A 57,671-nucleotide genomic window follows, 5' to 3' on the forward strand; every position below is an offset into this window, starting at 1 on the left:
TACCGGTGAGTTGAATGGTGAATCCATCGACCGGCAAAGTACAAACTGGGGTGGCCGAATGAATACCACGTTTAAATTTGCTGAAAATTCGCGTCTGCAGGTAAATGCATTTTACCGCGGTAAATCAGTATCGGCACAGGGCGAAAGTGGTGCCATGTTCTTCACCAATGTCTCGTATCGCCAGGAGTTTATGAATAAAAAACTTTCGGCAACGGTTAGCGTTCGCGATCCTCTGGGAACCGGGCGTTTCGAACGTACAAGTTATGGCGACGACTTTAAAAGCTGGTTTCGTTTTGAGCGCGAACCACGTGTAGTAATGCTTACATTAAGCTACAAGATTAATAACTTTAAAGAAGAACGTCGCGGCGAAGGTGGCGGCGATGGAATGGACATGGGTGGCGGAGAATTTTAGCGATAATACGCAACGACAATATGTTGAAATGCCGTTCTTTTTAAAAGAATGGCATTTTTTTTATCTGCTAATAAGTACTTATTCCATGCGGGTTTTGAGGTTGTTCAGTGTAAAAATAACTGATAATTTCGTTTTATAACTGAAAAAACAGTTGCGAAACTGAAAAATCAGTTGTATGTTTGCCTTCATGTTGAGCGAAATGACAACAAACTTGAAAAGAAGGAAAAATGAAAAAACTAACAAAAAAGGAAGAGGAGTTAATGAAGATCCTCTGGAAACTGGAAAAAGCATTTGTAAAGGATATTGTTGAGTTGTATCCCGATCCGAAACCGCATTACAACACCATTTCGTCGTTGGTGCGTTTGTTGCAGGATAAAGGAGTGATCGGTTTTACACAATACGGCAACACCTACCAGTATTTTCCAATCATTTCGAAAGAAGAGTACCGCCGCTCGTTTATGAACCAGGTGGTAAGCGACTATTTCGATAACTCGTACAAAAGTGCTGTGGCCTTTTTTGTAAAAGAAAAAAACCTGTCGGAAGACGAGATCGACGAGCTGGTTAAGCTTATAAAAAACAAAAAGTAATGGAAGATTTTATCCTCTATATCGGAAAGGCAGCTTTGGCGCTAGGTGCTTTTTACCTGGCTTACCTGGCTCTTTTCCAACACCAGAAACATTTTCTGTTTAACCGGATTTATTTGCCGGTGTCGTTTCTGGTTAGTTTCCTTATTCCGCTCATTACCTTTACCAAAGTGAATTACATAAAGCCGCTTCCGGTTGCTGTATCAGAAAGTTTTGCTTACCTGCCCGAAGCCGCTGTGGTTAACGAACCGCAATTTACCTTCGAATGGTATCATTACCTGTTGGGGATTTATGCGCTCGGAATAATCGTATTTCTCCTGAACCTGCTCGTCGGGCACCTCAAAGCCATACACATCATCCGATTTAGCCGCCTGAAAGAATTGTTTGGTGCGCAAGTTAACCTGACTATAAAGGATGTTCATCCTTTCTCTTTCTTCTCGCGAATTGTGCTGTCGGAGAAAACATTGAAAAATCCCAATCTGAAAATGATCGTCGATCACGAAATGATTCACGTAAGAGAACGTCATACGCTCGATATTCTTTTTGCCGAGCTGCTGTTTCTCTTTCAGTGGTTTAACCCTTTTGCCTGGTTAACCCGCGATGCGATGCGAAATAACCTGGAATACCTGACTGATCATCAGGTAGCCCAAAATCATAATGCCGAAGCTTATCAATTGGCCATGGTAGGACTGGCGCATAAAAAAGGAGTGGCTCCCTTTTTAACTGCGCTTAACGGCTCACAATTAAAAAACCGTATTATCATGATGAAAAAGAAAACAGAAAATCGGTACAGCCTGCTCAAACAGTTGGTTGTACTCCCCCTGCTGGCCATTTTAATTATGGGTTTGTCGAACAAAGAAATAAGAACCGAAGTGCTTCACAATGACGCCCAGTTAAAAGTAGTTGTTGATGGTGTTGAGCTTCCTGCCGATCATCCCGAACTGATGAAACTTGATTTTGCCAATGGATTTGATGGAGGCGAAATAATTAAAGCGCTTGGCCTGGAAGACAAAGTGGTTGCCAATGCAATGACATTTGATAAAAATCCGGAAGAGGATGGAGTTTACTGCATTCAAACCAGCGATTATGAAGTAGGCACCGATCCCGAATTTGATAAAATGCTGGGCCGGCCTCTCGTTCTTGTACGAAGCGGGAACTTTACCGTAAAAGGTTCAGTAGAAAATGCATTGGGTAAGGTGATACCGAATGCCAAAATCGTTAACAACGAATCGTTGGAAGAATTTGTAGCAGATGAGAATGGAGCTTTCGAACTTGCGTTTAACGGAATAGAAAAACCGGTGGTTTTAAGTTTTTCGGCACCCGGTTATGTCAAAAATGATGTTGTTTATTACGGCAACAAAAATGAACTGAGAATAGCTCTTACTGACAATGACCCGGAGAAAGAACTAACCATTTCAGGAAAAATAACCAATGACAAAGGTGAGCCTCTTTCAGCAGTGGCCGTGTTAATTGAAGGAACCGCAACCGGTACTATTTCGGATTTCTCAGGGAACTATGAAATCAATGTAGCTAACGAAGATGCAGTGCTGATTTTTAATATGTTGGGCTATGAGTTCAGAAAAGTTCCGGCCAACAAAGAGCATATTAATGTGGTGCTGACCAAAAACGATATCGAGTCGCAACAATCACCATACGGTGTTGTGGTTAAAACAGGGCATACCGTTTCAGGAAAAATTACCAACGAAGATGGTGACGGGATTCCCGCTGTAGCTGTGCTGGTAAAAGGAACCAAAATTGGTACTATTTCGGATGTGAAAGGAATCTACAAAATTGAAACCGACGAAAACAATACCCTGGTTTTTAAAATGATTGGTTACGCTGAGAAGCAAGTTGCCATCGATGGAAAATCGGAACTTAATGTCCAACTGGAATCTAATAAAGATTCTGGATCAGCAGGATGGATATTATCCGGTGGCATCAATGGAGTTGTAGCTGCAAATGGAGGCGATGTTGTCATAACTCCGTCTTCGTCAAATGGAATCAAAATATCCACCTACGGTCAGGAAGATAATCAACCGCTATACGTTGTGGATGGAAAAATACAAGCATCTCTCGATTACCTTAGTCCCGCCAATATTGAATCAATCTCGGTTTTGAAAGATCAGAGTTCAACTTCGCTCTATGGCGATAAAGGAAAAAACGGGGTGATCATTGTAACCACAAAAGCCGCTGCCAAGGATAAAAAAGATGAGGTGAAAGTGATTGGCTACGGAGCACAGAAAAAAACGAATGACCCGCTTGAAAGTATTCGGGTTCACGGTTTTGCAAACGATCCTGAGAATGCCCCAATGTACATTGTGGACGGCAAACCGGCAGCTGAAATTGAATCAATTGAGCCGGAAAATATTGAATCTATCTCTGTTTTAAAAGATGCACAAGCTAAAATCTTATATGGCGAAAAAGGTAAAAACGGTGTAATCATAATAACCACAAAGGATGCTGCCAAAGCCAAAATGGATGAAGCTGTGGTACTTGTTGAAGGTATTCCTTACGATGGCGACATTAATGATATCGATCCGAAAACCATTGAATCAATGGAAGTGCTAAAAGATGGAAATGCTACCAAACGATTTGGCCCGATAGCCAAAAACGGCGCCATATCGATTAAACTGAAAGGAGAGGCCGATCTTAATGGTAAATCTCCCTTAATTTTTCTCGACGGCGAAAAATACACCGGCGAAATGGATGACATCGATCCTGGTAATATTGAATCGATCGATGTTCTGAAAGATGCTTCTGCTATTGAAACTTTTGGTGAAGAAGGGAAAGATGGTGTGATACTTATTAGAACCAAATTGTCTGATATAAACTCGGTTCTGGATTTACGAAAGTTTATCGCAAAAAGGATAAAATATCCAAAGGAGTTGGTCGAAGCCAATGCTACGGGTGTTAGCAAAATCTATGTTAAAGTGAATAGCAGTGGAAGCATCATCGCTGCTGATGAAAACGTTGTTAAAGGAGCAATACCTGTTGATGAGGTGGCTGTTGTGGCTTATAAACAAAATGAAGCGAATGATACGAACATTTTGGACGTACAAGATAAATTCAACCTTGAAGCCAAAAGGGTAATTCTGCAACTGCCAAAACTGAATATCCCGGAGTTTAAGGATAAAACAATTGTTTTGAAGGTAAAATTCATGCTTCAAGAAAAGTAAATAATAAGCTTATTAATCACACAAAATAACTAAACGGGCGACTATCATTTAATAGTCGCCCGCTGCTTTTCTTTAAAACAATTAAAGTGTTGGTTTAAATTCTGCAGTTAAGAAAAGTATTGTCGGTTGGCTCTGTTATGTTCCCACACACAAGAAAGATCTCTTCAGTTGCTACGGAAATCATTTTTCACACTTGAAATGTATTTTCAGCAAGTGCGGAAATCATTTTACACGCGTGTAATGTGTTTTCAGCTAAGGCGGAAATTGTATTACACAAATGAAATGTTATTTCCGAGAATGACGAAGAGTTGTTACAATGGTGTAATGTAAAATCCGGCGCTCCGGATATCGTTTGGCAGCCTTGTAAAGTATTTTTCGCTGTGGCTGACAAGGCATTTCAGAAATGAAAAAAGGATGCCATCTCTCTGAGAAACCTCAAACAGGGATGGCATCTTTGTATACTCGAAACTCGTGTCTCGCTACTCGTAGCTATTTTTTCTCAATGATAGCCACCCAGCCACCACCGGGAGCCATTTTAACGTTTACTGTTGATTCTGATGTAACTTCCACCGTTTCCTGCGCAAAGTCGGCAGCATGTTTATCAGCGTTCAGTCCGTCTTTCCACACTTTCATTGTGTACGTTCCGTCGCCAAGGAAATCGAGTTTTAATTCCATCTCACGCGGATTCCAGTCGGTCAGAGCACCCACAAACCATTTGTCGCCCGAGCGGCGAGCAACGGCAACATAGTCACTCACTTTGGCTTCCAGCACTTGGGTATCGTCCCAAACCGATGGAACTGCCGCAAGGAATTCCATACATTCCGGCTCGCGGTAATAGTTGGATGGATTATCGGCCAGCATTTGCAGCGGGCTTTCAAAAACCGGGTACAAAGCCAACTGGTGACAGCGTGTTCCCTGGCTCATTGGTTCGGTAAATACCTGGGCGAAATTCTCCTTTGTTTTGTTGATCATCGCACCCGGAGTATAGTCCATTGCACCGGCAACCATACGAATAAAAGGCAAAGTTACATCGTGCTCCGGATCGGGTAAGTTCGACCATTTGGCATTTTCCAAACCTTTAACACCCTCGTACGAAATTACGTTCGGGTATGCACGATCCAAACCGCTTGGTTTGTAGGCTCCGTGGAAATCAACCAGCAAGTTGTGCTCAGCACATTTGCGCGCAATTTTCTCGTAAAAGTTTACCATCCACTGGTCGTCGCGTTGCATAAAGTCCATTTTAATACCTTTGGCGCCCCACGCCTGAAACTGATCGAGTGCTTCCTCCAGTTTGTCGTCCATAGCTTTCCAAACTACCCAAAGAATTACGTCAACATTTTTTTCTTTTCCATAGTCGATTATTTCTTTAACGTCGATGTCTTTTTCCAGCTTCATAATATCGGAAAGCACATACCAGCCTTCGTCCAGAATGATGTATTCCAAACCATATTCCGATGCAAAATCGATGTAGTATTTGTAGGTTTCGGTATTTACACCGGCCACAAAATCAACACCGTAAATGTTATTGGCATTCCACCAGTCCCATGCCACTTTGCCGGGTTTAATCCAGCCGGTATTCTCCAATCTGCACTCAGGAGCCAGTTTGTATATCATTTCTGTTTCTATCAACTGGCCGTCGTTTTCGGTAATTACGATAGCACGCCACGGGAATTCTCGCGGTCCGCTGCATTCGGCAATATAATCGGCATATTTTGTTGGTTTTACATCGCGGTCGCGCAGTTGCTCGGTTTCCAGTACCACTCCGGGGTATTTCCCAATTAATGCATATTTGTTATCATCGCAACCACGTAAATACATTCCCGGGTAATCCATCAGGTTCGATTCCGAAATGTAGGTTTTAACACCGTTTCCGCAGTCAACCAATAAACCGGTCGAAGCAAACCGGTCGCTACCGATATTCGACAGTGTTTCGCGCAGGTATTCACGCTCCTGGTGGGTCATCATACTTTCTTCTTCAGGAAACCACAGTTTGTTGTCGGCCGGAAAAACGAAAGTAGCCAGTTCGCTTTTTACTTTGTATTCGCCATCTTTGTCCGACACCCAACGGTAAGCAGCGCCATCGTCGTACGCCCTGAATTGCAAGGCATAACCTTTAAACGTCAGAGTCAGTTCTTTGTATTCGTCTTTTATGGTAGCGCTTTTTCGCTGCACAACCGGAGTAAGCACCTGCGATACACTGTTGGTTTTTGTTTTACGTACCTTGGCGTCCACTCCCCAAACTGTTCCATCATTCAATTCCATCGAAATTTGCGATGGCGCAACAATTGGGGTTCCGTTTAGCAACACCGAGTAGGTAACAGTTTCGTCAATATTCACCTTAACCTGTATTTTCCCCGATGGAGATTCGAGCGAATATTCCCTGGCCGAAAGGGAGAAAACAAGGGCAACAAGAGTAATCAGTAGAGTTATTCTTTTCATGTTAGATAGTTTTTGAATTTTGTTCCGAAAGTACAAATTAAATGATCTCAGAAACATACACATATGTTCTGTTTTATATAAAGGAAGATGCAAAAAAATGATTTTATACCTATCTTACGGTAAATTTTAAAGCAAAGGTTATGAAGAATATAGTTACATTTATAGCACTATTTTTATTCGTTGTTTCTGTGCAGGCTCAGCAATTTGAAAAGGATGTTTTCGCTACTTCAGAAGGGGAACTGGAAATTACATTTATTGCTCACGGAACACTGATGATGCAATTTAACGGGAAAGTGATTCATATCGATCCGGTGTCGTGGTATGCCGATTATGCAACAATGCCAAAAGCCGATGTAATTCTGATAACCCATGAGCATGGCGACCATTTGGATGCCAAAGCAATTGATGCTGTTAAGAAAGAGGGAACCCAGGTGGTGCTCACAAAAACCTGCAACGAAAAATACACCGGAACCAAAGTGCTTAGTAATGGCGAATCGGGAACTTTTGCCGGAGTTAAAGTGGACGCCGTACCTGCTTACAATATAAAACATGAACGTGAAGCCGGGAAACCTTTTCACCCAAAAGGAGTGGGAAATGGTTATGTGCTTCATTTTGGCGATAAGAAAGTGTACGTTGCCGGCGATACCGAAAATATTCCGGAAATGGCCGCGTTAAAAGACATTGATGTGGCTTTTCTGCCCATGAACCTGCCTTATACAATGACCCCAAAAATGGTGGCCGATGCCACTAAAATGTTTCAACCCAAAGTGCTTTATCCGTATCACTTCGGCGAAACAAATACCGACGAGCTGGCTGAATTATTAAAAAATCAAAACAAAACCGAATTAAGGATTCGGAATTTAAAATAAGGCAGAAATTCTTTATACCTTCAATCCCCGAAATTGTTTTTGAGCAAACACTATTGTGCGTTTCTGCCTAAAAGGAGCGCGATTGGTGCCTGTTCTCACCGGGTAATGTTTTAAAAAATCTTTGATATTATGAAGAAATTTGGGGTTATCATCGTTTTGATGATGGGGATGTTTTCTGTGCTTTCTGCTCAGGAAAATAAGGTTTACAGCGGATATAAAGAATTGGTTGCTGCCGTAAAACAGGAAATAGATGAGCTTGATGCGGAAGGATTTCATGAACAATATGTGGAGGGACTGAAGAGCCGAAAGCCCGGCTATATTTTAATCGATGTGCGCACAGAAGATGAATACCGGGACGGACATATTCCGGGAGCTTACCTCGTGCAACGCGGTGTGTTGGAATCGCACATAGAAAAGGAAACGGTTTGGGAAGGTTTTCATAACGCGCTACCTAAAAAAACAGATACTATTATTTTGTATTGCCGCAGTGGCAGCCGATCGGCACTAGCTGCAAAGTCGCTAAATATGCTGGGTTACGAGCATGTGTATTCGCTTAACGGAGGATGGAAAGCATGGCACGAGGCTTACCCGAAACTGGAAAGGTTTTAAGGCAATAAACTATCCGACTAATGAGTAACTAGGGTACACAAATAGCTTGTTGTACAGGCCGGGTGCTTATCGTACTTTTTTACATCCGCGTACAACACAAAATGTGGTGGCAGCTAATCCTATGGCTGCAAATGAAATCAGGCCGGTATAAAATACCTGAACCGGTAAATTGGCACAGCATGAAATAAAGCCAAGGATTATGGTGACGAAAAATCCTAATATTCCCCACAGTCCTAAATTGTAGCAGATTAATGTTACTATTTTATTCATCGTATTAAGTTTTTACAATTATACGACCAATAAAGAACATTGGTTTATTAAACAATGTGAGATAAATCTCGTATAATTGTGATATTAATTACATTTTAAGTTTGCAGATGAACTTAATTGCCAATACCTGTGTTGATTGTAGTCTAAAATCGGGAGCTGTTTCTGTTCTGGATAACAACGAGTTATGTGCTCTTGAAGAAGGGTGTGCAAAAACAGAGTACAAAAAAGGCGAACTTATTTTTAAAGAGGGTGGGCTGGTTCAGCATATCATTTATATTCGGAAAGGATTTGTAAAACTGGTGAAAAAAGGTGCAGGCGGTAAAGACTTTATTCTTAGCGTTTCAAAACAGGGATCGTACCTTGGGATTCAGAACCTGGATGAAAACATAAAAACCAATTATTTCTCGGCCATAACATTAACGAACTCGGAAGTGTGTTTTATCGACAGGCACTGTTTTGCCAGTCTGTTAAAACAAAACGGCGAGTTTGCTCTGAAGGTATTATCAACAGTTTTGAACGACGAAATGAATTATTTCGACCGATTGGTGAAAAACGTGCAGCAACAGTTACCCGGCAGATTGGCTAATACCATAAGTTATTTCGCCAACGAAGTTTATGGCGAGAACACTTTTGCCTTAAACCTTACACAAACTGAAATTGCTGCATTAATTGGCACTTCGCGCGAAAGTATTTCGCGGATATTAAAGGAATTCCAGGAAATGGGAATTATAGCACTTGAACACAATGTGCTTACCATTTTAAACGAAAAAAAGCTGGAGGAAATTAAACAAAAAGGTTAACCTACCTGGCTGAGATGGCGCACCCGGTCGAAATCAAGAATCGTAATCTCTTTACCTTTTAACTCGATAATCTTTTCAGATACAAATTCCTTAATCACACGCGAAAGACTTTCCTGCGACATGTTGGTAATAGCAGCCATGTCTTTTTTACTGATTGGAACGCTGAACTTTTTTCGCTTGAACAAACGAAGGCTGAAACACAAAAGTAAGTCGGCAAAACGACCGTGTAATTGTTTCAGGGTCAGGCAAGCCATTCGGTTGTATGAAAACAACGACTCATCGTTTAAATGATGCAAAATGCTTGCGCTGAATGCAGCATTATTGTGAATAAATGAATCAATTGTGCTTATATCGTGAAGGCAAACACTGGTATCGGTATATGCTTTTACAGAATAGGGATAGATATTTTTTGAATAGAGCGCCTGCAAACCTAATAATTTGCCCTGGTTCTCAACCGAAAGTATCAACTCATCGTTGGCATGTTCGCGGTAAACTTTCACCAGGCCACTTTTAATGTAAATGATGTGTGCAGCCAAAGCACCTTGCTTTGCAATAATCTCTCCTTTTTTGAAATTTACTTCAACACGGTTTCGGTTAATCTGAATCAATTCTTCGTTCGTAAGTTTCTTAAAAGGTGCTGACATGCATTTACATCCAACACATTTTTCCAGTTTGTTTAATGGCATAATTATCAAAGTTATAAAGGGGGCTAATATAGTTAAAAAGTTAGTACTTAATCAGTACGTCAATCATGTTTTTGATCTAAATCAAATATTCTACTGACTACAATATGAATCCGTCTTGAGGCGGTGACAGGCCGGTTTTCCAATTGGTATAAGTAGCTGTGTTACTTTTGGATTGGTGATTAATTCATCAAAAGTAAATTTTAAAAGGACATGAGAAAGGCATTCATTTCGTTGATGTTAGGCTTTGTTATATGGCTCGGTAAAGTTGTTACAGCCAAACGTAAAGCACTAAATAGTCTGATGAATAATCTGCTATTCTCCGTTCGTACATTCTTTTCAACAACATTCAGCCATAGTTTATTAACCGGGAGTTGTGTTTGTTACACAACCTCAATCAAAACACGACAAGATAATCAGGTAAAAACCGGGATGCCAATATTGCTTTAGTGCAAGAATTATCCGGGTTTATACTATCACTTAAATAACCTAAAATTTTATAAAATGAAAAAGTACTTTTTTTACACGTTATTACTTGCAATGTTTGCTTCAGTCACGTTTAACGGATGCAAATATGAAGAAGAAGAATGCGATTGTTCAGGTTCGGAACCGGTAGCTTACGAAACGCTGACCACTTATCTGAAATCGGTTGATATGGATATAAACCATATATTAACTAATGCTGCCGGACAGAAGTTTGTAATGGCTGCTCCTGCCGATGGCGATCTTTCATCAAAATGGATTATGGATATTCGTGGTGACGTTGATTTTGCTGCCGCACATATTGAAGGTGCACATAACGTTGCTTTTGGCGATATTTTAACCGCTGCAGCCACTGCCGATAAACCCATTTTGGTAGTATGTTACACCGGGCAAACTGCTTGCTACGCTACTTCATTACTTCGCCTTTACGGTTACGAAGATACACAGGCCTTAAAATGGGGAATGAGTGGATGGAATACGAATCTAGACAAATGGACTCCAAACTGTAAATCTTTGGATGATGCAAATAACTGGACAAGCAGCGAAGCTACAGCCGGAAGTTTTGACGCTCCAACATGGACAAGTACATCAACAAATGGTGCTGATATTCTTGCCGAAAGAGTAGAAGAAGTTGTTGCCGCAGGATTTAAAACAGTAAAAGGTGCCGACGTTTTAGCAACGCCAGCTAATTACTACGTAAATAACTATTTCTCGGCCGACCATTACACCGGTTTTGGACACGTAAATGGTGCTGTAAGAATCAATCCATTATTAATCGACGATTGCAGCAAACTTGATCCAAACGGTAAAGTAGTTACATACTGCTACACCGGACAAACTTCAGCAGTTATTACCGCTTACTTAAATGTTCTTGGTTTTGATGCTTACAGTCTTCTTTTCGGTATGAACGGTTTAAGCCATACCAACTCATTCTGGGAAGCTGGTGGCGTAACAAATCACTGGGGATTTGATTCAAATCCTAAGGATCTTCCTACAGTATCTTCTAACTAAACGTGTTGGAGCGGGAAGCTGGTTTTTCAGTCCGCTCTCTTAATTATCAACTAAAAGAACAGATTATGTTACGCAAATTATTATTTATATTATCAGCAGCCTGCTTGTTGGCTTACAATGCACAGGCGCAGGGATGTTCCGAGCCAGCCTCAGACGAAGGTGTTTCTGTTTTCGGGTACCTGCAGGCGCAATACGATTATGGTTTTGCCGAAGGTGATAATACCAACACTTTTGGTTTTAACCGCTCACGTATTGGTGTTATGGGAAATATTCCGTACGACTTTAGTTACTATGTTTTGGTAGAAACCAGTCCGTTTAAAAAGGACGGGCCAAAAGCATATTTGCTCGATGCATTTATTACCTACAAACGTTTTTCGTTTGCAAAGGTAAGTTTGGGTTCCTTTAAATCGCCATTCGGACAAGAACTGGGTACGCCTTGTCACTCTTTGTATACCATCAATCGCTCGAAATTTGTAAACGAACTTACTGCACCCGATCGCGATATGGGCTTAATGGTGCTTGGTGGATCGGATACTACTTTAATTCAATATTCGGTTGCCTTGATGAACGGTACCGGACTTTTGGTTAAAGATGCCGACAAATACAAAGATGTGGTTGGTAGAGTTTTGGTTCAACCATTCGACTGGATGCATGTTGGTGGTAGTTTCCGTGTTGGTAAAGCTACCAGCCAGGATGAAACAGTTACAGAACCCGATGAAAGAACTCGCTGGGGCGCTGAGTTTGAAGTGGAAAAATATGGATTCCTTGTGCAGGGAGAATACATCTGGGCCGAAGACAAAGGTTCGTACCTGGTAGGCGGCGGATGTGGCGGCGATCCTGAATTGGTTCAGGGTAGTGTTGAACGCGAAGGTTTATCTATTATGGCCCTTTACAACCTGACTTATAATTTCCAGCCTGTTATTAAATACGAGAATTACAACAGCGATTTGAGTTTGGGTAATAACAACATGGAACATATTACAACCGTAGGTTTCAACTATTTCTTTAACGAGTGGACTCGTTTACAGGTGAACTACGAATATAAAGCTGAATGGGCCAATGAAATTTCGAACGATATGATTATGGTTCAGCTACAGGTAAGATTCTAATTTTAAATGATAAAGGATATGAAACTTAATAGATTATTTCTCTTAGGATTGGTGCTGTTGCTGGCTTCTGCTGTTTCAGCACAGGATTTGATCTCGGCAAATGAGCTTAAACAGAATTTAAAAAACCCGAATTACATCATTGTTAATGCTGCTGCAAATCAAAAAGTGTTTATTCGTGGTGCGATTGATTTACCACACGGAACACTTTGTACCGATGAGCCTATCCGTAATATTATCAAATCGCCGGAAGAAATGGCTGCAGAGCTTGGAAACCATGGTATATCAGCTGATAAGACCATTGTTGTGTACGATGAGGGATCTACAAAATATGCCGGTCGTATGTACTGGATGTTAAAGTATCTGGGAGCACCAAATGTAAAAATGTTGGATGGTAACATTACCGGGTGGAAAGCAACACGCGGACCAATCGGGACAGCATCAAAAGGGAGCAAAACCACATTTACCCTCAATGTTGACGCCAACCAACTGGCAACTATGGCTGAGGTAAAAAAGGCGGTTAACAACCCATCATATGTAATTGTTGATGCGCGCACACCGGAAGAATATGCCGGTACTGCGGAAACAGAACTGGCAAGACCGGGACACGTTCCGAGCGCTGTTAATGTGAACTACGAAACCCTGGTTGATGGAAAAAGTTTGCTAAAATCGAACGAAGCACTTACTTCGATGTTTGAATCGAAGGGGATTACCAAAGATAAAACGGTTATTGTTTATTGCGAAACCAGTGTACGTGCCGGAGTTATTTATTTGGCATTGAAAGGTTTGGGGTATCCAAACGTAAAAGTATACGACGGAGCTTATTTGGAATGGCAATCTGTCGATTCGAATGAGATAGGTTAGCCTTTCGCATGTCCTGAGCGCCCTGGTATTTACCGGGCGCTCTTTTCATGTAATAAAAACTGTACTGATTCATCAGTAAACAGGCTACCATAAAAGCATAAAAAAACCGCTAACCAAAACTGGTTAGCGGTTTTTTTATATTGTTGTTTCTAATTATTTGATCTCTATGTTAGTGTCAGTAACCGATCCTGGTTCAAGCGTACCAAGGGAGTTAAGCTGAATACTGGATGAATTCAATATAGAGTTCAGATCGCTGGCATCAACATTGGCCAAACTCAGAAAATCAGATGGAACCACTACCACTCTGAAAGTTTGATTTCTGGTATAATCGAGCGGCAAAGTTGACAGGTCTACATCACCCTCTAAAAATACCGACATATCGTAAATAACATCGTTGGGAATATCGCCGGTAAAATCGAAATTATACTGCAAAATAGCACCAGAATCAAAATATTTGGTTTGAGGAAGCGGGCGCCAGAAATCCAAGCCATCCTCGGTTGTCCACAAAATGTAGGCTAAAATTACGTCCGATTCGTAAGGCTCAAATCCGTTATCCGCAAAGTTAAAAACCAGTTGATAGTTGTTTGCCGGCGTAAAGTCTCCGGTAAACTCAAAGGTGGTTCCAACAAAATTGTAACCATCTTCTCCCGGTATTCCCGGAGGTCCTATTGGCCCAACAGGACCTTCGCATGAGGCCAGTATGGCGGCAGCAATAATTAAAAGAAACGCTGAAATTTTTCTGAAGGTAAATCTTTGTTTGTTTTCAATTGTTTTCATAGCAATAGACTTTTTATAATTAAACTTCATTTTTTAGTGTTAAAACAAGTATAGTGCCAAAAAAACCTTCGGCTATTGCCGAAGGTTTATATTTGAATTGATTGATCAATTTTAAAGAGCCCGTTGTCTTACTCTCTTTCAAGTGTTCCCGGTACAGGTACACTTGCAGTTTCCATAAAACCAATATCGCCCATAATGAAAGTGTCAGGACCAAGTTTCATGTCCGAGTTCATCATTTCATCCCAGGTAACTTCTTTTCCGGTGTATGCCGAAACGCGGCCCATAATTGCAGTCATAACTGAATTGGCGGTTTCTTCAGCCTCGTTAAACGGAATATCCTGGCGAATGCAGGTAATCAGGTCTTTGTGTTCCTGAACGTATGGGCTGGTTGCATGATCTTCATAAGAGAAAAGATCATTACCATCCAAATCAGTAATTTTTGCTGTGCCACCTTGTGCAGTAAATGCTTTTCCTTTTGTACCGTGCATTACTTCGTTAACGGCATTTGTACAGCCATTAATCTGGCGGCATGTGCTTAAAATCTGGCGTCCGTCATCCAGTTCATATCGAACGGCAAAATTATCATACTGATCGCCGGTTGGGCGACGCTGACGTGAACCAAAACCTAAAGCTTTTATCGGGTGTTTGCCAAAAAACCAGTTGGCAACGTCGATATTGTGCACGTGTTGTTCAACAATATGGTCGCCCGAAAGCCAGCACCAGTTTACCCAGTCGCGAATCATCCATTCCATTTCGCTCCATTCGGGCTTGCTGTTTCTGTACCACAATTGTCCACCATTCCAATATACTTCGGCAGTGGTGAGTTTACCAATTGCGTTATTGCTGAGTTCTTTATATACATTTAGATATTTATGCTGGTGGCGGCGTTGAGTACCTGTAACCACTTTTAATCCGGCAGCATCGGCCATTTTTGCAGCCGCCAAAACCTGGCGAATTCCAACAGGATCAACAGCAATTGGTTTCTCCATAAATACGTGCTTACGCGCTTTTACAGCTGCTTCGAATTGCTGAGGACGGAATTTTGGAGGTGTTGCCAGAATTACAATATCAACACCCGAATCGATCACTTTTTCATAGGCATCAAAACCAATAAAACAATTTTCCGCAGGTACTTCCTGTCCGGTTTCTTTTTTAATTCTGTCGACACAACTGTCAACCCTGTCCTTAAAAACATCGGCCAGTGCAGTTACCTGAACGGTTGAACCACCGGCTTCCAAAAAGTTAAGAGCTGCACCGGTTCCGCGTCCGCCGCAACCAACAATTCCGGCTTTTAAAACTGTTCCGGCAGGTACTTCATCCAATAGAGGTGGATATTTGTACTCTCGTTGCAGCCAATCGTATTCGCCACTTGCAGAAGAGCCTCCGCCAGAGCACGATGACAAAGTTCCGATTCCCATAGCCCCTGCTGCGCCTACAGTTGCAGCTCCGGCTAAAAATTTCCTTCTTGAAAAATTGTAGTTACTCATGTTAATAATGTTTTAGTTGAATTTAGGATTCAATTTTTATAAGTTATTTTCCGGTATTCTCATCATATTCGCACACTACTCTGAAACTAATGTAATTACAGTCCGACAACCACCAGATACTCTTTGGCATTTGCGGATCGGTTTTCATCCATGCTTCGCTGCGGGTGTAATCGCGGGCAGCACTTCTAACTTCGCCAACAGGGCTTTTAAATGTTCCGCCACGAATAACGTGCTCCTCGCCCGAAGCCGGTCCTTTCGGATCGGTCGCGCCATCGCTTAATTTCGAATAGGCATCTTCGGCGTACCAGTCGGCACAATATTCGGCAGCATTACCAAGCATGTTTTTCAACCCAAACGGATTGGCTTCAACAATGTCGGGCTTGGCAGTTTTCAGTCCGCTGTTTTTTTCGTAAACAATATAGTTATTAATAACGTCGCTTCCTTTTCCGAATAATTTTCCAATAAAGTTTTTGTCTTTAAAGTCTTTTGGCTCACCTTCAAAGAAGAACGGTGTTTCCGTTCCTCCGCGGGCGGCATATTCCCACTCGGCTTCTGTTGGCAGGCGGTAAGTTTTTCCGGTAACCTGCGATAGCCATTTGCAATAGGTTTCGGCCGAATGGTAGCTCATCGTAATAGCCGGACGGCTGCCCATTCCCCAGTTTTGGTCGGGTTGCCCGTAAGGTGGTGTTGGGCCCGAGATAGCATCAACATCAACATCGGTTTCAGTACGTGTACCTTCTGTGTCGGTTGTTCTGCCTTCTGCGGCAGTGGCGCTGTAAAAGGCCAGGTATTCATCCCAGCTCACTTCTATTTCGGCCATAAAGAACGGACTTACATTCACCGTTTTCTGTGGCCCTTCATCGTTTTCACGAAGTTGTTCCGTTTCAGGACTTCCAATTTTGAAACTTCCACCCGGAATAGCTTTCATATTAAATGCAATTGTTGTTCCCGGAATAGTTTCGGTATAATCTTCATGAGCAGTAACTTCAGCTGCAGCTTCATATCTTTCCTGTGATTCGGCACCGGCGCTTCCAAACTCAACATTTTTCGCGTGCAGTGCATTCGGATCGTAATGGCCAACATTCAGGTGGCAGTTGATACAACGCAATTCCTCTTCGTTTTGCGAATAGTAAAGGTGCGCTTGCTGACCTTCGGAAGTTAGCGTTAGCGGAAATAAATTGGCGTGGCAACTGATGCACGATTCTTCAAATACAAAATGTTGTGCCTGCTCGAGCGAAGACTTGGCTTCCCAGTTAAAATCGGCGCTGTCTTTAAAGAAATATCCATACGCATCGCGGGCACCGGCTTTTATTTTCTCTTTTAAGTAGCCTTGTCCTTTTGGCGGAAGATGACACTCAACGCAGCCAATATGCATACCTGTTCTGTTCTCGTGGTGAACAGAGAGTTTCCACGAATCAAAAACATGAGGGTGAACGTGACACACTTCGCACGATTCGTTTGTTGAAGTAGCTTCAATAACTTTAAGAGAAGAAATGGTAACAGCGATACCAATAATAAATCCGATAAAAATAATTAGTAACAGCTTTTTTCGAAGGTAGTTACCAAAACGTTGAAACATGGCCATTGGTTATTTTAGGTTTCTTGATTAAACAATGCGGGTAAAAATACTAATTTATATGGCTAAAATTCTGACTTTTGTAGGTTTAAAATTATACAACTTAACTTTATTCCTCAACAATTTCAGAAAATTCAACCATTTGTCTTTAGTTAAGACGCAGGCTTTATAATAAATACCTATTTTTTATTAAATAAAAAGGTTGTCTCGAATGCGACAACCTTTGCAGATGACTTCCGGAGAGGAATACAGGAGAGATAGGGAAATTATTTTTATACAGTTGCAAGTTATGGATGTTTTATCCGGGGCTGATTATGTAAAGATTACTAATGGGTTAATGAATTATTAATCAGCAACAATCAACTTTTAACTAAACATTAAATGGTTAAATAGAGAATTTTGTAACTTTCAGCTATGAACCTTCTCAAGCAAAGTATTACAGATGTGTTGGGCCTGTTTTTTCCCGAGCTGTGTGTTACCTGCGGGAAACGTCTGGTAACACAGGAAACCTTCGTATGTTTTACTTGCTGGCACGATTTGCCGGTAACCAATTTTCATTTAAAGCAGGATAATAAAGTGGCTCAATTATTTTGGGGGCGGGTTGAAATTTCAGCAGCAACAGCTTTTTTTAGCTTCAGGAAAGGAAGTAAATACCAGCAACTTATTCATTTTGTAAAGTACAAAGGATTAAAGGAACTGGGTAAGGAAACCGGGAAAAAATTTGGATTGCAATTGTTGCAATCACCTTGCTTTGCTGAAATCGACGTTTTAATGCCGGTGCCGCTACATCCACGAAAAGAAAAGAAGCGCGGTTTTAACCAAAGTGAGTGGATAGCTCGTGGAATTGCTGAAGTTTTAAAAAAGCCGGTTGACACCGTAACGCTGCACCGAAAGGAATATACATCGACCCAAACAAAACGAAACCGCTACGAACGCTGGCAGAACGTTGAAAGTGTTTTTGGGTTGAATGATCCCAAGGCGGTTGAAAATATGCATGTTTTGCTCGTTGACGATGTGGTAACCACCGGCGCAACGCTGGAAGCTTGTGCAATTCACTTGTTAAAACAACCCGGAACAAAAGTCAGTATTGCCACGCTGGCTTATGCCGATATTTAATGTTCGGTCTTATTCTACTGATAATCTAATCGATACTCTGGAAAGCCGTTTTAAACAATGTTTCCCATCAATCTGTTAAACCAACAGATTGTCTGAGTTTATTATCATCAAAAAAATAAAATAGTATGAAAATTACACGATTGTTTTTGCTTGCCCTAGTGGTTATGGGTTTTATGGCCTGTAACCAAAAGCCGGCAACCACCGAAGATGTTAACGTAAAGTATTACCGCCAGCTGTTATTTAGCGAAACACCCTGGGATTTGGAGCGTGGTTCGCATGAAATTTCGGCCGATGAAGCAGAAAAAGTGAATAACTACAAATTTACCTGGAACGATGACGGTACACTGGCATCGGTAGAATTCAACCGCAACGGTGTGTTGCTGGGCTATTCAAACCTGCGGGCTGCAAAAATTACCTATACCTACGATGGTAACAAGCAGATCAAACATTTCTTTAACAAAGAAGGAGAGCCCATTGAAAGCGGTGGTGCGTTTACACAGGAATATACACTCGATGATTCGGGAATGCGCGTTGCGATGCGTTTCCTCGATAAAGAGGGAAATCCAACCGAAAACCGTAATAACATACACAATTATGTGTGGTCGAAACTGGATGATGGAATGATTCGCGAATTGCGTTACAATCTGGCCGAGGAAGAAACAATCATGAATCCGTTTTGCCCGTTTTATGAGTTGCGTTTTTCGTATGATGCAAATGGTTACGTAACCCGAATGGCCAACTATATTGAAGATACCATGTACAACTGCACCGCCGAAAATTGTGGCGATGTTGGAGTTTCATATTTCTTATTCGAAAACAACGACAAAGGTGATTTATTGAGCTTTTCGGTGCACAGCACTACAGGCCAGCTTTCGAATTTATACTGGGGCTGGGCCAAGCGTCAAAATGTTGTTGATGAATATGGCAATGCGGTAAAAACAGTTGTTTACGATCAGGACGATGAATTACTTGGCGGAAAAGGAATTCCGGTAACCGAAAATGAATACAACGAATATGGCGAGTTGGTAAAAAGTATTTCGAAAGATGCCGATGGAAATGTGGTGAACAACCCGAATAACGGTGTGGCTATTGTGGAATACAAATACGACGAGCAGGGCCGCAGAGTAGAAACCCTTCGTTACGACAAAGAGATGAATCCTGTTGAAAGTCAGAGCTAATACGTATTAATTTATGATCAAGATAAAACCGATTTTAAGTTTTCTTACACTGGCTGCTTTTGTTGTTTTATTTTCCTGCTCGGGTGGGCAGAAAAAAACGGAACAGGCTGATAGCAGTGTGCAAGAATCAAACCCAAAAGTAGAGGTAAATGCCGAGGCAAAATTACTTTTGAAAACGCTGAATGAAATGGGCGATTATGCCAACAGCCGTGATTTCCCGTCGCTAATAAAACCATCGTCGGTTAATGAAGAACTGGATGGAAACATTCAGATTATTGATTTGCGCAACCAGGATGCGTTTAACGACGGGCACATAAAAGGTGCTGTTCGTATTGATTTTAGCGACTTGCCGGCCTACCTTACCAACGATATCAAGCCCTTTGAGTACGATAAAATTGTAGTAGTTTGTTACTCTGGACAAATCTCAAGTTATGCTGCGTCGTTATTACGACTGGCAGGCTATGGTAATGTTTACGCCATGCGCTGGGGAATGAGTGGCTGGAGCAAACATTTTGCTGAAGATGCTTGGCTGGCCAATGTTTCTTCTGATTTTCAGGATCAGCTGGAGACGGTAGATCATGACAAAGCACCGATTGCAGATTTACCGAAATTGAATACCGGAGCTACCAACGGCGACGAGATTCTGCAACAGCGAATCGAGGCGCTTTTTGCAGCCGGTTATCACGATGCATTGGTGAAAGCCAGTGCGGTGTTCGAAAATCCCGGGAAATATTATACGATTAATTACGACCGGAAAGACAAGTACGATTCTGGGCATATTCCGGGTGCAATTCGGTATAAACCCGGCGGAACACTCGGAATTGTTTCAGAGATGCAAACTATTCCGGCTGATAAGGAAGTGGTTTTGTACTGCAACACCGGGCACAATTCTGGTTTTGCAACGGCTTACCTGCGTTTGTTTGGTTACAATGCCAAAACACTTACGTTTGGGAACAATGCCTTTATGTACGATAAAATGAAAGAAGAAGAAAGCTCGCTATCGTGGCTGCCGTTTACCGAAACCGAAATTCACGACTATCCGTATGTTCAGAATTAAATAGTGATTTTTCTTAAAGATATTATTCCAGCCTGATCGTCGTGTCGGGCTGGAATTTATATTTTAATGCTTCCGGATTTTCTTCGTCAGAGAGAATATATATACCATCAAATTCCAATTGATTCAGAATTACCCAGGCTTTTGAACTTGTAGCAATATCGGCGGAATAAAGCAGAATTTTGCCATCAAGCACAGCCAGTTTCTCTTTGTTTTCCTTTTCAAGAAGTTGGTCAAAAGGTATCACCATCGAATTTGGGAAACGTTGTTGTTCGGCGTCCAGTTCAACTATCGAGAAGCTGTTAGGCAAGTCGTTTAATTCCTGCACCGAAACGGTAATTTCTGCTGTCGTAGTCAGTGCTTCGCTCACATTTCTTTTAAACAGATTCGGATTAAAAGTTCGCACCAAAACCAGTACAACGAGTACCAGCAGAACACCTAAAATCCATGTTATATTCTTTTTCATTTTGTATCGGTTTTATTCACAACCTCCGTCCAGCTGCGATTCTTCCAGTCGTTTTGCTTCGAGGTATTGTTTTTTTAAACTGTCGGGCAAACTGTTGATTTGTGTAAATGTTCTTCGTGCTTTGTAGCGGTTTTCGAATAATGAATTTTCGCGTGGAGTAATACGTTCGCCTGTAAATTCGCTCAGCATAACCGTAAGGTACCACTCATTCATCCCGCCCTTCATTACAAACGAATTCGAATAACCCAGTCCGCTAACAATAGTCCAGGCCATATTGGCCGTTTCGTCGCCGTTTGCATAATATACATTTCTAACTCTGTCCTGATTCAGGTAACCTTCCCAGTTGGGATTGAGCAAATCGTTGAACGGAATATTTATCGAGCCCGGAATATTACTTTCCATAAATTCGGAAGCACTTCGTAAATCGATCAGTTGAATGGTGCTGTCTTCGTTATTTACAAATCGGGCCACCTCGTCAACTGAAAAATACATGTCGGAATTCGACGAAATTTCGAGCAATTCGGTGGGTTTCAGTTGAAAAGATTTTGCTGCATTAAAAGGCAAAAAAGCCAAAATCAATCCAACGCCGGCCAGTAATACTGATATTTTTATTCGTGCATTCATTGTTAATCAAATTTCGGATGTGATGTCGTTTCGTGCATATTTCTTTTCGGCCAGTTCGGCCAGCCAGAACATTGCAATTGCAGCGGCGATCAGCAGAAAGGTAAAAATTCCGGGCGAAACTCCCATCCATTCATCCACACGCACAGGGCCTTTGTAATTCGCTCCTGCCAGTGTCTGTATCATCGGAAACGATTCGGCAAAAAGAAATGCACCACTCAGTCCGCCCACAAGAAAAAACAAGGCATCGATTTTCCCAATCGATAGTGCGCTGATTCCGGTACCCGGACAAAAACCACCCATAATAAATCCGGCTCCCATAATTACTCCGCCAACGAGTGTTGCGGTTACGTAATATGGATTTACATACACCAGATTTAAATCCAGTAAGCCAAAGTAGCTTAGCAATTGCGAACCTGCCAGCGCTACGATTGCGGCCGTAAAAAACACTTTTAAAACGGTGGTGTCGTAGCCGTAAAACATGCCTGCCAGTTTTCGGCTCGACGAAAAACCGGCCTGCTCCAATGCGAAGCCAAAGCCAATTCCGATAAAAAATCCAATGCCGAGGTTAAGCCATTCCGGAAGATCGTTAAGTAATGTAATCGGTCCCATAATTTTTGAATTACTGAATTACTGAAGGATTGAGTTTTAAATCCAAAGTTTTCTGAAAAACCAGGCAAATAAGAAGGCCGAGCCAAAAATGCCAAGCATGGTCATAAATCCGGCTACTGAAAGTACTGCCATTCCTGAGAGAGCAGCGCCGCTGGTGCATCCGCGAGCCAGTTGTGCCCCGTATACAAAAAACACACCGCCCAGAAAGGCAAACAACAAGCGTTTCCCATTCGATATTTTTGGCGATTTTTCAATTTTGAATTTCAGTCGGCCCGAGATGGCTCCCGAAATAAATCCTCCTAAAAACATACCAAGCACTTCAAGTGCCAGCCAGCTTTTTAATGGATTTTTACCGTCGTCAAAATATTTACTGTAGTAAGGTGATTCCATGGCATGTTTGTGATCAATCGTTTCAACAGCCGCTACAACGGCGTATTTTAATCCGCCGCTGGCTCCCAATCCGCGCCCTGAAAAAAACATGGCGCTTAAAAGTACCAGACCAAGTAGCACTCCCGCCAGGTATGGGTTCATGTATTTCTTTCTCATCGTAGTAAAAGGTTTTGGTTAAACTTAACCACTGTTGTAAAGACAAATTAATGGAGTTGATTGTTCTGTTGATCCGGGAATAATTCTCGGATAGGGCTTAAAAACGGTCTCGCAATTTGTGCGGTTTTTAAGAAGTCGCTCAACAACTTTTGGTTTTGGTTGTTTCAACACAAAAAAGCAAAGATGGAATTAGAGATCAGTAAATATTTCAAAGGGGTTCGGCCCGGCATAACACTTCCTTCGCCCTTAATGTTGGAAATTATGAAAGAGGAGGGAATCCGGAAAATGGTGAGCGATCATTACGATTTGGTTGTGCAAAGCCCGATTAAAGATCTGTTCCCGAAAAATCCGATAGCGCTTGAAAAAGCCAAAGAACACTCGGCTGATTTTTTTATTCAGATTTGCGGAGGCCCCGATTATTTTAACCAACACCGCGGGAAGCCACAATTAAACAGAAGGCATTTGCCGTTTAAAATTACCGCTGAAGCGCGCATCGAATGGTTGAATTGTTACAAGCAGGTTTTAAGCAAACTGGATTTGCCCGATGAGGTGCAGAAATCATTCTGGACTTACCTTGATGATTTTTCGAAGTGGATGGTGAATAGCTATTAAAGGATTAGTGATTAAGGATTAAGTGGGAACCAGGATTTAGTGAATGAGTAATTGGGTGAATTAGGAAGAAAGTTTGCAGTTTTCAGTCGCAGTTAACAGTTTTACAATTTAGCAGATGTAAACAAATGAAACGATCTATTGTGTTCTATGTGTCTATTGTGGTTCAATTCTTAGCGTCTCTGCGTCTTTGCGAGAAAAATCTTTATAGAATTTCGGATAATGATTAACGATTTTAGATTTGGAAGCAGGAAGAAAGTTTACAGTTGCAGTTAACCATTCTGCAATTTAGCAATAGAACAATTTAGCAGTTGTAAACAAAAGAAACGATCTATTGTGTTCTTTGTGTCTATTGTGGTTCAATTCTTAGCGTCTCTGCGTCTTTGCGAGAGAAAAAACTTAGCGTCCCAGCCGGTAATACAACGCCAGCGAAATTACATTATTAAATAAGCCGTTGTGGAAATAATAATTGGTTTCCGATTTGTCGCTGCACGGAAGAACGGATAACGCAAAACGCAGGTCAACCGATGCATGTTCCAGAAAATCAAACTGAAAACCTACAAAAGGCTGCAAATCGAAGGTATTAAAATCCTGCCGGTCGGGTTCCGGGATTTCGCCATCGCTGTTTACTTCTTTCGAGTGGATTAAAACACCCGGCGCAATACCGCCAATAATCATACTTCGGTCGTTGGTTCGGAATGCCATAAAAATTGGAATGTCGATATATCCCAGGCGCATAACGTATTTGTCAATATCGGGCTGTTTGGGGTCGAATGCTCTTCGTGAGCCTTTTTGCGAATATTTTATTTCCATTCCGGCCACAATTGCCGGCGCAATATCAGTCTGAACAAAAAGACCGGCTAAAATACCCGCTTTGTGGTAGCCTTTCAGATTGTCGCCTTCAACCTGTGTACCGTTAAAACCTGCAATTATTCCGGCATCGAAACGCTGGGCCACAACAAAATTGGCAATCAAAAGAAATCCAAAAGCAACAACTATCCGTTTCATTTATTTTAGTTTTTCCAGTTCCTCTTTTAGCATCTTCACCCCAATTTCCGCTTTTTTTTCGATATACGTAACATTTTCTTGGTAAACTTCCGGCCGGTTGGGGTCGATAACAAATATCGGTGTTCCTTTTCGCACGTAGTTTACAAGGCTTGCAGCAGGATAAACCGCCAGCGAAGTGCCAATTACCACCAGAATATCGGCCTGCTGAACAATGCCAATGGCATTTGGGATTTCGGAAACAGCCTCGCCAAACCAAACAATATGAGGCCGCAACTGACTTCCCTTTTCACAACAATCGCCAAGTTTGAGCTCCCAGTTGTCGAGTTCGTAAATCAGATAGGCATCCAGCGTGCTTCGGGCTTTCATCAGCTCGCCATGCAAATGCGTAACTTTTGTGCTTCCGGCCCGCTCATGCAAATTGTCAACATTTTGAGTTACAACCTCCACATCAAACCATTTCTCCAGTTCGGCAATTCCGCGGTGTCCGCCGTTGGGCTGTGCATCAAAAAGTTGCTTTCGTCGTTCGTTGTAAAATCGTAAAACCAGTTCCGGATCGTGCGCCCATGCTTCAGGCGTGGCAACTTGGGTAACATCGTATTGTTCCCAAATTCCACCCATATCGCGAAATGTTTTTAATCCGCTTTCCTGGCTCATGCCGGCTCCCGAAAGAACTACCAATTTTTTCATCATTAAAAATGTTCTAACGATTAAATGTACAATTAATAATAATCGCATTCAAATCGGGGCTGATAATCTGGGGCTTATTTGAGGCGGCTTTTAATTGTGGATATTATTCGGCTTAAAAGATGTTCGTTTCAGGCTATTTCTGATATTTTTGTACCGATGATTGATCATGCCACGATAGACCGGATTATTGACGCTGCGGAAATTTCAGACGTAGTAGGCGATTTTGTTACACTGCGAAAACGGGGTGTAAACATGCTTGGATTGTGCCCGTTTCACAACGAGAAAACGCCATCGTTTACCGTGTCGCCGGCCAAAGGGATTTTTAAATGTTTCGGATGCGGAAAGGGAGGAAACTCGGTGAACTTTATAATGGAGCACGAGAATCTCACTTATCCGGAGGCACTGAAATGGCTGGCAAAAAAATACAATATCGAGGTTAGTGAGGAGGAGGAAACAGAAGAGCAAAAACAGCTAAAAGATTCGCGCGAAAGTTTGATGATCGTTTCCAGCTTTGCCCAGAAATTTTTTACCCGCTATTTGTGGGAAGAAAACGAAGGCAGAACTATTGGACTGGGCTACTTTCGCGAGCGTAGTTTTCGCGACGATATTCTGAAAAAGTTCGAAGTTGGTTTTGCTCCTGATGGCAAAACACCCTTTACCGAAGCGGCACAAAGGCAAGGTTATAAACTCGATTTTCTGGAGAAAACGGGATTAACCATAAAACGCGACGACTGGTTACGCGACCGTTTTGCCGGCCGTGTTATGTTTCCTATTCATAACCTGGCGGGGCGTGTAATTGCTTTTGGCGGCCGAATTTTAACAAACGATAAAAAAACGGCGAAATACCTGAATTCGCCCGAGTCGGATATTTACCACAAAAGCCGGGTGTTGTACGGAATTTATCAGGCCAAACGCGAAATGACCCGTACCGATAAATGTTATCTGGTTGAAGGTTATACCGATGTTATGTCGTTGCACCAGGTGGGTATCGAGAATGTTGTTGCTTCGTCGGGGACTTCGCTAACGCCCGATCAAATCAGAATGGTGCGCCGTTTTACGCCCAATATCACGATAATTTACGATGGCGATGCAGCGGGAATAAAAGCTTCTTTACGGGGAATTGACATGGTGCTGGAAGAGGGCATGAACGTTAAAGTGTTGCCGTTGCCCGATGGAGAAGACCCTGATTCGTTTGCCAAGAAAATGGGAGCTTCCGGTTTTCAGGAATATATAGAGCAAAACGAGACTGACTTCATACAGTTTAAAACCCGATTACTTTTAAAAAGTACCGAGAATGATCCGGTTGCCAAAGCGCGCCTGATCTCTGATGTTATCAGGTCGGTTTCCGTAATACCTGATTCCATTACCCGTTCGGTTTATATAAAAGAATGTAGTCGTTTGCTTGGTGTTGACGAAGAAGTGTTGTACACCGAGGTTAGGAAACAAAAACATCAACAAACCGAGGAGTTCCGGAAAAAGGAATTTCGCGAGCAAAGCCGTCGGCAGGCGGCACCTCCGCAAGCTGTGCAGGAAGAACCGGTTGTTCGGCCTGTAAGACTTTTGGTGGAAGAACTGGAGTTTTTGCGTTTTCTACTGAAATATTGTACAAGCGATTTACTGGAAGAGGAGGACGAAGAAACGCACGAAACACGCACTCTTTCGGTAGGCGAGTTTATGATCGACGAGCTGGAGGCCGATGAGTTGGTGTCGGAAAATGCGTTGTTTAAAAAGGTGTTTTACGAGGTTCGGGAGAATTTGTATAAAGAGAATTTCGACCCGTGGAAACACTTTGTTTATCACCCCGATGCTTCGATGAGTAAATTTGCAACCGATCTGCTTTCAGAAAAATATACTGAGAGTAAACGCTGGACCAAAGCCGGTGCCTTTACCGAAAAAGAGGAAGACATTCTGGATGTTCTCATTCCCCGGATCGTTAACGAGTACAAACTGCGGAAAATTAAAATGATGATGGCCGAAATTGAAAAGGCGATTGACAAAGCAGCAGCAGACAACGATTTTGATAAAGTGATTGAAGAACAATCGATATATATGAACCTGAAACGGGCTGAAAAAGAATTGGCAAAAAGCCTTGGCAGCCGAACCATAAATTAACGTTATGCGAACAAATTTTATCGAAGACCGCAAAGAAATCGACGAAGTAATCCGTGCCTGCAAAACCTGTTATTTTGCCATGTCGGTGGATGACAAACCTTATGTTTTGCCGCTGAATTTTGCGTTGGAAGGCGATACTATTATTTTGCATTCGGCTCCGGAGGGACGCATGTGGGAAACCATAAAGAAAAATCCGCAGGTGTGTATAAACTGGACCCTTGGCGAAGAACTGGCCTGGCAGGATGTGCGTGTTGGCTGTAGTTACCGGGTAAAATCGAAAACGGTAAACGTGGAAGGAAAAGTAGAGTTTATCGACGATTTTGATGAAAAGTACCGTTGCCTCGGATTGTTAATGAAACAATACAGCGACCGCGAATTTAAATTCGGAACACCGGCGGTAAAAAATGTCGGGATTTTTAAAGTGCATATTGAAAACATTACAGGGAAAGAGTTTGGCGCTAAGGCTGTAACACCCTGGAATTCATAAACTAATTCAATGATTTTTGTAACAGGAGGAACCGGGTTGGTTGGAGCTCATTTATTGTATGAGCTTTGTAAAACAGGCAAAAAAGTTAAAGCTTTAAAGCGACACACAAGCAATTTAGAGCAGGTGCGCAAAACTTTTGCCTACTACACCAACGATACCCGTCAACTGTTCGACAACATTGAATGGGTGGATGGCGATATTCTGGATTATTTCTCACTCGAAAAATTATTGAATGGCGTAACGGAGATCTACCATTGTGCGGCTATCGTTTCGTTTGAAAGTAAGGAGCGGCAGCGCATGATCTCAAATAATGTGGAGGGAACAGCCAACCTTGTTGATGCAGCCATCGAAAATGGGGTGAAAAAGATTTGCCATGTAAGTTCCATCGCTGCATTGGGGAAATTACAAAATGGTGCTCTGGTTACAGAAAAGACAAACTGGGTACCATCGAAAAAGAATTCGGCATATTCCGAAAGCAAGTTTTATTCTGAAACCGAAATATGGCGCGGTATAGAAGAAGGATTGGATGCCATTATTGTAAATCCGTCGATAATTTTTGGTCCTGCAAACTGGGAGAACGGAAGTGCAAAAATCTTCAAAACCATTTGGGATGGCATGAAATTCTATACCAAAGGCGTTACCGGCTTTGTTGATGTTTTTGATGTTGTGCGACCTATGATTAAACTGATGGAAGCGGAAAACTTTGAAAACTGCAAAAACCAGCGCTATATTCTAAGTGCAGAGAATTTAAGCTACCAGCAGGTGTTTACGCAAATTGCAGAAGCCTTACAAAAACCAAAACCTACGATTTGGGCCAGCGACTTTTTAATGGGTTTTGTATGGCGGGCAGCTACTTTTGCCAGCTGGTTTACACGCAAACCATCGTTGATAACCCGCGAAGCTGCAACAGGCCGTAATGCCGTAAATAATTTTGACGGCTCAAAAATAACGCGGATGACCGGTTACCAGTATCTTCCAATTGCGGAGTCGGTTAAAAAAACAGCCGGCTTTTTGAAAGAAGATCTGGACTAAAATCCGGTAAAAGAAAAAGGCAGGTGAACCCCGCCTTTCAAAAAACTCTAATTTTTTATCATTCCTAATGAATGCCCGTTGGCAATAAAAGTCTTCCCAAACTTTTATTGCAATAAAATGGTATAGTTATCTACTTCTCAATAAGTAGTATTTTAACTCAATTTCAGCCCGTTAGCCTCGCAAAAGGGCACAAATGGGCAACTCTTCGTCCACAAAAAGCTGCCCATAATAAAAACAAAAAGATAAAAAATAAGGGTTTGTAGCTGCCAAAGTATAGTGTTGTTTATTAATTTCCAAATATTTCAACGAAAAAGTGGAAGAAAACAGCTTAAAGAGAATGATTTTAGATTTAGTTTATCATAAAATACTGAAAGCATAGAAATGTTCATATCGGCTGGCAGGTTGAAAAACGAGGAGAACAAAATTAACAAAAGGTTGGTTGTGGTCTATTACATTTAACGTAATGTAGGTTTTTGAGAAACGATTCTTTCGCTGGTTGGATGGTTAAAAATGAGGCTGTTTTCGGTAGTTTTTTATAATTTTAGAAGAACTATTCTGAGCTCAATAATGTTTTTAAGATTATGTGTTACGACATAAAAACCAAGGTTGAAGCAGCGTTAAAACGGGCACGGCATTATGGCAACGAAGAGGCCATACAAATGCTGATTGAACAGTTTCGTCCTTTTCTGGAAGAGGAGTTTTTTCATGTTTCGGGTTTTCAGCATCCCAAAATGCTGATTTATACCAGTGAGAATTTTGAATTACCGGCCATTGCCAGCTGGGGGCTTATTCCGTTTTGGGTAAAAAACGAACAGCAACAACTTGATATCTGGAATAAAACGATAAATGCTCGCGGTGAAAGTATTTTTGAAAAACCTTCCTTCCGAACCTCAGCCAAATCAAAACGCTGTCTGGTTTATATCGACGGGTTTTTCGAGCATCACCATTTTGGTGGCAAAACTTATCCTTTTTATATTCAGCGGGAGGATGGAGAGCCAATCGTTTTGGGTGGCTTGTGGGACGAATGGACCAACAAAGCTACCGGTGAAGTGGTGAACTCGTTTACGATTGTTACCACCAAAGCCAATGCATTGATGAAAAAAATTCATAATAACCCGAAACTTAACGAAGCCCGGATGCCATTGATCCTCAATGAAGAGGAGGCCGATAAATGGCTGAATGGCACAGCCGCCGAGGCAAAGGCGATGATTCAACCTGCCACCGATGGCCTTTTGAAGGCGCACACCGTAAGGCGATTACGCGGAAAAGAAGCCGTTGGTAATTCGCCCGAAGCAATCGAAGAATTTATTTACCCCGAACTTATATTCAGAGCTTGACTTTTATCGGGGCACTCAGCCTGCTTTCATTGCTTAAACGGTCGAGCACCGAAATACGCAGTTCGTATTTTTTCTTTTTCCGGTTTATTCGGTCAAACTTAATTTCCTGATCTTTCGTGATCCTGTAAATATATTTGCAGTTATCCGGATCGAACTTTTGTCCTTCTTCATTCAGGTAGAGCACATAACTCCAGGCTTTGTCCATTTCGTTTTGCGTTTCGGCAGGTGTCCATTTAATTTTTCTGCCCCGCTTGTTTATTTTTACCAGCGGCTGTGGTGCCTTGTTGTCAAGCCATGGCATTGGCGGAACGATAGCCGGAGATTTGTAATAGTCCAGCTTTAAACTGTCCTGCAATCCCAATAAATCACCATTAAACCACTTGCTGCTATAAAACGATGAGCCCTGAATCTCAGGTATCGAACGCAGTATCCGTATTTGTTTTATAAGCTGGTCAGGTTCCGTCCATTCTTTAGTTTGCGAAGTGCTGCTAACTTTATAAGGTGCCTGCCCGATATACATTGCGCGGCCATAGGCATGATCTTTCCACCAATTGGCCAGCAGCTGAAAGTCAACAGTAGGATGACCGATTTGCCAGTATAATTGCGGCAGTGTATAATCGATCCAACCTTCTTCCTGCCACTTTATAATGTTGGCATACAAGTGGTCGTAATTTGTTGTTCCGGCTTTTGTGTCGGAACCTATAGGGTCGTCGGTTTTATTTCGCCACACACCAAACGGACTGATACCAAATTTAACCCAGGGTTTGGTGGCTTTAATCGAGTCGTTCAGCTTTTTAATGGTAATATCAACATTTTCGCGGCGCCAGTCGGCTTTGTTCTCAGCAGTAAATCCACGGTTGTAGTATTTGAAAGATGTTGTATCCGGGAATTCTTCTTTTAAGGGGTAAGGATAAAAATAATCATCGAAATGAATGGCATCCACATCATAACGTTTCACAATGTCCTGCACTACATCGGTTACAAACTCGCGGGCTTGCGGCAATCCCGGGTCGAAATACAAACGGTTGCCGTATTTTAAAATCCAATCGGGGTGACGAAATGCAATATGATCGATTGAAAGCGGATCATCAAGATTTTGTGCTACCCGGTAGGGATTGAGCCAGGCATGAAGTTCCATTCCGCGTTTGTGGCATTCTTCAATCCAAAACTTCAGCGGATCGTAAAAAGGCAGTGGTGCCTGCCCCTGAACGCCTGTGAGGTAACGCGACCATGGCTCCAGATCTGATTGATAAAAAGCATCGGCAGCAGGTCGAACCTGCAAAATAATGGCATTCATGCCTAAACTTTTATGTAAATTTAAAATATCGATGATTTCGCGTTTCTGGACATCAGTGCTTAGCCCCGGTTTCGAGGGCCAGTCGATGTTAACAACGGTGGCTACCCAAACGGCTCTGAACTCGTATTTGGGTTGCGTCCGGGCAATGACAGAAAGGAATAGGCAAGCAGAAAGAAGAACTAATAGCTTTTTCATACGATTAAAATTTATTGTTTGAAGGCATCGTATGTACCCGCACCTCTATGATTAATTTCGGAGTGTTGGATTTAGATGCTCGTTTCATAAAATGGACTTTGTTGAACACAAAAATAAGAGAATGTTATCTTGTGGGAAACGAAAAAGGCAGAATTTACTGTGTGAGTCTTTCAACTAAAAAAAATTGATATCTTTGTGCCAGATATACGAAGTAAAAAAGTAAACGATATTTAAGACAAACAACGGGCTTGTCGTTCTGACAAGTTTGTGGTTTATTAGGTTTAGTTGGTTTAGGTTAAAAAGGCTGTCAGAAGGGCAGCCTTTTCTTTTTTATAAATTTTTAAAACCACTAAACTTAATCCGTATAAATTAAATCAATCAGTGTTATCCAGGATTTCCGATTAATCAGTGAAAATCCTGTTGATCTGTGTTATCTGCGTTCCAATATTCAAATAAAAAGGCTGCCGGATTACTCCAACAGCCTTTGTATAGTTGTTTTTTTTGATTGAGAACTACCTTTTCATTATTCCATAGCACATAATCTTCAGAATAATATCAACGCTTCGTTCCAGATTTACATCGCTGTAATTTCCTGCGGCAAGCGGCATTTCAAGTCCTTTAATAGCAGTGGTAATACCAATTGCGGCCAGGTTAAAATCGTAAATCTCAAATTCATTTTTACGAACACCTTCAATAAGTATTCGTTTAATCATTCTGATCTCGTCCTGCTCGTATTTAAGTTTTACCTCATCGATAAATCCAACGGCAGTAACATCGTTTTCAATGGCATGATAAAAATTCGCCAAATTACGGAAAGTAGCCATTTTGGTTAAAATGTAATCGCGCAATTTGTCCACCGGATCGGTGTTTCTGTTTATCACAATCTCAAGTTCGTGCGCCAAAATATCAACCTCTTTCATAATAACAGCCTGAAAAAGGTCTTCTTTGCTTTTAAAATAGTAGTAAAGCGAGCTTTTCCCTTTACGAACAGCATTGGCAATGTCGTCGAGTGTGGTTTTCTTGTAGCCGTATTTGCTGAAAATTTCACGGGCAATCTTTAGGATATTTTCCCTGTTTACATCCTTCTTATTCGCAGTATCCGCTGAATTTTGCATGAATTGAAACGTTTTGTCTATGTTAAAACTTGGCCAAATATAACTATTTATTTTAGCCGTTATTATTTTTTAGAACATTTTACTCTGACAGACGACATTTACTTTTGCTGATTGAATGCCCTGTAACTGGTTGAAATCTATTTTGCTAATATTCGAATAGCTACTCTTTATCTTGTTCAGCCAGTCTGAAGTCGAGTTGCTTCCTTTCAAGATTGGTGCGCCAAACACGTACATTTATTTTTTCGCCCAACTGAAAACTCTTACGTGAATGACGTCCCACCAGCGCATAATTTTTTTCATCGAAAATATAAAAATCATCATCCATTTGCGCAATCGGAATCATGCCTTCAATTTTGTTTTCCAGCTCCACATAAATTCCCCAATCGGTTACACCCGAAATCGTACCCGGATAAGTTTTGCCGATATGATCCTGCATAAACTCCACCTGCTTGTACTTTATCGATGCCCGCTCGGCATTGGCAGCTTTGGCCTCCATGTCGGACGAGTGTTTGCAAAGCCCCTCATATTTTTGCTCGTTAACCGAACGTGCTCCGTCTAAATATTTTTCCAGCAGGCGGTGTACCATCATATCGGGATAGCGCCTGATTGGCGAGGTAAAGTGCGTGTAATAATCAAACGATAGTCCGTAGTGCCCTATGTTCCGGGTTGAATAGGCTGCTTTTGCCATGGTGCGGATGGCCAGGGTTTCAACCACATTCTGTTCGCTTTTACCTTTTACTTCGGTAAGCAATTTGTTTAGCGATGTTGAAATGGCCCGCGGCGTTGACAGTTGAATGCCGTGCCCGAAGCGCTTTATAAACGTGTTGAACGACGAAAGTTTGTCGGGGTCGGGTTTGTCGTGAATACGGTAAACAAAGGTTTTCGGCGTTTTCTTTTCCGGAACTTTGCCAATAAACTCGGCCACTTTTTTGTTGGCCAGTAGCATAAACTCCTCAATCAGGTGATTCGATTCTTTCGATTCTTTAAACGACACTGATATTGGTTTTCCTTTCTCGTCAATTTCAAACTTCATTTCTACGCGCTCAAAAGCAATCGAACCTGTATCGAAACGCTCGTCGCGCAATTTTATCGCCAGTTCATTGAGTTTTAGCATCTCCTCAGAAAAATCGCCCTCTCCGGTTTCGATAATTTCCTGGGCTTCTTCGTAGGTAAATCTTCGGTCCGAATGGATGACTGTTTTTCCAAACCACTGTTTTTTCACTTTTGCATCTTTGGTAATTTCAAAAACGGCCGAAAAACACAATTTATCCTCGTTGGGTCGAAGCGAACAAACTCCGTTCGATAAGCGCTCGGGAAGCATCGGTACCACGCGGTCGACCAGGTAAACAGAGGTGGCGCGGTCTTGCGCCTCGTTTTCAATGATGGTATTTGGCCGCACGTAATGTGTAACATCGGCAATGTGCACACCAACTTCCCAGTTTCCGTTGTCAAGTTTCTTTAACGACAGGGCATCATCAAAATCTTTTGCATCTGCCGGGTCGATGGTGAATGTGGTGGTTTTGCGCATATCGCGCCGCTTTTTAATCTCTTCTTTCGGAATTTCCAGCGGAATTTTTTCGGCAGCCTTATCTACATTTTGGGGGAATTTGTGTGGCAATTCAAACTCAGCCAGAATGGCGTGCATTTCGGCATCGTTATCGCCGGTGTCGCCCAGTACTTCAATAATTTCGCCAAACGGACTGCGCGCATTTTGTGGCCAGTCTTTAATTTCGGCAATGGCTTTTTGCCCATCTTTTGCGCCGTTTAGTTTTTCTTTCGGAATAAAAATATCGAAACCAACTTTTCCAGAAGGAATCAAAAACGCAAAGTTTTTGGTGGTTTGTACTGTTCCTACAAATATTGTTTTTGCCCGCTCCAGAATCTCGGTAACTTCGCCTTCCAAATCGTGTTTCTTGCGCCGCGCATAAACATGGATTCGTACTTTGTCGCCTTCCATGGCATGGTTGAGGTTACGCGATGATATAACAGCCGGTTGCTCCAGCTCGTCGCTGATAACGTAGGCAAAACCCTGTGGTTGCATTTCAATAATACCTGTAACTTTTCCGGTACGTGCTTTCGGTTTAAATTTTCCCCGCGATATCTGATCAACGTAACCATCGTCGGCCAGTTCCTGAAGTGCAACGTTAATCAATTTGCGCGTCTCGGGGTCTTTTATGCTCAGCGATCCTGAAATCTGGCGGTAATTAACTGTCTTTCCGGGGTTTTCGTAAAGTGTTGAAAGTATGGCGTTTTTTAGCTTCTTTTTGTTGTACGTGCCGCCGCGTTTCTTTTTGTGCAGCTTGTTCTTTTTCTTTCTTCCCATTTTGTTTTAATTATCACAAGCAAGTTAAAATAATTATTATTCATGTTTTAATAATAAGTGCGGAAGTTGCGAACAATATCAGATCGAACTCAGGTAACTATAAGTTTATTTCGGAATATTTAACAACTCGGCACCTCCTATATTTACAGGAATTTGTATGTTTGTAAACCATTTTAAGGGTTCGGTATTTTGCCTTCGAACGCCTTGAAAACAGACATTTTAAGCCTATGAAGTTAAAGGGGAAACTACCGTTTTTTATTATTGCAATGCTGGCCTGGGTTGTTATTATTTCATCGTGTGCCAATATGGGTATGCCCGCGGGAGGACCGCGCGACTCGGTGCCACCGGTTTTGCTTGAAACCAGCCCGGAGTACCGCGCATTGAACTTTGATAAAGACAATATCCGGTTTACGTTCAACGAATATTTGCAAACGGATAAAATATCAGAACAACTGGTCATTTCGCCTCCGCTTGAAAAACGTCCGTTAATTAAAACCAAATCGAAAACCCTGATTATTGAGTTCAATGAGGATTTAAAAGACAGCGTAACGTATTCGATTGATTTTAAAAATTCGATTGTGGATAATAACGAGCAAAATCCACTTAAAAACCTGCGTTTTTCGTTTAGCACCGGGCCCGAATACGACTCGTTGCGTGTGGCTGGGCGCGTTATAAACGCCTTTAATCTTGAGCCAAATGAAGACGGTTCGCTGTTGGTATTGCATTCAAATCTGCACGATTCGGCTGTGTTTCGGGTACGCCCCGATTACATTGCAAAAACCGATGAGGAAGGTTTGTTTATGATCGATAATATTGCAGAAGGAACCTATAATTTGTTTGCTATTAACGACATGAACAACGATCTGATGTATAACGAAGGTGCAGAGGAAATTGCTTTTCTGGATACATTGGTCATACCTGAAGCCCATTTTCATGCAGAAGCCGATACGATGGTTAGTGGCGTTGACTCGATGTTGGTTTTAGGGCATACACATTTTTCTCCCGAGCCGTTTTATATGCGCTTTGTGATGGAAGATATATTTGAACAGTATGTTGAATCGACCGTACGCCAAAGCCGCAATAAATGTTTTTTTGAGTTTAATGAATCGATTGCCGATACCTTCTCGGTAAATTTGATCGACCACGATGCAAGCGATTGGCAGCTTTTTGAATACGGGCAGAATAAGGACTCGATACTGATGTGGATTACCGACACAATGGTTTCGAGATACGACTCGCTTTATATGGAGTTATGCTATACGCAGCTGGATTCAGCAGGCATGCCATACGTGCAAAACGATACGATATTAATGCATTATGCCGACCCAAAGGTGGAGGAGGAAAAGAAAAGCCGCAGACGGGGAAAGGAAGAGGAAGAAGAGGAAGAGAAGCCGGAACCCATACCGCAGTTTACCTGGCAAACCGATATTCCGTCAACCATGGAGTTGAATGGACTGATTCGCTTTGTATCGCCCGAGCCTGTTCAGAGTTTTAACACTTCGATGCTGAAGATGTATCTTACTGCTGATACCTTGAAAAATGCCCTCCCGATAAATGTACAAGAAGACTCTACAAAATACCGGAGTTACTCAATTAGTTACGATTGGGAACCACAAACTGAATACAGCTTTGTGATTGACTCGGCAGCATGCGTAAATATTTTTGGAATTAGCAGCAAGGCCTTTTCGAAAGGTTTTAAAACACGCGAAGAAGATTATTACGGTAGCCTGGAATTTGATTTCTCGAATGTAACAATGCCAATGGTTGTTCAGGTTCTGAAAAATAACGATGAAGAAGAGGTGTTGCGCCAGAAATCCTTTACCGAAGATGGCACCGTGTTGTTCGAATACCTTGCGCCCGAAAAGTACAAGGTAAAAGTAATTTACGATGCCAATGGAAACGGCAAATGGGATGCCGGCAGTTTTCAGGACAAAGTGCAACCCGAACGCGTGGCGTATGTGCAGGAAGTGATTAAACTGCGCTCGAACTGGAGCGAAAGCCACAGCTGGGATTTAACGCCCGATCCGCTTTTCAGTAAAAATATCCGCGATAAGGAAGAAGAAGAACGGAAGCGTGAAGAAGCACTGGAGAAACAACGAAAAGAAGAGGAAGAGCAACGAAATAACAGTATGTTCCGACCGGGTGACACTGGTAGTGGCGCTGGTGGTTTTCAGCGGAGATAGGCCGGGTAGCTGCATTTTCGGTTAAAATATCTACCTTTAATAAACTTTATTAATAAAATTATGGCAAGTGTAAGAGACCTTAAAAAAGACATTGATTTGATTATGTCGATGGCTTTAAGCGATTGTTTTTACGTGATGGAATATAACAATGAAGTAGACGAAAAAGCGGTATACGAAATTGCTGGCGATATTGTAAAAAGTCATCGCGAGTTGCGTTTGCGTGCTACTCATCCTGATGGAAAAGATAATCCAAAACTGGTGAAGCAATATTACAAAGAGGTCGTTCAGGATATGCTGTCTGCTGCCGATGCCGCTTTGGAAAGATTGTCGGCCGAAGTGAAAAAAGTAGCCAAGTAGTTACATTAACGTGAAAATTTTGTGAGCAACCACTTTGCCTTTATACCAGGTGGTTAGCTCCCATTTTCCCAGCTTGTCTTCCAATGGTTCCCAAATACAATCTCCAAGATAAAACTCATAATCGTTGGTGCGAATAAACTGTTCGCCGGTAAACGGAGGACGCAAATTCCCTTCATCATCGGTAAACGGCGGATGATCGATCTGAAAATCAACTTTTTCGCCTTTCCCATTTTTTATGTGCAACACATAGCCAAATTCAGTTCCTATTTCTGCATTAATTTCGGTGGTAAAATCCAGTATTTTAGGAATGTCCTTACTTTCCCGGTCCCATTTCGAGTACTCGCCGTAACTGTATAGCTTAAATGTTGGTCTGCGTTTTGCCATTGTTAAATAAAATGCAAAAATAGCAATTGTTATGTTTTTTATTTAGAAAGGTTCTTAATTTAGCCACCCTAATCGATTACGTGAAATTAATAAGAAAACATACAAATTTACTGTTTGTACTGATTCTTCCGGTGTATTTGTACATCGTTCAAACTTCAATACAAAATAAACATACACATGTTTATGCCAACGGTATTGTAGTTGCGCATTCGCATCCAACATCCGATTCGGATGGTTCAGGAAACAATCACAACCATTCGCAGCGTGAGATTAATCTTTATTCCTCGCTGCATTCTGATTTTTATGAAACTCCGGGGCTAACCGCTTTCAATTTTGAAGTGCCCGTTGATCATATCGATTACATTGTTTACAATGAGCAGGAAGTTTCGATTCCTGTTTTGTTACTCAGCATTCCCCGGGGGCCTCCCGCATAGTTTTCAAATACTTATTAGCGTTGCAAAATGTGCAACTATCTGGTCATCTGTGTTTAAGTGGATTGTATTCCATTTGATCCGTGTTTTGCCGATGACTGGGGCGATGTTTTATCGCTTTTCAAAAAAATCAGATTTAGTAGTTTGAAAACAACATATTACAAATATTATGAAACCCATATATGCAATTTTATTGCTATTCTTTTCGTGTCAAATGGCCTGGGCAGAAGAGCCAGAGGACAACGATAAAAATAAAACCGATGCCATGCTTTTTGGCGATGTAAAATCGGGCGAAGAACATATTCCATTTGCAACTGTAACCATTAAAGGAACTACCATTGGTACTGCAGCAGATGCCACCGGGCATTTTAAAATGAGCCATTTACCGCTTGGTAAACAGGTGGTAGTAATTTCGGCCATTGGCTACCAAACGCTGGAAAAAGAAGTGAAAATGGAAGCCAAAAAAAGTATTACAATTTTGGCCGAGCTGGAACCGGATAATATTGGTATTGAACAGGTGGTGGTTTCGGCCGACAGAAATGCCAAAAGCCGCAAAGAAACGCCAACCATTGTAAACAGTATCAATCCAAAATTATTCGACCGTGTGCAAAGTGTTACCCTAAGCGAAGGACTGAATTTTTCGCCCGGATTGCGAATGGAGAACAACTGCCAGAACTGTGGTTTTTCACAGGTACGTATGAACGGATTGGAAGGACCGTATTCGCAAATCCTTATAAACTCGCGCCCGGTGTTTAGCGGACTGGCCGGTGTTTATGGACTGGAGTTGATTCCCGCCAACATGATCGAACGGGTGGAGGTAATTCGTGGAGGCGGTTCATCGATGTACGGAAGTAACGCCATTGCCGGAACCATAAACCTAATCACAAAAGATCCGGTAACAAACAGTTTCGAAACCTCTGTAAACAATAGTTTTGTGGGCGCCGGAAGCGACTACGATGCAGTCAGCGATTACAACATTAACATTAACGGTTCGTTTGTAACCGACGATTATAAAACAGGAATGAGCATTTTTGGATTTCACCGGAAACGCGATCCTTTTGATGCCAACAGAGATGGATTTTCGGAATTGGCAAGTATCAACAATACAACAATCGGGGCACGTTTTTACCAGCGTGTGGCAAACCGCGGAAAAATTACCGTCGATTATTTTAATATAAACGAAGACCGCCGTGGTGGAAATAAATACGAGCTTCCGTTACATGAGTCTGATATTTCGGAAAGTGTGCAGCATCAGATTAATTCTGGCGCTTTAAATTTTGACCAGCTGCTTCGTGATAACGATAAGTTTTCTGCTTTTGTATCGATGCAGGGGGTTGACCGCGGTTCGTATTACGGCGCCGAGCAAGATCCGTCGGCGTACGGGCACACCGAAGATTTAACTTATGCTGCGGGTTTGCAATACATTCGAAGTATTGGCTACCTGTTGTTTTCTCCGGCAACAATTACTTCCGGAATAGAAACAAGCGGTAGTTCGTTGAAAGATGAAAAATTGGGCTACTACGATGCTGCGGAAGATGTGCATTACGGAAATACCCAGATTGCTGACCAGGGAATGACCAATTACGGTGCGTTTGTGCAGTCGGAGTGGAAAACCGAAAAAGTAGTATTTAGTGCCGGTTTGCGCTACGATCATTACAAAATTGAAGAAAAAATAGAACACAGCGACGATGTAAATGGCAACGTAATAAGTCCGCGGGTGAGTTTGTTGTATAATATTGCTGAACATTTGCAGTTCAGAAGTAGTTTTGGCCGTGGTTTCCGTGCGCCGCAGATTTTTGATGAGGACCTTCATATTGAAACTTCGGGATCGAGAAAAGTGCTTCACGAGAATGATCCGGATCTGAAACAGGAATCGTCAAATAGTTTTACGGCATCGATTGATTATTCAAACGAGTTTGGCGATTGGCAATACCAGCTGTTGGTAGAAGGATTTTACACCCAATTGGTTGATCCGTTTGCCAACGAATACGGTACGCCCGACGAAAACGGAACCGTTATTTACACCCGTGTAAATGCCGAAGACGGAGCTCGCGTGCAGGGAATTAATATTGAATTGAACGCCTCGCCATCGCAGAAATTCCAGTTGCAGTCCGGGTTTACCATTCAGAAAAGTGAATTTGAGGCCGAACAGGAATTTGGCGAAAAACGCTTTTTCAGAACGCCAAATACATACGGTTATCTGAGTGCAAATATTAGCCCGACACCTGTTTTTGATATTGCTCTTACCGGAAATTACACGGGAAAAATGCTGGTGCCGTATTTTGGTCCGGAACTAGCAAATCCTGAAGTTGGCGAGCTTCGCGAAAGCGATTCTTTCTTCGACACAGGAATAAAACTCTGTTACCATTTCCGCTTGTCGGATTATATGAAAGTGGAGCTGAGCGGAGGTGTGAAAAATATCTTTAACAGTTATCAGGAAGATTTTGATACAGGCATCGATCGTGATCCTTCGTATGTGTATGGACCACTATCTCCAAGAACTATTTATTTTGGGATAAAGATCGGGAGCTTGTATTAACCTGATTTAGACTTTTAAATACATGCTTTATGGCTGCCTGGCGAATGTGCCGGGCAGCTTTCTTATGCTTTTTAGTTAAACAGTTTAATACCAAAGAAAACCGATCGCGGTTTTGCGGGGCCATAAACATAACCACTGTCGCGGTTTTTACCTTTGTCGAAATCATCCTGGTAATTATCGAACAGGTTACTTACGCCGCCAAATATCTCAATTGATGAATCGATTCGTTTTAACCCGAAAGTATAACCCACTTTTACATTGGTTTCCATAAACGATGGCGAATCAAAAAGTACGTCCTGGTCAATTGTTCCCGCATCGCCGGGCAACCCGTAATGAGGAACCAGCATAGTTCCGGTGTACACTCCTGACAGCGATGCGCTGAACCGGTTCGTCGGCGTCCAGGTAAGGGTGTAGTAGCCGTAAGTTTCGGGAGTACGCAAATACTTTTTCTCCCCCCGCAATTCTTCCGACCAGCTAACGGCATCGCCATATTCGCTGCGTTGTACCGTTATTCCTCCTTCAATTTGCAATTTGCGGTCGAAATTGGCGCGTGCTTCAAAAGTTGCTCCGTAAACCTGGCTATTTCCGCCGTTTCGTTTTTCCATCAATGAATTTCCGGCGTTATCGGTACCCACTTCTTCCAAAACAAAAGCATCTTTTAATTGGGTGTAAAAACCTTCCAGCGTAAATCCAATAATGTGTTTTTCGGTGGGTTTATCCCAGTTTAGCGACGCACTTAAACTTTGCGAACGTTCTTCTTCCAGATCGTCGGCCAGTTCGATGGTTTGAATTCCACCGCCTGCAAAAGCAATGTGCATATCGGCATCAAAGGCCTGTGGCGCACGAAATCCGGTCGACCACGACAGGCGTAACTGGGTGTACGAATCGGGTTTTAAAAGCAACGAAACCCGCGGGTTCAATACCAGCTTATCAACAAAATTGTGTTTGTCGGCACGAACTCCGGCCAAGAGCGTTGTTTTTTGGGTAATCGACCAGTCGCTTTGAATAAAGGCACCAAAGTTTTTGGTTTGCTGATCGATCAAATAATCGTAAGCCGTAATTTCATCAAAAACATCGTCGTAAATAAACTCGGTCCCAACAGTAAGTATGTTCGTTCCGGCACCTACAAAATCGTTTATGGCATGGTTTAGCTGAGCACCAAACTGAACGGTTGAGTTTTTTGAATCGCCGTAAGGTGGCGCATTGTTGTAGTCTTGTAATTCCTGGCCACCATCGGGTGCAATTCCGGTAAAATGGTCGCGTTGTGTGTATTGGCCGGCAGAGTAAAGAACAAAACTGGTGCGCATTGTCGGGTTGTAAGTGTAATCAATTCCACCCATTAAAACATTATGCGTTCGTTCTTCCGATTGTTTTGCCTGATAGGCCGGCCCGTCAATCATTTCCCCACCATAGCGGTACTCGTAAGTGCTCGAGAAATTGGCTTCAATCTTCTGGTCTTCGTCGATTTGGAAGAAGGAATTTATTCCAAACGAATTATTTTTTATTTCCGGGAGTTCAGAGTAATTATCGTCGTTTGCATCAAAAGCATCACGCTGGCGGTGAAAAGCATACATCGACATTCCTGCATTACGTTTTTGCGATAAGGCGGTTAATGTAGCGCTTACATTGTAGTCGAGTGCATCGTTGCCGATAATGGAATTGTTTGAGGTAACTTCATACGAATTTCGCTGCGGCAGTTTGGTAATGATATTTACCGTTCCGCCAATGGCGCTCGACCCGTACAGAGCAGAGGCACCTCCGCGAACAACTTCTATGCGTTCAACCATTTCGGTGGGCAGTTGCTCAAGTCCGTAAAGCCCGGTAAGCGGACTAAAAACAGAGCGACCATTAATTAATATCTGGCTGTAGGCGCCGCCCAAGCCGTTCATTCGTAACTGGGTGTAGTTGCAGGTTTGGCAGTCGGTTTCCATGCGCAATCCGGGTTGAAAACTCAGTGATTCAGCAATGGTTTGTGCCGCTACTTTTTCAATGGTTTGGGCATCCAATACATTAACAATCACAGCACTTTCGGTTTGGCGTTTAAATGTTTTTGTGCCGGTAATTACCACTTCGTCCATGTGAATGACGTCTTCTTCCAGATCGAACTTAACCTCAACGGTTTCGCCGGCTTTTAATACCACTTGCTTTTTGCTTTCCTTGTAACCGATCATCTTGGCAACAATGGTAAATTCACCAATCGGAAGATCAACCATCATATAGTGGCCGGTAACATCGGTTGTTGTTCCGTAGTTGGTATCTTCAAGGTAAATATTTACGAACGGAATGTGCTGACCTTTCGAAACAACATGCCCGATAATTACAGCATCGTAATGTTCTTTCTGCGCAAAGACAAATGGCGAAATAAACAGCAAAAGAAGACTAAGGGTAAGTATTTTAAATTTCATAATAATCAATGTTTAGTCTATTCAAACAAAATAATTACCATCGTGTTCGCACTTGCGTATTTAAATTTTGTTTTTCCGCCAGTTCTTAAAATTCAATAAAAAACATGGATTTGTTTAAGGGATTTGCCACCGGGTAAAAGATTATTATTTTTGTTTCGTTTTAAATGATGGCAGAACAAAAAAAATAAAGTTTATGAGTAGCCAGATTGATGCGATGCAGAAAGATTCGAAAGACATGAGGAACAATATAATTGTTGTTGTTCTTGCTGTGGTATTGGCAGTTGTGTTGGTGTTGTTCTTTTTGCAACGACGCGATCATAAAGTGATGATGACCGAAATCAAGGCTGAAAAAGACTCCATTCAATATCAGTTAACCGAAATTGCTGCCAGTTATGATTCGTTAAAAACCGAGAACGATACGATTAGCGAGCAGTTGTTTGTGGCACAAAACAAGGTAAAAGATTTGCTGATTGAGGTGGAGCAGACCAAAAAAGTAAGCTTCTCGAAAATTTCGGACTACCAGAAGCAGGTAACCACTTTGCGCGGAATTATGCGCGATTTTGTGGTGCAAATTGATTCGCTTAACCGGCGTAACGAAGAGCTGATGGCCGAAAACCGTGAGGTTAAACAACAATACCGGGAGGTTGAACAAACCAATCAACAATTGAATCAGGAAAAAGAACGCCTGCAACAAAACCTGAAACGGGCTGCCATGCTTGAAACGCGCCAGTTAGTTGCAGAGCCCTTAAATACCCGTAGCAAGGAGACCAAATTTGCCAAACGTACGGCCAAGGTTCGTATTTATTTTGTGCTAGGGCAAAATGCTACTGCCAAACGCGGCCCAAAGCAGATTTATGTGCGAATTATGCGCCCCGATCAGCTGTTGATGGTGAAATCGGAAAACGATGTTTTTCAGTTTGAAGATTTAAAAATTCAATATTCGGCAATGCGCGAGGTCGTTTACGAAGGACAGGATTTACCGGTAGCTATTTTCTGGGACAATACCAACGAACCCGAAATGATGCCGGGAACTTATACAGTTAACCTGTTTGCCGATGGAAACGAAATTGGCGAAACAACCTTTGAGATCCAGTAATTGGTAAAAAACGAGATTTTGTTCAGCAGGCAATACCTGACTTTCCTTTAAAAATCAAACCTTTTCAGTAATTCAAAAACTGTAAAGATCTATTCTATGGCAACATTTTTATTCGATAAAATAATATTTGGGCCGGTAAAAAGCCGCCGTTTGGGTGTTTCGCTGGGTATAAACTTGCTGCCTACAGAAGCAAAAGTTTGTTCATTTGATTGTATTTACTGCGAGTGTGGTTTTACACCCGGCGAATACAAGGAAAAAGTTTCTTTCCCGTCGCGTGCCGACGTGAAAATGCGCCTTGAAGTGAAACTGCACGAAATGGTTGCTGCCAACGAACTCCCCGATGTAATTACCTTTGCCGGAAATGGCGAACCAACTTTGCATCCCGAGTTTGCCGGAATTATTGACGATACCATTGCTTTGCGGGATGAATTTACTCCGGATGCCCGTATTGCTGTGCTTTCCAATGCAACTATGATTCACCGCAAATCGGTTTTTGAGGCTTTGCTGAAAATAAAAGACAACATTCAGAAACTGGATTCGGCTTTTGAAGAAACCGTAAAGTTGCTCGATTGCCCAAAAGGGAATTTCAAGCTCTCGGATACCATCGAACAATTGATCGCTTTTAATGGGAAGGTAATTATTCAAACCATGTTTTTGCGCGGAACTTATAAAGGCAAAACCATTGATAATACCACTGAAAAAGAGATTTCGGCATGGATTGATTTGCTAAAAAAAATAAAGCCCCTACAGGTAATGATTTATACGATTGCCCGCGATACCCCGATTGAAACACTTGAAAAAGTTTCGTTGGAAGATTTGAATGGTATTGCCGAACGCGTGCGTGAAGCCGGTTTTGATGTGCAGGTTTCGGGGTAATCAGGGAGGATCGCTTCAGCCTCTTAAGGCTTTCTATTGACAGCTTCTATGGGGCTCTGAAGCAAGCGCATCACTTCGCATGAGGTTTTACTTTAAACACGAAAAAAGGCTGCCCGAATTAACGGACAGCCCATACTTGAAAACCACTAAGCTTAACCAAACTGATTGATTACAGATTGATCCTCACTCTTGCAACCATTTACGGCTCAGGGGTTAAAACAAAGTCAATCTGGGTTGATTGTCCTTTTAATACATCCACATTCCATATCGTATCGGTCAGGAAACTATCCTGCTCTGCAATCATATAATACGTTCCTTCAGGTATTCCAATAAGTTTATACATACCCATTTCATCGGTAAAGGCAGTGGTAATTAAACTGTCTTCTTCAATGTCGTTCACCTCTGTCCAAAGATTAACAGCAGTGTTAGGTAAAAGTACATTCGACGTATCGCTAATAGTTCCTTCAATTCTTCCGGCACGGTCGAGCAGTACACAACGAACAACCGGTTTGAAATTAAAACCATTAATCATTCCGCCTTTCCAGTTGCCTTTGGCTACAAACGATTTGCTAACATCAAAGTCAAGTAATACGTCTGAAGTTTCGCCGCTGTTAATTGTTAAAGCCGGCTCGATTTTAATTTTTAAACCACTGCTTGAACCGCTTGGTATTTTCAAATCAAATACAGTTTCATCAGTTAGTATTACTTCAGCATCAACTACATGCATACGTATCATGTCGTAAGTTCCGGCCTCCAGTTCAACCGATGCCAGTTGTTCGGTAATTCCGTTTGTAAGGGTGAGCAGATCCACCTCAAAAGGTTCTACCATAATTGGAATAAACGATGACTCAGTAGTATCGCTTTCCTGTTTTCTGATTTCAACTTTGTCAATTGTTACAATGGTTTGAGACACCAGTTCAATTGGGAATGGCGCATCGGTAAGATACACGTTAACTTTCCCTTTTCCTTCCGGAAAATTTATTGTTTCACTATCGTTACATGCTACCATTAATAATATTCCCAATACAATTGTCGTAAGTGCTAATCCAAATTTCTTCATGTCTTCTTCGTTTATGTTTTCTAATAAATGTGATTTGTTTTCGCATACCGCGTGGGTAGTTTTGCACGTTAAAAACAAAAGCAGAAGGGAACAACCTCTGTTGCCCACGCTTCTGCTTTCAGCAAACCTATATTATTTAATTTCTATTACCGCATATTTCGAGATCTTCCAGAATTCATCCGGATTATCAATGTTCAGATAAGCAATTACTCCATCTTGTTCAACAAAAGAGTATGAACTATCCGGGTGTTCTGAAATGATTGTTGCTTCGTTCGAAAACAAAGGGATACTTTTGGTTTCCTGAATATTCAGTTCAGTAAAATAGTCCTCGTCCAGGTTTCTTTTCAGTTTAACCTGTTTTCCCAATCCTAAAAAACCACCGCCTTTGGTCAAAACGTTATGTTCTTCCAGCTCTTTATAGGTTCCGTAGGCAACAAAACCTTTGTTTAGCTGGTAAATTTTTTCGTCAATAAGCTGTTGCTGTTGTATTAATGTATCTTGTTTTGCCTGAAGAACGACCTGCATTGTGTCAATGGTTTGCGACATATCGGCCAGCATAACATCGCGCTCTTCAATTTGCTGTTGAAGTGCAACAATTTGTGTATTTTGTTCCTCAATACTTTGATTTAGGGCCGCAATTTTCTTTTTGAATGAACTGATCTCGATACCGGATTTTTTTAGTTTTCGTTCCAGCTCTGCAATGTGCTCGCTGCTTTTTTCCAGCATATCATTCATCAGGGCGATATCTTCAACAATCGCTTGCTTTCGGTCGTAGTTCCCCTCTTTTTGCGACTCCACTGATAAAACCTGACGTTTTTCTTTAATAAATTTCAGGTTTTGCTCAATTTCATCAAAAGCACCTACCAGCTCATTCACCATCGAATCGCGTTCCTGCAGTTCCTGGTTTATACCGGCATTTTGTACTTGAAGTTCGTTAATTTCGGTTGTTTTTTGCGTGTAGGTTGAAATGCCAACCAAAGCAGCAATAACTATTATTACCACTAAACCAATGCTAATTGCATTTTGTATTTTTCTATTCATTTTCATGACTATTTCCTCCTCATTAGTTTTTTTTTGGATATTTTGATTCGTAATAGCCAATTCTTGTGCCATTAAAATCGCAAATACGTAATGAGTTGAAAATGAATGTGGAGGGAAAGTGGGGGAGAATAGAATACTATCAATATGATAGAGATATTATCAAAATGATAATCTTGAGAATCTACTACTGATTTTCTTTAAGCATTCGATAAATGGTGGCTACACCAATATCCAGCTTGTAGGCAACTACCTTTGGTTTATTGTCGTATTTGTCGAGCATGCGTTTAACAAGTCGCAGGTTGTATTCGCGAAGGGTGAGTTCCTCGGTTAGCAGACCTTCAATGTTTTCGGCATCTTCGAGCAGTAAATGATCGGCAGTAATTTCTTTTTCATCGGCCAGTGTTGCTGCCAATTCGATTACCGATTTTAACTCGCGTACATTTCCCGGAAAAGGGTAGGCCAGCAACTTTTTACTGGCAGAAGGCGAGAGTTGTTTTTGCTCCAGTTTGTTCTCTTTGCAAAATTGCTGGATGAAACTTTTTGCCAACACAATAACATCATTTCCCCTGTCGCGTAGGGGCGGAAGATCAATGGGTAATCCGTAAAACCGGTAATATAGGTCTTGTCGGAAGTTGCCTTTTTTAACTTCTTCCAACAGGTTTTTGTTGGTGGCAATTATAATGCGGCAATCGATTTTTACCGCTTTGTTGCTACCAACCCGGATAATTTCTTTTTCCTGTAATGCCCGCAAAAGTTTCGCTTGCAGCGAAATGTCCATCTCTGCTATTTCATCCAGAAACAAAGTGCCCGAGTGTGCTTCTTCAAATTTCCCAATTCGTCGTGCAGCGGCTCCTGTGAATGCGCCTTTTTCGTGGCCAAAAAGTTCGCTTTCGATCAGCTCATTTGGTATTGCAGCCATATTTACCGGAACAAAAGGCTGTTTGGCACGCGACGAATTGTAATGAATGGCTTTGGCAACCAGCTCTTTTCCGGTTCCGGTTTCTCCACTAATTGAAACGGTAACGTTGGTGCGGGTGGCTTTTTCAATCAGGTTGTAAATTTTTTGTGTGGCCGGACTGTTGCCCACAATCGTATTTTCGTAGCTGTATTTCTTTTTAACCTCCTGGCGCAGCGAGCGAATCTCGTCTTTAAGTTTAAATTCCTTGCTGATATTATTCACGGTGTTCAGTAGTCGTTCGCGTATGTCTTTCGATTTTACAATGTAATCGTAAGCGCCATGTTTTAGCAGGTCTACAACCACTTCAATGTCGTCTTGTTCCGAAATGAGAATAACCTGAATATCGTCGTTAATTGCTTTTATCTGCTTTAGTACCTCAAGGCCTTTCATGTCAGGCAGGCGGTAATCAAGCGTAACAACATCAGGAAGTTCGTGAAGATTATTCAAACATTCTTTGCCGGTACCAAAAGCCTGTATCTCATAATCCGGATTCATGGAAAGATTATGTACCAGCAAACGACGGTACCATTCGTCATCTTCAACAACAAATATTTTAATGTTCTTAACTTCCATCTTTCGATACTACGTACAAGTTTGTATTTAGTGTATGTACACTTAATACTATTATTTACTTCCGCTTGGTTCTTCCAATCCGTGTCCTTTAGGTCCTGTTTCTGCACGACGTAAGAGGAAACTGAATAGTAAGCCCACAAAACCAAGAATGCTAAATATCCACATTCCGGGAATATAACCTTCCGGATTAGTTGCTGATGCGCCCGAAACATCGTTGGTTACACCAATTAACCAGGCCATTGCTGCAACGCCAATCTGCTGCAATAAAGTCATTAATGCATAAGCAGTTCCCAGTTTGCTTTCTTCAACTATATAGGCTACCGAAGGCCACATTACTGCCGGAATAAGCGAAAATGAAATGCCCATTAACGTTACGGGTATGTACAACGACATGTTTCCGTAGGCGAACATCAAATAAACGGGGAGTATAATTATTGACCCGATAAACATCATTAATGCACGTCGCCCGATTTTGTCGATCAATAGCCCGATTACCGGAGTGGCAAACATGGTTGCCATAATGAGAACACTATTCAGCTTGCCCGCCATTTGCTCTGATACACCGTGCGCATCCTGGTAAAATGTTGGGGCAAATCCGCGGAACGGGAATATTGCCGAGTAGAAGGTTAAACAAAGAATTACAACATACCAAAAAGAAGGGCTGTATTTGAATAATCCTTTAAAATCCAGTTTTTCGGTTTCTTCAGCTTTGCCAAGTACATAGCGCTTTTGTGTCCAGCGCTCGATAAAATAGTAGATAACACCGCCTAAAAAGCAGAGTAATCCGATTCCGGCAGCAAGGTATAAAACGGGCTGCCATCCCTGGTCATATATCGAGCTGGCCCAGGTGTTCGAGCGGTCAACAAAATAAGATCCGCCACGGCCAATAAGCAGGTTGATGCCTAATGCAAAACCAAGTTCTTTTCCTTTAAACCATTTTGCCAGCGCCACCGTAAGCGCCACAATTAATGGCTCGCTGCCAAAACCTAATATAAACCGGCCGATAAGTATGATGGTTAAATTGTCGCTAAAAGCTGTAACAAAACCGGCCAAACTACAGATAGCACCAAACAAAACCATGGAAACACGCGTACCGTATTTGTCGATAAAAACACCGCTAAAGAACAGAACGATTACGGCGGCAATACTGTACATGGTATACAGCTGTCCGATGTTCGTCTGGCTGAAGCCCAGTAATTCGATAAAATCTTTGGCTACGTACGCAACACTGTCGTACATATAGTAACTTCCAAACATGGTAAGGCTAACGGCTACCAATGCTACCCAGCGCAGCCATCCTGGTATTGTAACTTGTTTATTGTGCATATAATTTCCGAATTGGTTTTTAGTAAAAAACAAATGTATTGAATATGACCGGATTCGGAAAGTTTTACCTTTTGTATTTTAGATTGAGTATAGCGATAATCTGAAATTACAATGGTTAATGCGGATAGACAATTGAAAAGCCTTAAAAAGTGAAACGAATTTAAGCTTCAATTCAATTGCTCATCGGTATAATATTTACCGCCTATTCAAACTTTTCGTTGAGAAGTACTTCCAACTCTTTGTTCAGGGACTCGATTTCGGTGTGCAGCTGTGCGGTTTTTTCTTCGATACTTGTTGATTCGTTGCCTTTTTTCGCTAATTGCTCCAGTTCTTTTATGGTGTTGTAAACCCCGGTAACGTTCATATATTTTACCGGAGATGCCAGTTTATGCGCCAGCTCGGCAATGGCGTCGTAATTTTTACTGTCCAGGTTTTCGTCGATCGATTGCATACTGGCTACGCTGGTTTTCAGAAACAGATCGATCATTTCTTTCAGAAATTCCGGATCGCCGTTTCCCATTCGTTTTAGTTCGCTCAGGTCGGGACGATAGATCAAGGTTGTTTCCTGTTTTGAAGTTTCTTGTGCTGGCTTCACATCAACGGTATTGCAAATAGTATTATACAATGCCGCTTCATCAAATGGTTTTTTCAGCGAACTGTTAAAAGCACTTTTTTCGTCGGGATTAGCCGAGTCAGAATTTGCCGACAATGAAATGATCCGCGCTTTGTGTCCGGTTTCTTTAATTGCACGGGCAGCCTCGGTACCGTTCATTACCGGCATTCGAATGTCCATCAGAATAAGGGCGTAGTTATTTTGTGCTGCCAGAGCAACCGCTTCCTGTCCGTTTTCGGCTTCATCAAAATCAACTTTCCATTTGGTGAAAATGCTTTTAAGTAAGTGGCGGTTAAAAGCTTCGTCATCAACAATTAATACCGCTTTGCCTTTAAGTACTTCAGGTGTATCGAAACTTTTAAATGTTTGTTGAAGCTTTTCACTGTCTCCTTTTTGTAGCGGAATAGAAACGAAAAAACGTGTTCCTTTATTAACTTCACTTTCAACAGTAATTTTTCCACCGAGCAGATCGACCAGTTTTTTTACAATATAAAGCCCCAAACCGGTGCCGCCTGCTTTTTTATTGATGTCGGTATCCAGTTGCACAAAATCATCAAAAATTTTCTCCTGACTTTCTTTGGGTATGCCAATTCCTGTGTCCGAAATTTCAAAATCGAGATGTATTTGCTTTTTCTGCTCTTTGGCGGTAACCACCAGTTTTACTTCTCCCTCGTCGGTGAATTTCAGAGCGTTGGTAAGCAGGTTGTTTAAAATCTGTTTAAGCCGGCCTTCGTCGCCAAACAGCACCAGCTCGTTTTCCACATTATCCTGAATTTTGAAACTGATGTTTTTAGCTTCTGCGCTTGGTTTGTTGTACAGCTCAATTTTGTGAAGTAAATCGTTCAACGAAAAATGTACGGGTGCCAGTTGGATATTTTGTTTTTCCAGTCGTGAAAAATCAAATGTATCATTTACCAGTTCGGCTAAATGTTTGGTGGAGTCGAAGATCACTCTCAGGTCTTCCTGCGTTTTTTCATCGTGTTGTTTTTGCAGCAGTTGTTCGCTCAGGCCATAAATGGCGTTAACAGGCGTTCGCATTTCGTGGCTCACGGTGGCTACAAACAATTCTTTGGTGCGCGCCAGGTTCTCGGCGTGAGTTTTGGCTTTTTTCAGCACTTTTTGGTACGAGCGTGATTTTCGCAGATCGCGGAAAAACAGAATCAGAACCAAAATCAGCAATAGCAAAACCGACAAGGCAAAGTACGATAAACGTTCGTAGGTTTCGTTGGCCAGCAGCTCCGCTTCCTGCGATTGCCGCATAAAACTTTCTTCTTCCTGTCGTTCCAGTTTTGTAATAATTTCCGAAAGATTTTCACTGATCTCAAGGTTTTTGCGCATGTAAACTGCTTCTGCCGAACTCATTCGTTGGTTACGTTGCTTCAGTTCCTTTTCAAGCGACTCAATTTCTTGTTGCAGGCGCTGTTTCTCTACAGTCCGGTCTACAATTATGGGTTTTGGCGGTTCCTGTTTTTTCCCAAAAATACGTTTTATAAAACCTCTTTTCTCAGGTTCTTCAAAATGAATGGTATCCTGCACCGTCAATACGGTGTCAAGCGTTTCAACATATTGGTTAAAAGCTTCGTGCTCGTTTCCGCGCGAGAAATGAAGGTTTAGAATCTTTTCCCAAACAACCATTTTTTGCTGCGCCAGGATCAGCACCGAATCAACCAGTATTTGCCGGTTGCTGTCTGGGTTGTAAATGGATTGTAATTCTTCAAATTTTGTTTCGAGCGACTCATTTACAGTTCTGTAATTCTCGAGGTAATCATTGTCGTTGCTGAGCGAATAAAGCCTAACCATGTTTTCGGTTTCGTTCAAATCCATGGCCACATCTTTTACCAGGATAAGGGTGTTGTCGGGTTTCGATTCGGAAAGCATGGAATTAACGATTTCGGATAAACTTTTGTACACAAAATTCCCCGACAAGCCCAACAACGAGATGATTATGATGGTAAGCAGAATAACCGGTATTTCAATCTTTATTCGTTTCATCTCATCAAAATTGTCTATTTCTTTTGTATTCGATGTAACTCTCGATGAATTTTAATTCTTCCTGTTGTGAATTTGAAGAATAAAAATTCATGTTCGTTTCATTTAAGTCTACTTCACAACTAAAACGGATACAGGCTTTAGAAGTTGCATGCTCAGAACAATTAACGGTGAACAGAGTTCTGCAAAGCACATCTGGCAAAATTAAATTAATAAGCTCAATTAATTCCAAAAGATTGTTAAATCATCCTGAACATATTGGCTGTAATTTCCTTAATGATTTTAAAAAGGATATTTTTGTCCGTTCTAAAATTGATATTTAATAAAAACAGAATATAATGGCTGATAATCAGAAGACTTTATTAATGATTCTCGATGGATGGGGAATCGGTGACGGATCGAAAAGCGACATTGTAGCAACTGCTCCAACTCCTTTTATCGATTCGTTGATGGAAAAATACCCGCACTCGCAATTGTTGGCAAGTGGCGAAAATGTTGGTTTGCCAGATGGACAGATGGGTAACTCGGAAGTGGGTCACCTTAACATTGGAGCCGGTCGTGTTTTGTACCAGGACATGGTGAAAATTACACGTGCCATTAAAGACAAGTCGTTGTGGCAGCATCCGCAGATTTTAAAAGCGTACAACTACGCAAAAGACAATAAAAAGAAAGTTCACCTGATTGGTTTGATTGGCCCTGGTGGAGTTCATGCTTTAAGTTCGCACATGGTAGCGCTTTGTCAGATTGCTACCGACATGGGACTGGAAGATGTTTTTATCCATGGTTTAACTGACGGTCGTGATACTGACCCACGTTCAGGTTATGGTTTTATTGAAAACGACCTGAAAGCGTTGGAAGGAACCGTGGGTAAATTTGCATCGTTGATCGGTCGTTACTACGGAATGGACCGCGACAATAACTACGATCGTTTGAAATTAGCTTACGATTTGTATACACAAGGTAAAGGCGAAAAATCAACTGATATTCTAGCTTCAATGCAGGCATCATACGATGCGGGTGTAACCGATGAGTTCCTGAAACCTTTAGTAATGGTTGACGAAGCCGGCGAGCCACTGGCAAAAATCGAAGAAGAAGATGTGGTAATCTGCTTTAACTTCCGTACCGACCGTTTGCGTCAGACAACTATTGCCTTTACTCAGGAAGACAAACATGAGTATGACATGCACACCATGAATCTGCAATGGTATACCATGACAACTTATAAAGCCGATTTTAAAGGTATTAACGTGATCTTCGAAAAAGATAACGTGACCAACACCATGGGTGAGGTAATTGAAAGGGCTGGTAAAAAACAAATCCGTATTGCCGAGACCGAAAAATACGCGCACGTAACTTTCTTCTTTAGTGGCGGCCGCGAGGCAGAATTTGAAGGAGAAAGCCGTATCCTTATTCCTTCACCAAAAGTTCCTACTTACGATCTTCAGCCGGAAATGTCGGCTCCGGAAGTGGCAAAAGCTATAGTTCCGAAACTGGAAAACGGAGAGGCTGACTTTGTTTGTCTGAATTTTGCCAACGGTGATATGGTTGGTCACACAGGTGTTTACGAAGCTGTTTACAAAGCAGTTCAGGCGGTTGATGCTTGTGCAAAAGAGGTGGTTACTGCAGCTCAGAAAGGTGGTTACGATATCATGATCATTGCCGACCATGGTAATGCCGACAATGCGGTTAACGATGACGGTTCGGAAAATACAGCTCACTCGTTAAATCCAGTTCCTTGTATTTTTGTTACTGAAAAAGAAGGAATAACATTGGAGAACGGTATTTTGGCTGATGTTGCACCAACATTATTAGCCGACATGGGACTTGAGGTTCCTGCCGAGATGACCGGTAAAAATCTTATTAAGAAGTAAGACGATACTTTAAATAAATTTTCAAACCTTACTTGTGCTGCAAGTAAGGTTTGTTTTTTAATATTTGTACCAAAATAAATTTGAAAGACGTGATAGAGATTGGTCGTGCCATAGTAAGCCGTGATGTTTTTGAGAAGCATTTTCTTTGTGATATACTAAAATGCAAAGGTGCTTGTTGTATTGAAGGTGATTCGGGGGCCCCGCTTACCGATGAAGAGGCTATTCTTATTGAAGAAGATTATCACACTTTTGAAGACTTGCTTCCCGAAAAACACAAACGCGAAGTGGAGAAACAGGGCTACTCGGTTATTGATAGCGATGGCGATTTGGTAACGCCGCTTGTTGACGACCGTCAGTGTGTTTACTCCTATTACAATAAACAAGGTATTTTAAAATGTGCCATCGAAAAAGCGCATTTTGAAGGGAAAACCAAGTTTCGTAAACCATTGTCGTGTCATTTGTTCCCCATTCGTATTACTGAATACAAACGTTTTGATGCCGTAAACTACCAGGAGCTCGATATCTGTAAACCCGGGCGTAAATGTGGTGCATCGGAAAAACTACCGCTTTACAAATTCTTAAAAGAGCCACTCACCGCTAAATATGGTGCCGAGTGGTACAAAGAGCTGGAAATTGCAGCCGACTATATTCTGTCTGAAAAATAGCTTGGTGCGAAGTAAAATCCCCAATAATTTTTATCTAGTCCCAATTGTCCCATAATGCTCAATTGTCCCAAATTATGAATATATGTCCCATTCAGGGACTTGAATTCGGGTTGCTACAATTGCTAAGATGTTGATATTCAGTATTTGGCATGTTTTGGCATTTGTGTTGCTTATTAAAGGGCGTATCCGACCCTAAAGGATACAACAGCTTTTTGAAGAAAAAATTACAAACAAATAAACAACACAACATCATGAAAAAAGTTACATTTTTATTAGCAGCGATTTTAGTTCTGGGGGTTTCAAGCATTGCGAAAGCGCAAAAAAGTGATTCACACAATTTGAATATTAAAATTGATAAGCAGGCATTGATTGCTATCGAGAGCGAAGGTTCGACTGATATTAGTTTTGACTCAAAAGCTTTTGTTAATGCCGGTGAAGAAATGACTTTCGCGGCCAGCGGAAGCAACAAGCAGCTGTGGTTAAACTACTCATCAATTGTTGGTACGGGAAGCACCAATACAATTTCTGCTAAAATTTCGAAATTACCTGAAGGTTTGAAGGTTAATGTAGCAACCAGTGAATCGGCTGCTAATTCATCGAAAAAAGGTAAAACAGGAAAAGGTTATACCGTTGATTTAACTGAAGGAGGCGTAACCGTTGTAGATAATATTGGAAGTTGTTATACCGGAATCGGTGCAAATAAAGGTCACAAGTTGGAGTATAGCGTTTCAGTTGACGACAGTAACTACGAGAAACTGGTAGCCGCAGATCATACACTGGTGGTAACCTATACTATAACAGAGAATTAATAAAGGGACAGAGATAAAAAATAAGGGGTGAACGGGTCAATCTACTGATTGGCCCGTTCTTTTTTGCTGATTTTTTATTCAGCTATTTCTTTTTAGCAGATTTCGCCGTAGATTTAAAACATGAAGTTGTTGGACGCAATATCATGTTTGATTTTTCTGGTTCTTTTTTCCTTGGCTGCGAGTGCGCAGGAAAGTATCAGTCATCAATTGGGAATAGATATTCCTGAAGTGGCTTTGTTGGCCTTACAGTCCGAAAATACCACGGATGTGAATCTTAGTGCTTTGCCGCCCAACACTGCCGGTCAGCAAATCAAAACAAACAAAGAAGAACAATCAGGCATCTGGATTAACTATTCTTCGGTTGTGAGGAAAAATCAAAAAAGAAAAGTGACAGCAACAGTTGTTGGTGAAATACCAGAGGGAATGGTGCTAAAAGTAATGGCATCGGAGAGTAGAGGAGAAGGAAAAGGGAAATTGGGAGAATCGTTATCGTGGGTAGCTCTCCGAAATGGTTCGGTTGATGTAATCTCAGATATCGGAAGCTGCTATACCGGACGCGGAGCGCAGAATGGCCACTTGCTTACCTATAAAATTGAACTGGATGACGACGCGGATCAGTACGCAAAATTGAAACAGTCAGAAACTTCACTGCAAATATTATATACATTAACCGACGACAATTAGTTTTTCATTAGTATTTTTAGCCGAAACTTATAAGTAGCTAATATGTTGATGAAAAGGTTTTTTCTCTGTTTTATTCCATTATTATTTATTTCCGGCATTTTTTCGAATAGAAGTTATGCAAATATTGTTGTGTTAAACGGGTTGACCCACGAAAACATTGCAATGGCCGGAGAGGGTTATCGGGGAGCTATTAAGATTCAAAATACAGGAACGGAACCGCAGAGTGTAAAAGTGTATCAGCGCGATTATTGGTATGCATTTTCGGGCGAAAGCCGCCACGATGACGCCGGAACCTTGGCACGTTCGAATGCCGCCTGGATAAAATACAGTCCGAATTTGTTTACACTCCAGCCTAACGAAACCGCGGTGGTTGATTTTGAAGTGAGTGTTCCGGCCAATGACACACTGAAAGGAACCTACTGGAGCGTGATAATGGTGGAGGGAATACAGCCTGAAGAAACTGCTGCATCATCGGGTCTGAAAATTCATACCGCCATACGATATGCCGTGCAGGTTGTTACCAATATTGGCAATACCGGAAAACGCGATCTGCAGTTTTTGGGCATGGAGCTAACTACCAACGAGGATGAAACACAAGTGCTTAATGTAGCAATTGAAAATACCGGCGAACGACTTTTAAAACCTGAACTCAACCTGGAGTTGTTTAATGCTGAAGGAGAATCGATAGGTGTTTTTAAAGCCGAGCGAAGAAAGACTTACCCCACTACTTCTGTTTTATTATCGTTACCGCTTGAAGGTGTAAAGCCCGGCGAATATGCTGCTGTGCTGATTGCCGATTGTGATGAGGATAATATTTTTGGAACAAATTTAACACTCGAGTTGTAGTTATGCGCATAGAGACAAAGTTGA

The 57,671-nt window shown here is 41.8% G+C and carries 51 protein-coding genes (2 of these 51 running past the window's edge); 29 read left to right on the top strand and 22 right to left on the bottom strand.

The features are described from left to right. From LH29_RS02780 to LH29_RS02790, 3 genes are all read left to right on the top strand, one after another. Positions 1-412 carry the end of a TonB-dependent receptor domain-containing protein gene (locus tag LH29_RS02780; protein ID WP_082063391.1) on the top strand. Its footprint begins 2,066 nt before the window's first position, so 412 of the gene's 2,478 nt are visible here — the last part of the coding sequence; the start codon falls outside the window, past its left edge; the stop codon is at positions 410-412. A 227-nt stretch (positions 413-639) separates the two neighbouring features. Further along, positions 640-999, top strand: a complete 360-nt coding sequence (locus LH29_RS02785) for a BlaI/MecI/CopY family transcriptional regulator (RefSeq protein ID WP_045026012.1) — start codon at positions 640-642, stop codon at positions 997-999. Beyond that, positions 999-4,172: a carboxypeptidase-like regulatory domain-containing protein gene (locus LH29_RS02790; protein ID WP_045026013.1), complete on the top strand. Its 3,174-nt coding sequence runs from the start codon at positions 999-1,001 to the stop codon at positions 4,170-4,172. Before LH29_RS02785 ends, LH29_RS02790 begins: the two co-directional genes overlap by 1 nt. A gap of 489 nt (positions 4,173-4,661) precedes the next feature. Here the strand turns inward: LH29_RS02790 and LH29_RS02795 are convergent, their stop codons facing one another. Next, positions 4,662-6,611, bottom strand: coding sequence for a glycoside hydrolase family 97 protein (locus LH29_RS02795; protein WP_045026014.1), 1,950 nt, complete (start codon positions 6,609-6,611; stop codon positions 4,662-4,664). Positions 6,612-6,751: 140 nt separating this feature from the next. On the opposite strand from LH29_RS02795, the gene LH29_RS02800 reads away from it, so the two are divergent. Beyond that, entirely contained in the window at positions 6,752-7,480 is a 729-nt protein-coding gene (locus LH29_RS02800) for an MBL fold metallo-hydrolase (RefSeq protein WP_052670560.1), read from the top strand. Positions 7,481-7,609: 129 nt separating this feature from the next. Next, positions 7,610-8,089 (top strand): rhodanese-like domain-containing protein, encoded by a 480-nt coding sequence (locus LH29_RS02805; RefSeq protein ID WP_052670561.1) that lies wholly within the window; start codon positions 7,610-7,612, stop codon positions 8,087-8,089. A 66-nt stretch (positions 8,090-8,155) separates the two neighbouring features. Here LH29_RS02805 and LH29_RS24510 read toward each other — a convergent pair whose 3' ends face one another. Further along, positions 8,156-8,359: a hypothetical protein gene (locus LH29_RS24510; protein ID WP_157493542.1), complete on the bottom strand. Its 204-nt coding sequence runs from the start codon at positions 8,357-8,359 to the stop codon at positions 8,156-8,158. Positions 8,360-8,466: 107 nt separating this feature from the next. On the opposite strand from LH29_RS24510, the gene LH29_RS02810 reads away from it, so the two are divergent. Continuing rightward, entirely contained in the window at positions 8,467-9,159 is a 693-nt protein-coding gene (locus LH29_RS02810) for a Crp/Fnr family transcriptional regulator (RefSeq protein WP_045026015.1), read from the top strand. Here LH29_RS02810 and LH29_RS02815 read toward each other — a convergent pair. Then, on the bottom strand, positions 9,156-9,845 hold the full coding sequence (locus LH29_RS02815; protein ID WP_045026016.1) for a Crp/Fnr family transcriptional regulator: 690 nt from the start codon (positions 9,843-9,845) through the stop codon (positions 9,156-9,158). The two genes, LH29_RS02810 and LH29_RS02815, sit on opposite strands and share 4 nt — an antisense overlap. Before the next feature lie 501 nt (positions 9,846-10,346). Here LH29_RS02815 and LH29_RS02820 point away from each other — a divergent pair. The 3 genes from LH29_RS02820 to LH29_RS02830 all read left to right on the top strand — a co-directional run bounded on the left by LH29_RS02820 (position 10,347) and on the right by LH29_RS02830 (position 13,306). Beyond that, on the top strand, positions 10,347-11,336 hold the full coding sequence (locus tag LH29_RS02820; protein WP_045026017.1) for a rhodanese-like domain-containing protein: 990 nt from the start codon (positions 10,347-10,349) through the stop codon (positions 11,334-11,336). A 65-nt stretch (positions 11,337-11,401) separates the two neighbouring features. Continuing rightward, entirely contained in the window at positions 11,402-12,445 is a 1,044-nt protein-coding gene (locus LH29_RS02825; protein WP_045026018.1) for a porin, read from the top strand. A gap of 18 nt (positions 12,446-12,463) precedes the next feature. Then, positions 12,464-13,306 carry a sulfurtransferase gene (locus tag LH29_RS02830; protein ID WP_198152330.1) on the top strand — a complete coding sequence of 281 codons (843 nt, stop codon included), beginning with the start codon at positions 12,464-12,466 and terminating at the stop codon, positions 13,304-13,306. A 153-nt stretch (positions 13,307-13,459) separates the two neighbouring features. Here the strand turns inward: LH29_RS02830 and LH29_RS02835 are convergent, their stop codons facing one another. The 3 genes from LH29_RS02835 to LH29_RS02845 form a co-directional block, all read right to left on the bottom strand. Further along, a complete protein-coding gene (locus LH29_RS02835) occupies positions 13,460-14,083 on the bottom strand; it encodes a hypothetical protein (RefSeq protein ID WP_045028558.1) in 624 nt (207 codons plus the stop codon). A gap of 128 nt (positions 14,084-14,211) precedes the next feature. Next, positions 14,212-15,570, bottom strand: a complete 1,359-nt coding sequence (locus LH29_RS02840; protein ID WP_045026020.1) for a Gfo/Idh/MocA family protein — start codon at positions 15,568-15,570, stop codon at positions 14,212-14,214. A gap of 43 nt (positions 15,571-15,613) precedes the next feature. Continuing rightward, positions 15,614-17,155, bottom strand: coding sequence for an SUMF1/EgtB/PvdO family nonheme iron enzyme (locus tag LH29_RS02845; protein WP_045026021.1), 1,542 nt, complete (start codon positions 17,153-17,155; stop codon positions 15,614-15,616). 405 nt (positions 17,156-17,560) lie between these two features. Here LH29_RS02845 and LH29_RS02850 point away from each other — a divergent pair, with 405 nt between their 5' ends. From LH29_RS02850 to LH29_RS02860, 3 genes are all read left to right on the top strand, one after another. Beyond that, complete coding sequence (locus LH29_RS02850) at positions 17,561-18,262, top strand: ComF family protein (RefSeq protein ID WP_045026022.1); 702 nt, start codon at positions 17,561-17,563, stop codon at positions 18,260-18,262. Positions 18,263-18,387: 125 nt separating this feature from the next. Then, on the top strand, positions 18,388-19,440 hold the full coding sequence (locus LH29_RS02855; RefSeq protein ID WP_045026023.1) for a BRO1 domain-containing protein: 1,053 nt from the start codon (positions 18,388-18,390) through the stop codon (positions 19,438-19,440). Between the two features lie 13 nt (positions 19,441-19,453). Further along, entirely contained in the window at positions 19,454-20,497 is a 1,044-nt protein-coding gene (locus tag LH29_RS02860; protein ID WP_045026024.1) for a rhodanese-like domain-containing protein, read from the top strand. Between the two features lie 22 nt (positions 20,498-20,519). On the opposite strand, the gene LH29_RS02865 is transcribed toward LH29_RS02860, so the two are convergent. The 4 genes from LH29_RS02865 to LH29_RS02880 are packed head-to-tail and all read right to left on the bottom strand — an operon-like array spanning position 20,520 to position 22,739. Next, positions 20,520-20,960 (bottom strand): hypothetical protein, encoded by a 441-nt coding sequence (locus LH29_RS02865; RefSeq protein WP_045026025.1) that lies wholly within the window; start codon positions 20,958-20,960, stop codon positions 20,520-20,522. 12 nt (positions 20,961-20,972) lie between these two features. Further along, positions 20,973-21,584 (bottom strand): rhodanese-like domain-containing protein, encoded by a 612-nt coding sequence (locus LH29_RS02870; RefSeq protein WP_045026026.1) that lies wholly within the window; start codon positions 21,582-21,584, stop codon positions 20,973-20,975. Positions 21,585-21,590: 6 nt separating this feature from the next. Beyond that, complete coding sequence (locus LH29_RS02875; RefSeq protein WP_045026027.1) at positions 21,591-22,193, bottom strand: YeeE/YedE thiosulfate transporter family protein; 603 nt, start codon at positions 22,191-22,193, stop codon at positions 21,591-21,593. 36 nt (positions 22,194-22,229) lie between these two features. After that, a complete protein-coding gene (locus LH29_RS02880) occupies positions 22,230-22,739 on the bottom strand; it encodes a YeeE/YedE thiosulfate transporter family protein (protein WP_045026028.1) in 510 nt (169 codons plus the stop codon). A 183-nt stretch (positions 22,740-22,922) separates the two neighbouring features. Here LH29_RS02880 and LH29_RS02885 point away from each other — a divergent pair, with 183 nt between their 5' ends. Then, complete coding sequence (locus LH29_RS02885; RefSeq protein ID WP_045028559.1) at positions 22,923-23,351, top strand: globin domain-containing protein; 429 nt, start codon at positions 22,923-22,925, stop codon at positions 23,349-23,351. A gap of 396 nt (positions 23,352-23,747) precedes the next feature. On the opposite strand, the gene LH29_RS02890 is transcribed toward LH29_RS02885, so the two are convergent. Both LH29_RS02890 and LH29_RS02895 read right to left on the bottom strand, forming a co-directional pair. Then, a complete protein-coding gene (locus LH29_RS02890) occupies positions 23,748-24,356 on the bottom strand; it encodes a porin family protein (RefSeq protein WP_045026029.1) in 609 nt (202 codons plus the stop codon). After that, positions 24,357-25,046, bottom strand: a complete 690-nt coding sequence (locus tag LH29_RS02895) for an SIR2 family NAD-dependent protein deacylase (RefSeq protein WP_232302811.1) — start codon at positions 25,044-25,046, stop codon at positions 24,357-24,359. A gap of 93 nt (positions 25,047-25,139) precedes the next feature. Here LH29_RS02895 and dnaG point away from each other — a divergent pair, with 93 nt between their 5' ends. From dnaG to LH29_RS02915, 4 genes are all read left to right on the top strand, one after another. Continuing rightward, the gene (dnaG, locus tag LH29_RS02900) at positions 25,140-27,155 is read left to right on the top strand and encodes a DNA primase (protein ID WP_232302812.1); all 2,016 of its coding nucleotides are present in this window, start codon (positions 25,140-25,142) and stop codon (positions 27,153-27,155) included. Between the two features lie 4 nt (positions 27,156-27,159). Further along, positions 27,160-27,642 carry a pyridoxamine 5'-phosphate oxidase family protein gene (locus LH29_RS02905; protein ID WP_045026032.1) on the top strand — a complete coding sequence of 161 codons (483 nt, stop codon included), beginning with the start codon at positions 27,160-27,162 and terminating at the stop codon, positions 27,640-27,642. 9 nt (positions 27,643-27,651) lie between these two features. After that, entirely contained in the window at positions 27,652-28,674 is a 1,023-nt protein-coding gene (locus LH29_RS02910; protein ID WP_045026033.1) for an NAD-dependent epimerase/dehydratase family protein, read from the top strand. 581 nt (positions 28,675-29,255) lie between these two features. Further along, positions 29,256-30,011, top strand: coding sequence for an SOS response-associated peptidase (locus LH29_RS02915; protein WP_045026034.1), 756 nt, complete (start codon positions 29,256-29,258; stop codon positions 30,009-30,011). Here the strand turns inward: LH29_RS02915 and LH29_RS02920 are convergent. From LH29_RS02920 to rnr, 3 genes are all read right to left on the bottom strand, one after another. After that, positions 30,001-31,503, bottom strand: coding sequence for a glycoside hydrolase family 10 protein (locus tag LH29_RS02920; protein WP_045026035.1), 1,503 nt, complete (start codon positions 31,501-31,503; stop codon positions 30,001-30,003). The genes LH29_RS02915 and LH29_RS02920 overlap by 11 nt on opposite strands. A 512-nt stretch (positions 31,504-32,015) precedes the next feature. Further along, positions 32,016-32,618 (bottom strand): TetR/AcrR family transcriptional regulator, encoded by a 603-nt coding sequence (locus LH29_RS02925; RefSeq protein WP_045026036.1) that lies wholly within the window; start codon positions 32,616-32,618, stop codon positions 32,016-32,018. Positions 32,619-32,778: 160 nt separating this feature from the next. Next, on the bottom strand, positions 32,779-34,941 hold the full coding sequence (gene rnr, locus LH29_RS02930; RefSeq protein WP_045026037.1) for a ribonuclease R: 2,163 nt from the start codon (positions 34,939-34,941) through the stop codon (positions 32,779-32,781). Positions 34,942-35,168: 227 nt separating this feature from the next. Here rnr and LH29_RS02935 point away from each other — a divergent pair, with 227 nt between their 5' ends. Continuing rightward, on the top strand, positions 35,169-37,124 hold the full coding sequence (locus tag LH29_RS02935; protein WP_045026038.1) for an Ig-like domain-containing domain: 1,956 nt from the start codon (positions 35,169-35,171) through the stop codon (positions 37,122-37,124). A 60-nt stretch (positions 37,125-37,184) separates the two neighbouring features. Continuing rightward, positions 37,185-37,481 carry a hypothetical protein gene (locus LH29_RS02940; protein WP_045026039.1) on the top strand — a complete coding sequence of 99 codons (297 nt, stop codon included), beginning with the start codon at positions 37,185-37,187 and terminating at the stop codon, positions 37,479-37,481. Here LH29_RS02940 and LH29_RS02945 read toward each other — a convergent pair whose 3' ends face one another. Next, positions 37,482-37,865: a DUF3859 domain-containing protein gene (locus tag LH29_RS02945; protein ID WP_045026040.1), complete on the bottom strand. Its 384-nt coding sequence runs from the start codon at positions 37,863-37,865 to the stop codon at positions 37,482-37,484. It abuts the gene before it with no gap. Between the two features lie 80 nt (positions 37,866-37,945). Here LH29_RS02945 and LH29_RS02950 point away from each other — a divergent pair, with 80 nt between their 5' ends. Continuing rightward, positions 37,946-38,299, top strand: coding sequence for a hypothetical protein (locus tag LH29_RS02950; protein ID WP_045026041.1), 354 nt, complete (start codon positions 37,946-37,948; stop codon positions 38,297-38,299). Between the two features lie 166 nt (positions 38,300-38,465). Beyond that, the gene (locus LH29_RS02955; RefSeq protein WP_045026042.1) at positions 38,466-40,835 is read left to right on the top strand and encodes a TonB-dependent receptor; all 2,370 of its coding nucleotides are present in this window, start codon (positions 38,466-38,468) and stop codon (positions 40,833-40,835) included. Between the two features lie 71 nt (positions 40,836-40,906). On the opposite strand, the gene LH29_RS02960 is transcribed toward LH29_RS02955, so the two are convergent. After that, positions 40,907-43,240, bottom strand: a complete 2,334-nt coding sequence (locus LH29_RS02960) for a TonB-dependent receptor (protein ID WP_052670563.1) — start codon at positions 43,238-43,240, stop codon at positions 40,907-40,909. Between the two features lie 193 nt (positions 43,241-43,433). On the opposite strand from LH29_RS02960, the gene LH29_RS02965 reads away from it, so the two are divergent. Beyond that, positions 43,434-44,336: a hypothetical protein gene (locus tag LH29_RS02965; RefSeq protein WP_045026043.1), complete on the top strand. Its 903-nt coding sequence runs from the start codon at positions 43,434-43,436 to the stop codon at positions 44,334-44,336. Between the two features lie 96 nt (positions 44,337-44,432). Beyond that, the gene (locus LH29_RS02970; RefSeq protein ID WP_045026044.1) at positions 44,433-45,212 is read left to right on the top strand and encodes a radical SAM protein; all 780 of its coding nucleotides are present in this window, start codon (positions 44,433-44,435) and stop codon (positions 45,210-45,212) included. A 199-nt stretch (positions 45,213-45,411) separates the two neighbouring features. On the opposite strand, the gene LH29_RS02975 is transcribed toward LH29_RS02970, so the two are convergent. The 5 genes from LH29_RS02975 to LH29_RS02995 all read right to left on the bottom strand — a co-directional run bounded on the left by LH29_RS02975 (position 45,412) and on the right by LH29_RS02995 (position 52,775). Then, complete coding sequence (locus tag LH29_RS02975) at positions 45,412-46,272, bottom strand: DUF4382 domain-containing protein (RefSeq protein WP_052670564.1); 861 nt, start codon at positions 46,270-46,272, stop codon at positions 45,412-45,414. A 132-nt stretch (positions 46,273-46,404) separates the two neighbouring features. Beyond that, on the bottom strand, positions 46,405-47,313 hold the full coding sequence (locus tag LH29_RS02980) for a Cbp1 family collagen-binding glycoprotein adhesin (RefSeq protein WP_157493544.1): 909 nt from the start codon (positions 47,311-47,313) through the stop codon (positions 46,405-46,407). A 184-nt stretch (positions 47,314-47,497) separates the two neighbouring features. After that, on the bottom strand, positions 47,498-48,844 hold the full coding sequence (locus LH29_RS02985; RefSeq protein WP_045026046.1) for a sigma-54-dependent transcriptional regulator: 1,347 nt from the start codon (positions 48,842-48,844) through the stop codon (positions 47,498-47,500). A gap of 51 nt (positions 48,845-48,895) precedes the next feature. After that, positions 48,896-50,170 (bottom strand): MFS transporter, encoded by a 1,275-nt coding sequence (locus LH29_RS02990; RefSeq protein ID WP_045026047.1) that lies wholly within the window; start codon positions 50,168-50,170, stop codon positions 48,896-48,898. Between the two features lie 202 nt (positions 50,171-50,372). Beyond that, the gene (locus LH29_RS02995; RefSeq protein WP_045026048.1) at positions 50,373-52,775 is read right to left on the bottom strand and encodes an ATP-binding protein; all 2,403 of its coding nucleotides are present in this window, start codon (positions 52,773-52,775) and stop codon (positions 50,373-50,375) included. A gap of 335 nt (positions 52,776-53,110) precedes the next feature. Between LH29_RS02995 and gpmI the strand changes: the two genes are divergently transcribed. The 6 genes from gpmI to LH29_RS03025 form a co-directional block, all read left to right on the top strand. Beyond that, positions 53,111-54,643: a 2,3-bisphosphoglycerate-independent phosphoglycerate mutase gene (gene gpmI / locus LH29_RS03000; RefSeq protein WP_045026049.1), complete on the top strand. Its 1,533-nt coding sequence runs from the start codon at positions 53,111-53,113 to the stop codon at positions 54,641-54,643. A gap of 89 nt (positions 54,644-54,732) precedes the next feature. Continuing rightward, on the top strand, positions 54,733-55,308 hold the full coding sequence (locus tag LH29_RS03005) for a DUF3109 family protein (RefSeq protein WP_045028564.1): 576 nt from the start codon (positions 54,733-54,735) through the stop codon (positions 55,306-55,308). A 251-nt stretch (positions 55,309-55,559) separates the two neighbouring features. Next, entirely contained in the window at positions 55,560-56,117 is a 558-nt protein-coding gene (locus tag LH29_RS03010; protein ID WP_045026050.1) for a hypothetical protein, read from the top strand. A gap of 120 nt (positions 56,118-56,237) precedes the next feature. Then, positions 56,238-56,801 (top strand): hypothetical protein, encoded by a 564-nt coding sequence (locus LH29_RS03015; RefSeq protein WP_045026051.1) that lies wholly within the window; start codon positions 56,238-56,240, stop codon positions 56,799-56,801. A gap of 141 nt (positions 56,802-56,942) precedes the next feature. After that, positions 56,943-57,647, top strand: a complete 705-nt coding sequence (locus LH29_RS03020; RefSeq protein WP_157493545.1) for a hypothetical protein — start codon at positions 56,943-56,945, stop codon at positions 57,645-57,647. 2 nt (positions 57,648-57,649) lie between these two features. Continuing rightward, positions 57,650-57,671 carry the 5' portion of a carboxypeptidase-like regulatory domain-containing protein gene (locus tag LH29_RS03025; protein ID WP_045026052.1) on the top strand. Its footprint extends 2,987 nt past the window's final position, so 22 of the gene's 3,009 nt are visible here — the first part of the coding sequence; the start codon lies at positions 57,650-57,652; its stop codon lies beyond the right edge, outside the window.

Source organism: Draconibacterium sediminis (genome assembly GCF_000949475.1).
GTDB lineage: Bacteria > Bacteroidota > Bacteroidia > Bacteroidales > Prolixibacteraceae > Draconibacterium > Draconibacterium sediminis.

Coding starts and splice junctions, on each gene's coding strand:
- LH29_RS02785 (WP_045026012.1), top strand. CDS start 640: ATGAAAAAACTAACAAAAAAGGAAGAGGAGTTAATGAAGATCCTCTGG.
- LH29_RS02790 (WP_045026013.1), top strand. CDS start 999: ATGGAAGATTTTATCCTCTATATCGGAAAGGCAGCTTTGGCGCTAGGT.
- LH29_RS02795 (WP_045026014.1), bottom strand. CDS start 6,611: ATGAAAAGAATAACTCTACTGATTACTCTTGTTGCCCTTGTTTTCTCC.
- LH29_RS02800 (WP_052670560.1), top strand. CDS start 6,752: ATGAAGAATATAGTTACATTTATAGCACTATTTTTATTCGTTGTTTCT.
- LH29_RS02805 (WP_052670561.1), top strand. CDS start 7,610: ATGAAGAAATTTGGGGTTATCATCGTTTTGATGATGGGGATGTTTTCT.
- LH29_RS24510 (WP_157493542.1), bottom strand. CDS start 8,359: ATGAATAAAATAGTAACATTAATCTGCTACAATTTAGGACTGTGGGGA.
- LH29_RS02810 (WP_045026015.1), top strand. CDS start 8,467: ATGAACTTAATTGCCAATACCTGTGTTGATTGTAGTCTAAAATCGGGA.
- LH29_RS02815 (WP_045026016.1), bottom strand. CDS start 9,845: ATGCCATTAAACAAACTGGAAAAATGTGTTGGATGTAAATGCATGTCA.
- LH29_RS02820 (WP_045026017.1), top strand. CDS start 10,347: ATGAAAAAGTACTTTTTTTACACGTTATTACTTGCAATGTTTGCTTCA.
- LH29_RS02825 (WP_045026018.1), top strand. CDS start 11,402: ATGTTACGCAAATTATTATTTATATTATCAGCAGCCTGCTTGTTGGCT.
- LH29_RS02830 (WP_198152330.1), top strand. CDS start 12,464: ATGAAACTTAATAGATTATTTCTCTTAGGATTGGTGCTGTTGCTGGCT.
- LH29_RS02835 (WP_045028558.1), bottom strand. CDS start 14,083: ATGAAAACAATTGAAAACAAACAAAGATTTACCTTCAGAAAAATTTCA.
- LH29_RS02840 (WP_045026020.1), bottom strand. CDS start 15,570: ATGAGTAACTACAATTTTTCAAGAAGGAAATTTTTAGCCGGAGCTGCA.
- LH29_RS02845 (WP_045026021.1), bottom strand. CDS start 17,155: ATGGCCATGTTTCAACGTTTTGGTAACTACCTTCGAAAAAAGCTGTTA.
- LH29_RS02850 (WP_045026022.1), top strand. CDS start 17,561: ATGAACCTTCTCAAGCAAAGTATTACAGATGTGTTGGGCCTGTTTTTT.
- LH29_RS02855 (WP_045026023.1), top strand. CDS start 18,388: ATGAAAATTACACGATTGTTTTTGCTTGCCCTAGTGGTTATGGGTTTT.
- LH29_RS02860 (WP_045026024.1), top strand. CDS start 19,454: ATGATCAAGATAAAACCGATTTTAAGTTTTCTTACACTGGCTGCTTTT.
- LH29_RS02865 (WP_045026025.1), bottom strand. CDS start 20,960: ATGAAAAAGAATATAACATGGATTTTAGGTGTTCTGCTGGTACTCGTT.
- LH29_RS02870 (WP_045026026.1), bottom strand. CDS start 21,584: ATGAATGCACGAATAAAAATATCAGTATTACTGGCCGGCGTTGGATTG.
- LH29_RS02875 (WP_045026027.1), bottom strand. CDS start 22,193: ATGGGACCGATTACATTACTTAACGATCTTCCGGAATGGCTTAACCTC.
- LH29_RS02880 (WP_045026028.1), bottom strand. CDS start 22,739: ATGAGAAAGAAATACATGAACCCATACCTGGCGGGAGTGCTACTTGGT.
- LH29_RS02885 (WP_045028559.1), top strand. CDS start 22,923: ATGGAATTAGAGATCAGTAAATATTTCAAAGGGGTTCGGCCCGGCATA.
- LH29_RS02890 (WP_045026029.1), bottom strand. CDS start 24,356: ATGAAACGGATAGTTGTTGCTTTTGGATTTCTTTTGATTGCCAATTTT.
- LH29_RS02895 (WP_232302811.1), bottom strand. CDS start 25,046: ATGATGAAAAAATTGGTAGTTCTTTCGGGAGCCGGCATGAGCCAGGAA.
- LH29_RS02905 (WP_045026032.1), top strand. CDS start 27,160: ATGCGAACAAATTTTATCGAAGACCGCAAAGAAATCGACGAAGTAATC.
- LH29_RS02910 (WP_045026033.1), top strand. CDS start 27,652: ATGATTTTTGTAACAGGAGGAACCGGGTTGGTTGGAGCTCATTTATTG.
- LH29_RS02915 (WP_045026034.1), top strand. CDS start 29,256: ATGTGTTACGACATAAAAACCAAGGTTGAAGCAGCGTTAAAACGGGCA.
- LH29_RS02920 (WP_045026035.1), bottom strand. CDS start 31,503: ATGAAAAAGCTATTAGTTCTTCTTTCTGCTTGCCTATTCCTTTCTGTC.
- LH29_RS02925 (WP_045026036.1), bottom strand. CDS start 32,618: ATGCAAAATTCAGCGGATACTGCGAATAAGAAGGATGTAAACAGGGAA.
- rnr (WP_045026037.1), bottom strand. CDS start 34,941: ATGGGAAGAAAGAAAAAGAACAAGCTGCACAAAAAGAAACGCGGCGGC.
- LH29_RS02935 (WP_045026038.1), top strand. CDS start 35,169: ATGAAGTTAAAGGGGAAACTACCGTTTTTTATTATTGCAATGCTGGCC.
- LH29_RS02940 (WP_045026039.1), top strand. CDS start 37,185: ATGGCAAGTGTAAGAGACCTTAAAAAAGACATTGATTTGATTATGTCG.
- LH29_RS02945 (WP_045026040.1), bottom strand. CDS start 37,865: ATGGCAAAACGCAGACCAACATTTAAGCTATACAGTTACGGCGAGTAC.
- LH29_RS02955 (WP_045026042.1), top strand. CDS start 38,466: ATGAAACCCATATATGCAATTTTATTGCTATTCTTTTCGTGTCAAATG.
- LH29_RS02960 (WP_052670563.1), bottom strand. CDS start 43,240: ATGAAATTTAAAATACTTACCCTTAGTCTTCTTTTGCTGTTTATTTCG.
- LH29_RS02965 (WP_045026043.1), top strand. CDS start 43,434: ATGAGTAGCCAGATTGATGCGATGCAGAAAGATTCGAAAGACATGAGG.
- LH29_RS02970 (WP_045026044.1), top strand. CDS start 44,433: ATGGCAACATTTTTATTCGATAAAATAATATTTGGGCCGGTAAAAAGC.
- LH29_RS02975 (WP_052670564.1), bottom strand. CDS start 46,272: ATGAAGAAATTTGGATTAGCACTTACGACAATTGTATTGGGAATATTA.
- LH29_RS02980 (WP_157493544.1), bottom strand. CDS start 47,313: ATGAATAGAAAAATACAAAATGCAATTAGCATTGGTTTAGTGGTAATA.
- LH29_RS02985 (WP_045026046.1), bottom strand. CDS start 48,844: ATGGAAGTTAAGAACATTAAAATATTTGTTGTTGAAGATGACGAATGG.
- LH29_RS02990 (WP_045026047.1), bottom strand. CDS start 50,170: ATGCACAATAAACAAGTTACAATACCAGGATGGCTGCGCTGGGTAGCA.
- LH29_RS02995 (WP_045026048.1), bottom strand. CDS start 52,775: ATGAAACGAATAAAGATTGAAATACCGGTTATTCTGCTTACCATCATA.
- gpmI (WP_045026049.1), top strand. CDS start 53,111: ATGGCTGATAATCAGAAGACTTTATTAATGATTCTCGATGGATGGGGA.
- LH29_RS03010 (WP_045026050.1), top strand. CDS start 55,560: ATGAAAAAAGTTACATTTTTATTAGCAGCGATTTTAGTTCTGGGGGTT.
- LH29_RS03015 (WP_045026051.1), top strand. CDS start 56,238: ATGAAGTTGTTGGACGCAATATCATGTTTGATTTTTCTGGTTCTTTTT.